Below are 56,252 nucleotides of genomic sequence, written 5' to 3'. Positions count from 1 at the left end.
CTGGTCTCCAACGTGCTGGGCAAGCACGTGCCGCAGCGGCCCTCGGTGGTGTGGCGTGCCGGGTGCGAACTGGGCGTACGCGTGCGGGAGTTGCTCGGCGACGAGGCGGCGGGGCGGGCGGTGGTGCTCGGGTACGCGGAGACCGCGACCGGTCTCGGCCACTCGGTCGCCGACGGCCTCGCCCTCGCCCCCTGCCTCCACTCCACCCGGCGACCGGTCGCGGGGGTGGCCGCGGCGGGCGGCTTCGAGGAGTCCCACTCCCACGCCACCTCGCACCTGCTGCTGCCCGAGGATCCCCGACTGCTCGCGGGCGACGGCCCGTTGGTCCTGGTGGACGACGAGTTCTCGACCGGCAACACGGTCCTCAACACCATCCGCGACCTCCACGCCCGCCATCCGCGCGACCACTACGTGATCGTCGCCCTGGTCGACATGCGCTCCCCCGAGGACCGCGACCGCCTCGTCGCCTTCGCTGCGGAGACCGGCGCCCGGGTCGACCTGGTGGCGTCGGTGTCCGGCACGGTGCGGCTGCCGGAGGGCGTACTGGAGAAGGGGCGGGCGCTGGTCGCGGAACACGAGGCGGCGCCCGCGCCTTACGGGAGCGGCGCTCAGCGGGAGAGCGGCGTGCCGGGCCCCCGGGTGGCGCCGCCGAGCTGGGGCGGGACGGCTGCGCGCAGGGTCGACCTCCGCTGGCCCGAGGGCCTCCCCGACGCCGCCCGGCACGGCTTCACCCCGGCCCACCGGGCGCGGCTGGAGGCGGCCCTGCCGGGCATGGCGGCCCGCCTGGCGGCGGCGCTGGACGAGTCCGCCCCCGAGTCCACCCCCAAGGCCCCCCGCCGCGTCCTCGTCCTCGGCTTCGAGGAGCTGATGTACGCGCCGCTCCGGCTCGCCCTCGCTCTCGAAGAGCTCGGCGGGGCCGAGGTGCGGTACTCCACCACCACCCGCTCGCCGGTCCTGGCGGTGGACGATCCCGGGTACGCCATCCGGACCCGCCTCGTCTTTCCCGCACACGACGACCCGGCCGACGGGCCCGGCGAACGCTATGCGTACAACGTCGCCGGAAACGGCTTCGACGCGGTCGTCGCCATCGTGGACTCGGTCGCCGACACCCCCGAACTGCACGCCCCCGACGGCCTGTTGGCCCGGCTCGGCGCCCACGTGCCGCACGTCGTGCTCGCCGTGCTGCCCTCGTACGTACCCGAAGGTGCCCCCATGCCCGAGCCGCTGCGCGGTCCCGCCTTCTCCTCCTACGCGCCCGACGAGGTGGGGTGGCTCCTGAAGGACCTCTCCAAGGTGGAGCTCGAAGCCCCGACGGAGGAGCGCGAGGAGGCCATCCAGAGCGGCGGCGCCCACTACGCGGAGTCGCTGCCCGTCGAATACCAGCCGAGCCCGCAGTACCAGGAGCTGTTCCGTGCCGCGCTCGACGCCTCGGCCGGGCGGATCGCGCGGGCGGTCGGTGTGGTGACCGAGACCGTCCTCGCCGAACGGACGCCCCACCCGGTGCTCGTCTCGCTCGCCCGCGCGGGAACCCCCGTCGGCGTCCTGATGCGCCGCTGGGCCGAGCACCGCCACGGCCTCGGCCTGCCGCACTACGCCGTCTCCATCGTGCGCGGCCGGGGCATCGACCCCAACGCGCTGCGCTGGCTCGCCGCCCACCACGACCCCGCCGACGTGGTGTTCGTGGACGGCTGGACGGGCAAGGGCGCCATCACCCGCGAACTCGCCGACGCGATAAGGGAGTTCCCGGAGTTCGAGGGCTTCGATCCGGAGATCGCCGTGCTCGCCGACCCGGGCTCCTGTGTGCGGACGTACGGCACCCGCGAGGACTTCCTGATCCCGTCGGCCTGCCTCAACTCCACTGTCTCCGGGCTGATTTCGCGCACCGTGCTGCGCCAGGACCTCATCGGCCCCGGCGACTTCCACGGCGCCAAGTTCTACCGCGAACTGGCCGGCGCGGACGTCTCGGCCGACTTCCTCGATGCCGTCTCCGCCCGCTTCGGCGAGGTCGCCGACGAGGTGGACCACGAGGCCAAGGCCCTGCGGGACACCGACCGCACCCCGAGCTGGGAGGGCTGGGCCGCCGTCGAGCGGATCAGCGAGGAGTACGGCATCCACGACGTGAACCTGGTCAAGCCCGGCGTCGGCGAGACCACCCGGGTGCTGCTGCGCCGGGTGCCCTGGAAGATCCTCGCCGGGCGGGGCTCCGGGGCCGACCTCGACCACGTCAGGCTGCTCGCCGAACAGCGCGGCGTACCGGTCGAGGAGGTGGACGGGCTGCCGTACAGCTGTGTCGGACTGATCCACCCCCGGTTCACCCGCGGCGCCACCGGCGCCGACGGCCGGGCGGTGGCGGCCCGATGAGCACCCCCCGCACGCTCGTCGCGAGCGACCTCGACCGCACCCTGATCTACTCGGCCGCGGCCCTCGACCTCACCATGCCCGACCCCCTGGCGCCCCGGCTGCTCTGCGTCGAGGTGCACGAGCACAAGCCCCTCTCGTACGTCACCGAGCGCGCCGCCCGGCTGCTCGCCGAGCTGAAGACGGCCGCCGTCTTCGTGCCCGCCACCACCCGGACCCGCAAGCAGTACCAGCGCATCCAACTCCCCGGCCCGCCCTCGGAGTTCGCGATCTGCGCGAACGGCGGCCACCTGCTCGTGGACGGTGTGTCCGATCCGGACTGGGCGCGCCGGGTGGCGGGCCGCATCGCCGCCGAGTGCGTCCCGCTCGGCGAGGTGCGCGCCCATCTGCGGGCCGTCGCCGACCCGGCGTGGCTGCGCAAGGAACGCGTCGCCGAGGACCTCTTCGGGTATCTCGTCGTGGAGCGGGAGCTGCTGCCGGACGGCTGGGTCAAGGAGCTCGCCGCGTGGGCGGAGCCGCGCGGCTGGACGGTCTCGCTCCAGGGCCGCAAGGTCTACGCGGTGCCGAAGCCGCTCACCAAGAGCGCCGCGGTCCGCGAGGTCGCCCGCCGCACCGGCGCCGAACTGACCCTGGCCGCCGGGGACTCGCTCCTCGACGCCGACCTTCTGCTCGCCGCCGACCAGGGCTGGCGGCCGGGCCACGGCGAGCTCGCCGAGGCCGGCTGGCAGGCACCCGGCACCGAAGCCCTCGCGGCGCGCGGAGTGCTGGCCGGCGAGGAGATCCTGCGCCGCTTCCTGGCCCGCGTCGCGCTCTGAGAGCCTGCGCAAAATCCCTCCGGGCCGCCGGGGCCGGGTTACGGTCGCCGCATGAGCAAAGGAAACACCACCAAGATCACTGACGAGTTGTACGCCTACATGCTGGCCCACAACCCTCCGCTGGACGCGGTGCAGCAGGAGCTGGTGGAGACGACGTACACCCGGCTGCCGGACCAGGCGGGCATGCAGTCGGCCGAGGAGCAGGCGCCGCTGCTTGCCTTCCTCGTACGGCTCGTGGGGGCCCGGCACATCGTCGAGGTGGGGACGTTCACCGGCTTCTCGGCCCTGGCGATGGCGCAGGCGCTGCCGGCCGACGGCACGTTGATCGCCTGCGACGTGTCGCAGGAGTGGACGGCGTACGGCCAGGAGGCCTGGGCGAAGGCCGGGGTCGCCGAGCGCATCGAACTGCGGATCGCGCCCGCGCTGGACACCCTGCGGGCGATGCCCCGCGAGCCGCACATCGACTTCGCCTACCTGGACGCGGACAAGGCCAACTACATCGCGTACTGGGAGGAGTTGGTGCCCCGGATGCGGGCCGGCGGGCTGATCGCCACGGACAACGTGCTCTACCACGGGATGGTTCTCGACCCGGAGGCGGAGGGTGCGCCCGCCGCGATCCAGGCGTTCAACGACCACGTGGCCAAGGACGCCCGGATGGACAGCGTCATGCTGACGGTCGCCGACGGCCTGACACTGTCCCGCAAGCGGTAGCGCTCCGCTGGGGGCGGGGGGTGGGGTGCGGGTCAGCTCCGCTGGGGGGCGCGCTCGGGTTGGCGGTCAGCTCTGCTGGGTGGCGGGGTCGGGTTGGCGGCCAGCTCCGCTGGGAGCGTGGTCGGGTAGCTGCGGGCCGGCTCGCGGGACGGGCGATCTGGTTTCCGCGGGCCGTGCGTGGCTGGGCGCGCAGTTCCCCGCGCCCCTGGGGGGTGCCTGTGGGTGGGTAGCTGCGGGCCGTATGTGGCTGGACCCTCGGCCCCAGATACCCCCTACCCTGGGGCCATGCCTCGCTATGAATACCGCTGCCGCTCTTGCGGCGACACGTTCGAGCTCAGCCGCCCGATGGCCGAGTCCGCCGCGCCCGCGACCTGCCCGGTCGGCCACGACGACACGGTGAAGCTGCTCTCCACCGTGGCCGTGGGCGGCTCCGCCAAACCCTCCCCCGCCCCGCCCGCCGCTGGCGGCGGCTGCTGCGGAGGCGGCCGCTGCGGCTAGGCCCCGCAAGGGGCGCGGGGAACTGCGCGACCGCCACGCACGGCCCGCAGCCGCCAGCGGGCGCGCAGGGGGGAGGCCGAGCGGGGGACGGCGCCTACATCTCGTCGTGGGGCTCGTGGCGCGCCTTCCAGTACGGGTTGTCGTGCGGCAGGAAGCCGGTGACCCGCCCGTACATCCCGAACACCATCAGGAGCAGCCCGACCACGAAGCTGAACAGCACGTTCTGCATCCCGAAGGCCAGGAAGTTGCGCGGGGTGCCGATCAGCGCGAGGTTCACGAACCCGCTGATCAGGAACAGGATGCCGAGCGTGATGTTGAGGGTCGAGGCGAAGTTGCCGCCCTTGGCCATCCCGAACAGGAGCAGCAGGCCGACGACGATGGACAGCACGCTCAGCGTGCCGTTGGTGTTGAGTCCGGCGACCTTGTCGCCACCGGTGTCGAAGAACCCGATCTGGTGGATCAGGCCGAGGATGCCGAAGACGAGCAGAAAGAGCCCCATGATCCCGGCACCGAAGCGGTAGACGCGGCTGAGGCGATGGTCGACCGGCAGATGCTCGTTGAGCGAGACCCGGCTGTGGTGGAGGCGCTGGGAGATCGTGTGGGTGGCGGCCATGGTGGGGCCCTCCTCATCCCGTAGGCACGCATGGCGTACGTACTCCCAGGATCCGCCCCGGTCGGACACGTAACAAATCAACCGGAGTCAGGCCAGTTCAGGACGGGTCCTGACAGGTCCGGGCGGGGCCGGACAGAGCGGAGCGGGTCCAGGTGGGGCGGCCTCGGCGGCGCCGGTACGGCCTCGGCGGTGTGGTGCGGGCTCTCAGGCGCCGTGGCCGCGGTCCTCGCGGATCTGGGCCACCACCCGCGCCACGGCCTGCCGCACCGCCTCGGTCTCCGTGAGGAAGTGCCAGTAGTCCGGGTGCCTGCCGTCGAGCGTGGCGATCGCGCGCTCCACGCGGGCCACCGAATCGTCCAGCGGCCTGGCGTGGCGCGGATCCGGAGTGTTGCGGCCGGACATCGCCAGGCGCTGGGCGTCCCGGATCGCGAACCGGGTCCGCTGGATCTCCTGCTGCGGGTCCTTCGCCACGTCATTGAGCCGGCGCAGCCGGTCACCGGCGGCCGAGACCGCCTCGTCCGTGGAGTTGAGCAACTCGCGCACCGTGGTGAGGCGCGCCGTCGCATCGGCCCAGCGCTGCTCCGCGCGCGCCTTGGCCGCCTCCTTGAGCTTCTCCTCGGCCTGCCGCACGGAGGCGACGGCCTGCTCCGGAACGTTCTGGAGGTCCTGCCAGCAGGCGGCCGAGAACCTGCGGCGCAGCTCGCTCAGCACCGGATCGACGGTGCCGGCCCGGGTGGTGAGCGCCTGGGCGCGGGTTCGCAGCGAGACGAGTCTGCGGTCGATCTCGGTGGCCCGGGCGGGCAGTTGCTCGGCCTCGGCCCGCACAGCCTCCGCGTCGCGCACCACCCGGTCGGCGCGCTGGAGGGTCTCGGGCACACCGTGCCGGCCCGCGCCCTGGTTGAGCTTGGTGAGCTCGGGCCCGAGCTGGGCGAGCCGCGCCGCGAGCTCGTCGGCGCGCAGCCCCGAGGCGCGCACCGCGTCCAGCGCGGTACTGGCGCCGAGCAGTGCGTGCCGGGCCCGCTCGACGGCGGGGGCGAGCCGGGCGAGCTGCGTCTCGGCGGTGTCGAGGAGCGGCCGGAGGTTCTGCTCGAAGCGGTCGAGCTCGGCCTTCGCCCGTACGAGTTCGTCCTTGGCGGCCGTCAGCTCCGCCCGGGCCCGGGCGGCGACGGAGGCGTCGAGGTCGTCGCGGTCCAGGTCATGGGCGTCGACGGCGGTGATGTACTGGTTGCTGACCTCGTCGATGCGGCGCCCGAGCGCGGCGAAGTCGTCGATCGCCCGGCGGGCTCCGGGCGAGCTGTCCACGGCCGTGATCGTCTCGATCGAGATCCGCAGATCGCGCTGGGCGGTGTCGAGTTCGTAGAACGCCGCCGCCGCCGCGTCCTTGGCGGCCTGGGCGTCGGCGCGCACGCTTTCGCCGCGCCCGCCGAACCAGCGGCGCGTACCGCCCCCGGCGAAGGCGCCCGGCAGCACCGCGGCGCCGAGCACCACGGGAAACGCCATCAGCGCCAGCACGTCCCGGACGGTGGCACCCGCTCTGCTGTACGGCCGCGCGTGTGTCGCCGTCACATCCCTCTCCCGTGCTGTGTCGCCCTGCCCGGTCCATTCTCCCACCAGGTAAGGACGAACACACGGCCCGGTCAGTTCACGGCTGCGGGCGAGATCTCAGCTCCCGCCCGGTCAGTCCACGGCCGCACCGAGTGGGATCTCAGCTCCTGCCCGGTCAGTCCGCGGCTGGGCCGGGTGGGACCTCGGCTCCCTGCCGGTCAATTCATGGCCGCACCGGGCGGGACCTCGGCTCCCTGCCGGTCAATTCATGGCCGCACCGGGCGGGACCTCGGCTCCCGCCTGGCCAGTTCACGGCTGCACCGGGTGGGAGCTCAGCTCCCGTTGTCCCGCACGGTGACCCGGCCGTTGTCGCTCCGCGCGGTCAGCACGTGCGTACTGGAATCGGAGCGGTCCACACCGACGCTGACCCTGCCGTTGTCCGACCGGGCGTCGACCTTGTAGGTGTCCTTCGGTACGGATATGTCGATTCTGCCGTCGTTGCTCCTGGCGTCCACGCTGTCCGGAACGACCGTGAACGCGAGCCCCACTCGGCCGTTGTCGGAGCTCGCCCGCACCGTCTTCGACCGGATCCCCTGGCCGCTGATCTGCCCGTCGTTCGAGGTCAGGTCCAGTGGGCCGGAGGAGTCCTTGACGGTCACCCGGCCGTTGTCGGAGGTGATCTTCAGCGGGGTGTCGAAGCCACTGGCCTCGACCCGGCCGTCGTTGTCGGTGACGGTAAGGGCCACCCCGCGCGGAATCTTCACCTCGTGCCGGGCGCCGCAGTTGTTGATCACGCCGTCGCACTTCACCTTGAGGCTCAGCTTGCCGTCCTTCAGCGCCCAGCTGGGGTCCGGCCCGCTGCCGAGCACGACCCACCCGTCGACCTGGCGGGACACCTCGACGTCCTTCACATCGGCCGGCGTCACGACGAGGGTCGAGTCATCGGCCTCGATGGTCAGCGTCTTCCCGGCGAGGGGGAAGTTCTTGTGCTCGACGGGCGCGTCCGCCGCGTCGGCGTTCCCGCACCCGGTGAGAGCGACCGCGAGCAGTCCGGCACCGCCTGCGGCAAGCAGCGCGGTACGCCAGTGAAGTGCCATGGTGGTTGTTCCCCCGATTGTTTCGATGCCCGTCCCCTTCACGGTACGGAGCCCACGTCTCCCGGCGCCCTGACGCCCGCCACCGAATCCGGGGTGGGGCTACCCCCACCCCGGATTCCGTTGTGCGGCCCCACCCCCGCGCTCTGGTGTGCGGCTCCACACCGCGGGCCGTGTAGGCTGTTCCCTCATCCACGGGTGTGTAGCTCAGGGGTAGAGCGCTGCTCTTACAAAGCAGATGTCGGCGGTTCGAAACCGTCCACGCCCACAGTGAGATATGTGCAGGTGAAAGCCTGTTTTGGCCCCTCAGTCGTGATCGGCTGGGGGGCCTTCGTCGTGATCGAAGTCCACCGTGCGGCAGTGAGTCAGCGGCGCGGCGGGAGGAAACCCCGCTGAGCCTCCCGACTCAGTCCCGCCGAGCGAGCGGCAGCCGCTCGTTCCGGCAGATCGCCCGGCCGCGACACAGGGACCGCCCAGTACCCTCCCAACTCTTCGCCAGGGCTGACGATTTCGGCGCGGGCGCCCCCGGGTAGGTGCCGAGCCCCAGGTACTCCGCATGCCGCTGCGAGCCGCAGCAGGGGCGCGTATTGCTCGTTGTGCCGTGGCGGGCCCGGCGGTTGCCCTTCGGGGTGGGGCGCATTCGAGGGGTCGTTGCACCACGTGGTCGGTTGATGAGGCTGCGAGCAGTTCAGGTAGGCTGTCGGCTGGGCTCTCCAGCCGACAGCACTGCCTTGGACCTTCGCCTCGACGGCCACGGGTGACGCTTCCTCTGTCTGGCCGTTAAGCCAGTCATGAACATTCGACGCTCCGCCCCTGCCTTCGGCGCCCTTGCCGCGGTCGCGCTGCTGGCGGTGTCTGCCGCCTCCGCGCAAGCCGACCCTGGACCCGAGTACAGCAAAATTGCCCGAGTCGGGGGCGTCTGGGACACCTCCTCCGGCCGCTGCGTCAAGGGCCCCGACTACCTGACGAAGGCGGAGGCAGAGACATTGGGCAGGGAGATGGTCTACGTCGCCTGGACCTCAGCTGACCTTCCCAACACCCCGGGGGAGGACGGGTGTCTGTTGGGCAGGACCAAGTGACGCCGGTGGCTGGTGGATCCGAGAGACCGTTGCAGCACGTAGGTGTCTGATCAGATCACAAGTAGCTTGAGCAGGCGCTCGGCTGGGGGTTCCCAGCCGAGCGTTTTGCGCGGTGCCACCCCGAGCCCTGGTCCCGGGTCAGCGTGACCGGGGACGGTCCGGTCGGCGGCCTCGGCGGGGCGCTCACTGATCATCACCATGCCGGTGACGGCGCGGACCTTGCGCTTGTTGGAATGCCGGTGCGGCCGGCGCATGGTCCGCCCAGTCCGCAAGGCCCGGTTCGGTTCACGGCGGAGCTCTCCGCGACCTTGGGCGTAGAGGGCCTGATAGATCGTCTCGTGGACCACGTACATCTCCGACTGGTCGGGGAAGGCGGCCCGCAGAGCGTGACAGATCTGTTCCGGGCTCCAGCGCAGTTCGAGACGCTGCTGGATGAACTCGCGCAGCTCACGCCTGAACACAGCAAGGGGCCCAACCTCACCGGGCGGGCCCGGGATCCCTTGCGTGAGAGTGCCCGCACCGCAGACCCCGCTCGCAGAATCGCAGGCCAGACCGGGAATGGTCTCCCGAATCCCCTTCCCCGTAACCTAAGTTGGCGCCATCGCCAACCAACGGGGGTCGTCATGCGCTTCTTCTGGGTCCTGCTCGCCCTGCTCCTCACCCTGGGGACTGTCGGAGCCCTCATAAGCGCCACGAAGAACACCAACGCCGTGGGCATGATCGGTGATCTGGCCATGAGCTGCCTGCTCGGCTGGGGAGCCCTGGGCAGTTGGAGGCGCGCGTAAGGGAAGCCGCTGCCGCCCGAAGGCAGCAGGGGCCACGATGGTGTCCAGAGATCAAAGTCGGCTGCGGTAGGTGGTGCTCTACCAGTTGAGCTACGCCGACCCGAAGTCGACGACGGGACTCGAACCCGCAACAGCCGGAAGTAACCGCTGCCTGCGCACCTGGACAGTGATCACCGTAGCCGGGGTGACGAGTCAGGGCACGCGAAATAAGCGACCTAAAGGGACCTCCGGCTCGTCGTCGCCGACGCGGGGTACGCCAACGTAGCGCCAGTACGGCGATGTGGCCGTCCTGCCACTGCCGGTGTGCGTCGCCGGGCCGGTTGAGGCCGGCGGCGAGCCAGGAGGCAACGGCCTCTTTTTCAGCACTGGTTGCAGGTCGCACAGGACATGCCCCTCGGTCGGTGTCAGCTTCAGACCGACCGTAAAGGCGTGTGCCCCAGGTGATGGGTACAGGACGTACCGCCTTGAGTGCGGGTACAGGTTGTACCTACGCCGCCTGAACTCCCCAGTCCCGCGCCAGAGCACGTGCGGTCGGCCGGATCGCGGCCGCGCCCGATTCGACGAGATCGGCGACCGTGCTTCGGGCGAAGACGTTGTAACGCGCGGTCTCGGGGCTGATCTTGTTGGCCTCGGTGAGGAAGTGCACCGTGGCGATGTCCTCGCCGGCGAGCCCGTACGCACGCGCCTGCTCGATCGCGTGAAAGCCCCGGCGGGTTGCCGACGGCATCCCTTCAACACTCAGGCCGGCCGCGGACCCGACTTGGACCAGGTCCACGTTCATCGTCAGCCGGTACGCGTCGACCATGCCTCGGCCGAAGATGAGCCACGGGTGCGAGTAGGCCGCGCCGAGCTTCACTGCCGCCTCGTCGGCCTTGCCCCAGTGGTACTCCGCGCTACCTGATTCGCCGACCTTGGCGTACGACAGAGCAGCCGCAAGGTGGAGCAGCCCCCAGCGGGCCAGCTCCTCGTCACCTCTGTCCTCGCGGAGCAACTCGGAAGCCTTCATGGCGAGTTCGACACGGGCTTCGTGCGCCTCCCCGGCGTCCCGGTAGACGTGGTTCATGTACCAGGCGGCCCCTGCGACGGCGAGCGGGCTGTCGGCGTCCTGCGCTGCGGCCATGGCCCGGTCGCCGGTCAGCATGACCAGTTCGGGCGCCGGCTGGAACGAGAGGTAGAGCTGGGCAAGGTGGTAGCCCTGGGCGAGTTCGACCTGGACGCGGCGCCGCTGTGTGCCGTCCCAGGTCCGGGCCGCGTACTGAAGGTCGCCGAGCAGCGCGGGCAGTACGTCAGCGACGTGGGTGCGGTGGTCGCCGATGCCGTGCCAGAGCTGCCAGGCGTGCCGGACGCGGGCGGCCAGTGCCTCGGGGGTCTGCGGCTCCTCGTCGGGTACGCCGATGCTGTAGGTGGTGAGCGCGTCCTTGATCCGCTGAAACGACGGGTGGGCCGTGTTGCTGTACGAGGACGCGGTGACACGGCCGTTGCCGGTCAGTTCGGCGAGCGAGGAGACGTCGAGGACGTCGGCCAACCGCATCAGCATGGGCAGCCGCGGCATGCGCAGACGGCCGGTCTCGATCGCCTTCCACCATTCATAGGAGCGGCCGACTCGTGCAGCGGCCAGAGCGCGGGTCATCCCCTTGCGCTCCCGTGCACGGCGTACGCGCTGGGCGAAGGTGGACGTGGTCTCTGCCGTGGTGTCGTTCGCATCGGGCATGCTGAACTCCGTTCTGACCTAGACATTCAGAACGCTACTCCCCTTCAGGGAAGGGGAGATGACGACGGCGCCCCCTGCCCGGTCCGAGGCCGGACAAGGGGCCCCATCGTTGATCGGCGCCCTTCGATCCAGACCCCGGCCCGTCGTCGCGGAGCCCGGCTGCCGATGCCGGCCGAGTCCCGGCGGATCAGCCGATCGGCGCATCAGGGGATCGGCGGGTCGGCGGATCGAGGGACGTCGCGGCGGAGCCCATGACGCGTGGGTTGCCCCGGCGGGTCCGACTGCGCAAGGTAATCGCCAGGAGGTCCACTCATGAGCGCATGCTTCACCGGCTACCCCGGACGTCGTCAATGCTCCGGCTGCGGGGACGACACGGCCAACGGAATCCAGGAGGACGAAGGATGGATCTGCGCCCGCTGCCTGGAAAGGCGACCGGACCCTGAGCCGCCGGATGACCCGTACGAGGACCGCCGCCCCGGTGTCGACCACAGTCTCTGGCTCACCAACTAGCCCGGCCGGCCAGGCTGGTTGGGCTGGCCGAACGCCACGCAGCGGGAAGCCCCGCCGGGGTGGGGACGGGGCTTCTCGGCCGGTGCCGCAGCGCGCTCGGGGAAACGCTCGGCGCCGGGGTCCGGCGGGGGCCAGGAGCGGGGAGGACGCCGCCGGATGGCTGAGATTACGCCTGTGATTGGCTGAAAAGTAACCCCTGTGCGGGATGAGGCTGCACCGGTTCCACGGGGCTGCGGGGGCTTGGGAGTTCGGGTGCGGTGGCGTGCGTTGTGCGCGCGGGATTCTGGTGGGGGATGAAGGGATGGCCCCGTGATGGTGGTCGATATGCGGAGTCTGCGGGCGGCGTACGCGCGTGCCTGTGCGGCGGAGCCGGGCTACCCGGAGGTCGGTGCCACCGATGGGCGGATGCTGCCCGCCGGGTACCGGGTGTTCCGGCGGCGGATCCCGGTCGGGCGCGGGCCGGAGGTGTTCGAGCGGGCCGGGGCGCACGTGCTGGCCTGGGGCACTCAGACCGGCGCCGGGTTCGGGGTGTTTCCCCGTACGCCCGCCGTGCCCGGCGCGACCGTGCTGGTCCTGCTGCGGATCCCGGGGCTGCCGTGGCCCAGGCTGATCATCCCGTGCCGGGTGGTGTGGACCGTACGCGCCGCCGACCGCATCGGATTCGCGTACGGCACCCTGCCCGGCCACCCCGAATGCGGGGAGGAGTCGTTCGTCGTGGGGCGCGATGCCGACGGCCTCGTATGGTTCGAGGTCGCCGCCTTCTCGCGGCCCGCCGCCTGGTACGCGCGGCTCGGCGGGCCCGTCACGCGGCTCCTCCAGGACCTGGCCACCCGGCGGTATCTGCGGGGAGTGGCCGCGGCCGTCCGGCGGGGCACGGTGGAGTGGTGACCGGCCGCGCGGGGACGAGCAGTTGGCCAAGTGGCCCTCGGCGGTGCTGCACGCCGTCGCGGACCACGTCGTCGACGAGTACCCCGCGGCCGGGCTCAGCCCGCAGCCCGGCCCACCTCGCGGCCCGGCTCAGCCCGCGGTGCGGCGGCTCTCCGCGAGGCCCCGCAGGCGCTCCATGTCGCGCCGGTCGCGCTTGGTCGGCCGACCGAGGCCCCGGTCGCGCACACCGGCCGCGAGGACGTCCGCGCGGGCGGGCGGCGGCGGGCTGTTGTCGATGTACGCCTCGACGGCGACGGGGGCGCCGACCCGCTTGCGCAGCAGCTTGCTGACCTTGACGACGCGCTCCCGGCCGTCCATGCGCACCCGCACCTCGTCGCCGACCTTCACCAGGTGGGACGCCTTCACGCGCTCGCCGTTGACCTGGACATGTCCAGCCCGGCAGGCCGTGCCGGCCTGGGAGCGCGTCTTGGTCAGCCGGACCGACCAGATCCAGCTGTCGACGCGTACGGGCCCGGTGCTGGTGCCGTTCGCTGCTTCCGCCATGCTCCGACTCTAGACGCCGCCCGCCCCGGATCCCCCCGGTTTTACGCGCCCTTCGGCCGCGCCCTTCGGCCGTGGCGGGGGCGTTGTCAGTGGTGTCGGTCACACTGGGGTCATGTGCAGAAGCATCAAGACGCTGAGGCCGCCGGCCATGCCGGAGGAGGCCACCGAGGACGACATCAGGGCCGCCGCCCTGCAGTACGTGCGCAAGGTGTCCGGCTTCCGGGCGCCCGCCGCACACAACCGGGAGGTGTTCGAGCGCGCGGTGGACGAGATAGCCGAGGCGACGCGGGAACTGCTGGCCGGGCTAGAGGTGCGGGGCGCTCCGGCGAGCAAGCCCGCGTAGGGCGGAGCCGCCCGACGCTCCGGCGAGGAAGCCGGCGTAGGACCGGGCCGCCTGGAGCCGGAGGCGCCCGGTCTCAGGAAGCCGTCGCCGTTGCCGCGGCCGGGCGCTGCATGACGTACGCCGCCAGGCCCCCCGCCGCGAACAGGGCGAACACCGACACCGCCGTGCCCAGCCAGGTCGCGCCGAGCCACTGGCCGCCGAAGTAGCCGAGTCCCACGCTGTACGTCGCCCAGGCCACGCCCGCCAGCGCCGACCAGGGCAGGAACTCGCGCACCTTGCGCTGGGCCGCACCCGCGCCGAGCGAGACGACGGAGCGCCCGGCCGGGGCGAAGCGCGCGATGACGACGAGGGCGCCGCCGCTCCGGCTGAGCGCGGTGCCGAGTCGTTCCTGCGCCCGCGTCAGGCGGCGGGAGCGGGCGATCGCGCGCTCAAGGCGGGCCCCGCCGCGCAGCGCGAGGCGGTACGCAACCAAGTCGCCCAGGACGGAAGCGGCGGCGGCGCAGGCGGCGAGGGCGAGCAGGTCGGTGTGCCCGGTCGCCGCGGCGGCCCCGGCGCCCGCGGTGTCCGCCGAGCCGGCCGCCGTGGTGGCCGCAGTGATCACCAGCACCCCGCTGGGCAGCACGGGAAGGAAGACGTCGAGCAGGACGGAGAGCGTGACCACGGCGTAGATCCAGGGGCCGGACGTCAGCGCCCCCACACTCTCCAGCACGTTCGCTCCTCTGCGTCTTCTCGGCTCCCCGGGACGGTGAATACCGCGTTGTCGCGGGGCAGCGGCAGGGGCGGCGGTACAGCCGTACAGCGTACGCGCGGGCCTCTCGAGGTTTCTCTCAGGGGTGGCTGGGTTTCCCTCGGGGGTGGCTGGTGTTACAGCACAGAGAAAGCGGAGTGGGGGTGATCGTGAGGAGTGGAGAGCATGGTGTCGAGGATGTCTGCGGTGCAGGCCGGGGTCGCGGCCCTGGCGGTGTTCGCCGGTGGCGCGGTCGGCCAGGGTGCGGACGGGAGCGGGCCGGCTGGCCCCCGCCCCGCCCGGTTGCGGGCCGAGGCGCGGTTCGCCCCGCCCGGTGCGTTCGTCCCGTCCCCGGCGGTGACGTACCGCATGGATCTCGTACCGGCCGGGGCGTGGATCCAGGTCGAGCAGCGGGCGGCGCCGGTCGGACGAGAGGGGACCACCGTGAAGCTGCGGGTGCGCGGGCTGGTGCCCGGGCACGCGTACGGGGTGCATGTGCACCGGGCTCAGTGCGGCAGCAAGCCCGGTGACGCGGGTGACCACTACCGTCACCGGCCCGCCACCGCGGTCACCGCGCCGGACGCGGCGAACGAGGTGTGGCTGGACTTCACGCCCGATGCGCACGGGGACGGCACCGCGGTCGCGCACCACGCCTGGGGGTTCCGGCCGGGTGAGGCCAACTCGGTGGTGATCCATGGCGAGCCCGGCGGCAAGGGCGACCGGCTCGCGTGCTTCACGGTGCCGTTCAAGTCGGCGTGGTAGTCGCGTCCTGCCGGGTGACGGCATGCCGCTGCCCGGAGTTCGGCGGCTGAACTCCAGGCAGCGGAAAGGGAGTTGAGTCTTGGGGGTGTCCGGTGAGTCAGGGCCGGGGGCGACCCTGGCCCACCGGACACCCCCTGGCGCAGGCTCAGGCGGCGACGGTCTCGCGCTGCTCGGCGGCCGGGGCGGTGCGGCGGGCGCCCAGGACCTGGTCGAGGGCGAGCGCGCCGGGACCGGTGAAGACGAGGAGCAGGAAGGCCCAGCAGTACATCACCGAGGCCTCGCCGCCGTTCTGCAGCGGAAGCAGCGCGGCGGACTGGTGGACGCTGAAGTAGGCGTACGCCATCGAGCCCGAGGAGACCAGGGCCGCGGGGCGGGTGAACAGGCCGGACATCACCAGGATGCCGCCGACGAGCTGGATCACGGCGGCGTACCAGCCGGGCCAGGTGCCCGCGGGGATCGAGCCGCCGCCCTGCGCGCCGCCGAAGACGCCGAACAGCGAGGCGGCGCCGTGGCAGGCGAAGAGCAGGCCGATGACGATGCGGAACAGGCCGAGCGCGTAGGGGCGGGCGCGCTCGGTATCGAGGGTGGGGGAGGCCATGGGGGGCTCCTTCGGTTGGGGACGTGACCGACGGGAGCCCCCAGGTTAGGCAGCCCTCACTAGTGCTTGCAAGTTCAACATTCTTAATGTCTTGTTTCGGCCGGGTGAATTGAGTCAGGAGAGCCGTCGGGGGTGAGGAGGCGTTCCATCACGGTCGTGAGCCGGGCCGGGCCCTTGCGGCCGCGCCGCGCCTGATCGAGCCGCAACCGCGCGGAGCGGCCGCGCAGGGTGAGCGTCATGAGCTGGTCGCCGAACCAGGGTCCGCCCGTGCGGCGCCAGCCGAGGACCGGCCGCCCCGCCCGTCCGTGCCGGGCCAGGGCGCGCCCGAGCCGGCGCCCGAGCCGGCTCCAGCCGAAGCGGAATCCGGCCCGCAGCGGGGCCGGAACGGAGTTGTGGATCGGCGAGCAGGTCAACTGGGCGATGCGGGAGGCGGGTTGGGGCGCCGAAAGTGGCCAGAAGGGCTGGGCCACGTATGCGTGGTGCACATCACCGGACAGGACGCTGATGGAGGCGGGGGCGCCGGGACCCGACCCCGCGCGGGCGATCAGCTCGGTGAGGCGGCCGAAGGAGGCCGGGAACGCGGCCCAGTGCTCCAGATCGGCGCGCCGCCGCAGAACCTCGCCGACGCGCGCCCAGCGCCGGCCGCGGGCGCCCGCGCACAGCGCCGCGCTCCAGCGCTCCGCGTCATGGACCAGCGGAGGGAGCAGCCAGGGCAGCGAAGTCCCGATCAGCAGGTGGTCGCAGGCGCCCGCCGGGCCCAGCACCTGCGATTCCAGCCACTTCGCCTCGCCCTCGTCCAGCATCGCCCGCCGCCCCTCCTCCAGGACGCGGGCCGCCCGGGTGTCCACCATCAGCAGCCGGGTGCGGCCGAAGTCGCGCCGGTAGCTCCAGCGCACCCCCGCCGGATCCGCGTCCGCGCGGGCCGCGAAGGAACGCAGCGCCTCCGTGCCGTCCGGCGCGGCCCGCACCGCCGCGTACAGCGGATCGGCGTCGAGCTCGGCGGGGGAGAGGTTGCCCAGGTGCTGGTGGACCCAGTACGTCATCAGGCCGCTGACCACCCGCTCCTGCCACCAAGGGGTGGCGCGCATCCCCGCGAGCCAGGCGGCGCTGGTGTTCCAGTCGTCGATCACGTCGTGGTCGTCGAAGAGGTGGCAGCTGGGGACGGTGGACAGCAGCCAGCGCACCTCCGGATCGAGCCAGGACTCGTAGTAGAGCCGGGTGTACTCCTCGTAGTCCGCGACCTCGGCGCCCGGGGCGTCGCGCGGATCGCGGCGCGCGGCCAGCCAGCGGCGGGTGTCCGCGGAGACCGCGTCGGCGTACACCTGGTCGCCCAGGAGCAGCAGTACGTCGGGCCGCTCGGCCCCGGGGTCGGCCGCCAGGCGCGCGGCGAGGGTGTCCAGCGCGTCCGTGCCGTTCAGGTTCGGCGCGCGGCGGCAGGAGCCGAACGTGATGCGGAGCTCCGCGTCACCGGCCGCCGGGGTTGAGATGGTGCTCGGCGGGAAGCGGGATTCGGGCGGCGGCCAGACCGTCCGGCCGTCGAGCAGCACCTCGTACGCCGTGGTGGCGCCCGGAGTGAGCCCGCTCACCGGCACCAGGGCGTAGTGGTGCCCCTCGATCTGGAACGTGCGGGAGGCGCCGGACGCGCCGTCGGCGCAGCGCACCTGCGCCGTGCCGGGCCGGTCCGTCTCGACCCAGACCGTGGCCGCCCCGTGCGGATCCACGTAGCGCAGCAGCGGCCCCAGGCGAAGCCCGGCCATGTGTGCCCCCTCCGTCGCCGGTTCGTTCGTACGGTACGGAACGACGCGGGGGTACGACAGGTTTCAACTGCCGTGGTGTCAGAAGGCGTTGGGTCCCGCCCGGCGGGCGTACGCGCAGTGCTGGGAGGCCGTCGGCGGGGTTCCCGGGCCCGGCGTCGTACGGTGGGCGCGTGCTGCTGCCGGTGAATGTCACGCTCGGGGTCGTCCTGGTCGCCCTGCTCCTCGTCGCGGCGGGCGTCGCCGCGGCCGCGCATCTCGGGCGGCACCGCGAGATCCTCGTCGCCGGGGTGCGCGCGGCGGTCCAGCTCACCGTGGTCGCCCTGGCGATCCACTGGGTGGTCGGCTCCGTGCCGCTGCTGCTCGGATTCCTGACCCTGATGTTCGCCGTCGCGGTACGCACCGCCGGCCGCCGGATGACCGCCAACCGCACCTGGTGGTGGGCGGCCGCCCCCATCGCGGCCGGCGTCGTGCCCGTCGTCGCGGCGCTCCTGCTCACCGGACTCGTCCCCGTCAAGGGCATCGCCCTGATCCCGGTCACCGGCATCCTCATCGGCGGCGCGCTCACCGCGACCGTGCTCGGCGGGCGCCGGGCCCTGGACGAGCTGACGGTGCGGCGCGGCGAGGTGGAGGCCGCGATGGCGCTCGGTCTGCTCGACCGGGACGCCCGCCTCGAAGTGGCCAGGCCGGCTGCTTCGGACGCCCTGCTGCCCGGCCTCGACCAGACCAGGACGGTGGGCCTGGTCACCCTCCCTGGCGCGTTCGTCGGCATGCTGCTCGGCGGCGCCTCACCCGTGCAGGCGGGCGCGGTCCAGCTGTTCGTGCTTGTCGCGCTCATGGCCGTACAGGCGATCGCGGTGTCGGTGGTCCTTGAGCTCGTCGCACGGGGCAAGATGCATCGGGACGCAAGACTCTGACCGGGTGCACCGGGCATGCCGTACGCTGGACGGCGCAGAAGGGGAGTAGCTCTTCGCCGGAACGTCGACATACTGCTGAGTCCCCCAGGGGTCTCGGCCGGCGCCCGGAGGCGAGTGCCCGCGAGGGACCCGCCAGCGAGACCTTCGGCCGCAGTGACCATGACCATTCATGGCGCTGCCGTGCCGAAGCGACCCCGGACTCAGCTCGGAACTGCTCTCGGTGCGGCCGTGCCCGACCGATTGAGGAATCCTTCCCGTGCTCAGCTTCACGATCATGGCGATCACCTTCGGTGTGATCTTCCTTGCCGAACTCCCCGACAAGACCGCCCTCGCGGGACTGATGCTCGGCACCCGCTACAAGGCCTCGTACGTCTTCGTCGGCGTCGCGGCCGCCTTCGCCGTCCACGTCGTCCTCGCCATCGCGGCGGGCAGCGTGCTGACCCTGCTGCCGCACCGGCTGCTCCAGGCGATCGTCGGGGTGCTCTTCCTCGCGGGCGCGGCGATGCTGCTCTTCAAGAAGGGCGAGGACGACGAGGAAGTGAAGGCGCCCGCCGACCAGTCCTTCTGGAAGGTGTCCGGGGCGGGCTTCATGCTCATCCTGGTCGCCGAGTTCGGCGACCTGACCCAGATCATGACGGCCAACCTGGCCGCGCGTTACAACAGCCCGCTGTCCGTCGGCATCGGCGCGGTGCTCGGGCTGTGGGCGGTCGCCGGGCTCGGCATCCTGGGCGGCCGGAAGCTGATGAAGCACGTGCCGCTGCACCTGATCACCAAGGTGGCGGCCGGTCTGATGCTGGCGCTCGCCGGGTTCAGCCTGTTCGAGGCGATCGCGGGCTGAGGCCGCCGCACCGGCGCCGGACAGGAAAACGGCCCCCGTGGTAGGACGGGGGCCGTTCGTTCGTGGTCGGCCAGGTCAGCCGGTGATCTCCAGGCGCAGGGTGCCGTCGGCCTGCCCGGTGACGGTGAGGTGCGTGAGATCGGGGACGTACGCCGTCGGATTGTGCTCGGCGGCGCGCGGGCCCACGCCGACGACCCGCATCCCGGCCGCCCGGCCCGCCGCGATACCGGCCTCCGAGTCCTCGAAGACGATGCAGTCCGCAGGGTCGAAGCCCAGCTCGGCGGCGCCCTTCAGGAAGCCCTCCGGGTCCGGCTTGCTCGCGCCCACGCTCTCGGCGGTGACCCGCACGGCGGGCATCGGCAGCCCGGCGGCCGTCATACGGGCCCGGGCGAGCGCCGCGTCGGCGGAGGTGACCAGCGCGTGCGGCAGCCCGGTGAGGGCGGCCATGAAGGCGGGGGCGCCGGCGACCGGCACGACACCGTCGGTGTCCGCCGTCTCCTCGGCGAGCATCACCTTGTTGTCGGCGTGGTTCAGCTCCATCGGCCGGTCCGGGAGCAGCACGGCCATGGTGGCGTAGCCCTGGCGGCCGTGGACGACCTTGAGCGCCGCTTCCGGGTCGAGGCCGTGCCGCTCGGCCCAGCGGCGCCAGCAGCGCTCCACCACGGCGTCGGAGTTCACGATCGTCCCGTCCATGTCCAGGAGGAACGCGCGGGCGGTCAGGACGGTGGTGGTCGTGGTGCGGACCGACATCGGCGGACTCCAGGGCGCGGGAGCGGGGTGGCACAGAAAACAAAGGTGATCCCCGCCCGCCGGTCAGGGAGTACAGGCAGGGATCACTTTGTTTCCCCACGATACAAAACGCGGAACGGGTTGTGCCACCCGCCCCCCTGTTACGTGGATTACCCCGGTCACCTGGAATACCCGGGTCGCGCGGAGCTACGGCTGGTCCGTCATCGACTCCAGTGCGCGCCGGGTCTGCGGTCCGTACACCCCGGCCGGGTCGCCGTCGATGCCCATGTACGACTGGAAGCTGCTCACCGCACGCTCCGTCGCGGACCCGAAGCCGCCGTCCATGCTGCCGCCGTAGAGCCCCAACTGGGCCAGCCGCTGCTGGAGTTCGAGCACCGCGGGCCCGCTGTCGCCGCGCCGCAGGGTGGCGCCCCGGGAGGCGAGCGGCTGCCGGCTGGGGCCGTCGGACGGCTGCTCCGACGCGGACGGGGAGGGCGAGGCCTTCGACGGGCTGGGCGAAGCGGCCCTGGCGGCGGACGGCGAGGGCGGGGCCGACGGCTTCGGGGCGGCGGAGTGGGGCGGGGCGGCCTTTCTCGTACGGGACGGAACGGCCGAGGGCGTGTCGGCGGAGGCGCTGCCGGTGCCGCTGTACGGAACGCCGGTGTCCGTTACATCCGGCAGTGCCTGCTTCGGCGCGGCGTCCCCGGCGAACAGGGTGCTCGCGAAGGCGGCGGTCCCGATGACGACAGCGGCGGCCGCGCCGATGGTCAGCGCGGCCAGGCGGCGGTGTTTCCGGTTCCGGGGCGGAGGCCGAAGCGGCGCGGTCTCGTCGGCGGGCATGGCCCGAAGCGGTGCGGTGTCGTCGGCGGGCATGGCCGGAAGTGGCGCGGTCTCGTCGGCGGGCATGGCCCGAAGCGGTGCGGTGTCGTCGGCGGGCATGGCCGGAAGTGGCGCGGTCTCGTCTACGGACACGGCCCGAAGCGGCATGGTCTCGTCGGCCGGCACGGTCCGAAGCGGCATGGTCTCGGCCGCGTCCGGCGGCGGGGGCGGGGTGGCGGCGCCAGGGTCCTCGGCGACCGGCGGCGCCCCGGCGTTCGGCAGGGTCACATACGGCCGGATCCGCAGCGGGTCGAAGTCCTCCGAGGCGGCGGCCTCCGCCGAGCGCTCGGCGTGCAGGGTCTCGGCGGCGCGCTCGGCGCAGGCGCAGCCGGGTCTGCCGTCCACCCCGCGTTCCGCACCGCATGCAGGACAGCCGTGTCCGGTCATCGTCGGGTCCCCTCCCCTTGGACTGCGTGCGATTATGCCGGGCGCCCGACGGGCACCCGGGGTGGGTGGCCGACCCCGGCAGGCCATTTCCGTACATTCCGATCAAGATGGTGAGAGCGAGTCGGAGCACACGACGGACGAGTCGGAGCACACAACGGATGGGGCGTGGCCATGGCTCAGGAAACCGCTCCCGCCACCGTCGCCCCGGGTGAGGGGCAGGAACGGCGGACCGTACTGGTCGCCATCGGCGCGCTGCTGCTCGGCATGCTGCTCGCCGCGCTCGACCAGACCATCGTCTCGACCGCGCTGCCGACCATCGTCAGCGAGCTGGGCGGGATGGAGCACCTGTCGTGGGTCGTCACGGCGTACATGCTGGCGTCCACCGCGGCCACCCCGCTCTGGGGCAAGCTCGGCGACCAGTACGGCCGCAAGAAGCTGTTCCAGGCCGCGATCGTCATCTTCCTCATCGGCTCGGCGCTGTGCGGAGTGGCCCAGAACATGGGCGAGTTGATCGGTTTCCGCGCACTCCAGGGCCTGGGCGGCGGCGGGCTGATGGTGCTGTCCATGGCGATCGTCGGCGACATCGTCTCGCCGCGCGAACGCGGGAAGTACCAGGGCCTGTTCGGCGCGGTGTTCGGCGCGACCAGTGTGCTGGGCCCGCTGCTCGGCGGCTTCTTCACCGAACAGCTCAGCTGGCGCTGGGTGTTCTACATCAACCTTCCCATCGGAGTGGTCGCGCTCCTCGTCATCGCCGCCGTGCTGCACATCCCGGTGCGCGGGATGCGGCACACCATCGACTACCTGGGCACCTTCCTCATCGCGTCGGTCGCGACCTGCCTGGTCCTGGTCGCCTCGCTCGGCGGTACGACCTGGCCCTGGGGCTCGGCGCAGATCGTCGGGCTCGCGGTGCTCGGCGCGGTGCTGCTCGCGGCCTTCATCGCGGTGGAACGCAAGGCGGTCGAGCCGGTCCTGCCGCTGCGGCTCTTCCGCATCCGCACCTTCTCCCTCGTCGCCGTCATCAGCTTCATCGTGGGCTTCGCGATGTTCGGCGCGATGACGTACCTGCCGACGTTCCTCCAGGTCGTGCAGGGCATTTCGCCCACCATGTCCGGGGTGCACATGCTGCCGATGGTCCTCGGCATGCTGGTGACCTCGACGGCGTCCGGCCAGATCGTGTCGCGTACCGGGCGCTGGAAGGTCTTCCCGATCGCCGGCACGGCGGTGACGACGGTGGGCCTGCTGCTCCTGCACCGGCTCACGGAGTCGAGCTCCACCTGGGAGATGAGCGTCTACTTCTTCGTCTTCGGCGCGGGCCTCGGCCTGGTCATGCAGGTCCTGGTCCTGGTCGTGCAGAACGCGGTCGGCTACGCGGACCTGGGCGTCGCCACTTCGGGCGCGACGTTCTTCCGCTCCATCGGCGCCTCGTTCGGCGTCGCCATCTTCGGCACGATCTTCACCAACCGCCTCGGCGGCAAGCTGTCCGCCGCCCTCGCCGGACAGCAGCTGCCGCCCGGCGTCGGCCCCGCCACCATCTCCGCCGACCCGCGCGCGATCGGCCAACTCCCGCCCGCGGCACGGCAACCGGTGCTGCACGCGTACGCGTCCTCCATCACCGACGTCTTCCTGTACGCGGCCCCGGTCGTCCTCATCGCCTTCGTGATCGCATGGCTGCTGAGGGAGGACAAGCTGCGGGGTGCGGTCACCGCGCCCGACGCCAGCCAGACCGTCGCCTCGAACCCCGTCGAGCGGTCCTCGTACGACGAGTGCGCGCGGGCGCTGTCGGTCCTCGGCACGCGGGAGGGCCGCCGCCAGATCTACGAGACGATCACGGCGAAGGCGGACCTGGACCTGCTCCCGGCGGCGAGCTGGCTGCTCCTGCGCATCAACAAGTACGGCTCCGCCGAACCCGGGGTGCTCGCGGAGCGCAGCCCTGTTCCGCTGCACGTCATCACCGAGGCGGCCCGCCAGGTCGAGTCCCGCGGCCTGGCGCGGCGGGAGGGCATGCCGATGGTGCTGACGCCGCAGGGCCGCGAGGTGGCGGTCCGCCTGGCGGCCGCACGGGAGGAGTCCCTGGCGGACCTCCTCGGCGACTGGTGGGGCCCGGACCGCCCCACCGACCTGGTGAAGCTGGTCGCCGAACTGACAGCGGAACTGTCAGGCTCCGACGCGGAGCAGCCCGGCGGACCGCCGGCGCCCCGGGATCACGCGGCGTGAGCGGTGCGGCCGCGGCTACAGCTCCTTCGCGAACCAGCGCTCGCTGTACGGGCCCTCGCTGTACGGGGCCACCTCGCGGTAGCCGTGCTTCGCGTACAGACCCCGCGCCTCGACCAGATCGTGCCGGGTGTCCAGCGCGAGCCGCCGCGCGCCCAGGCGCCGGGCCGCGTCCTCAAGGGCTGAGAGCAGCGCCCCGCCGCCCCCGGTCCCGCGCGCGAAGGGGCGTACGAAGACCCGGGTGAGTTCCGCCGTCGCCGGAGACGTGCCGTCGATCATGGGAGCCTCCGAGCACAGCAGTACGCCGCCGCAGGCCGCGGCCCGGCCCTCGTACCGGCCGACCACGAAGTCCCCCGTGGGCGGGCGCAGTTGATCCGCGCCGTCACCGGTGAGCCCCGCCTCGACCTCCTCGTCGGTGGCGGGCCGGCCGTACCACCGGCTCGCCACCTCGTCGTAGTAGTCGCGCCGCAGCAGGCTCGCGTCGGGGGTGTCGTACCGCTCGGTGGCCATGATCCAACTCATGGGGCACTGCCTATCCCAGCCGCCCCCGCCACGGCCACCGAATTACGCTCACGCCTTGGGCGCGGCCTGCTGCACGACCTCGAAGGACCACAGCGTGGACCCGGAGGCGGCGGGCTTGGGCCGCTCGCCGCCCTCACCCTGGGCGCCGCCGTGCGCGCCGCGCATGGAGGTGGCCATCCAGTTCTGGAAGTCCTCCTCGCTGCGCCAGCGGGTGTAGACGAGGTACTTGTCGGTGCCCTCCGCCGGGCGCAGCAGCTCGAACCACTCGAACCCGTCCGAGTTCTCCACCGAGCCCGCCCGCGAGGCGAAGCGCTTCTCCAGCACCTCGCGCTGGTCGTCCGGCACGGTCAGTACGTTGATCTTTACGACGCTGGGCACGCGACACCTCTCGTCAGAAGGCCGCCGGGGTGGCGCCTTCGCCTCGTCCATGTACGGGCAGTCTGCTACATGGCCAGGTCAAGACGGGGTGAGGGCACCCCTCGTCCGCCGCGTACGACGCACCCGGATGATCAGCCCGCCCCCGACCGCCAACACCAGCAGCACGCCCCCCACCGTCAACAGCCACGCCGGAATTCCGCCCACCGTCATCAACTCGTCGGTGTACCAGGCCCGTTGGAAGGGCGTGTCGTCGGGCGACGGATGCAGTTCGTGGTCGCCGGTGATCAGGGACGGCTGGCCGAAGAACTGGGTCAGGGCGGTCAGATAGACCGCGTCCGGGCGGCCGGTCAGGTCGCCCAGGGCGCCCGACGGGTGCGCGATCCGCCCCGCGAACAGGGTCTCGGGCGGCCCGCCGCCGATCGTGGACGCCGTTTCCATCCGGTGCGCGGCGAGCACGTACAGGTTCAGCGTCTGCGGGGTCTTCGCGAGGCGGGAGAGCCGCATCGGGTAGACCGGGCGGTCGCTCGCGAAGGTCAGGCTCAGCGGGTCGAGCGGACCGCCCAGCGTCTGCCCCGGCTGCTCGGGGGCGAGCCGGATCGCGACGTACTCCCACTTCTGCTCGACGTACGGCCGCAGTTCGGTGGCGAGGGCGGGCGGCAGCTGGAAGCCGTTGCGCGCGAGCCAGTCCCGCAGCGCCGTCGGGTCGGTCGCGGTGAGCCGGGCCACGTCGAACGGGCCGAGCCGCTGTCGGCCGACCACCTCCACGGGCGGCTTCGCCGCGGCGCTCGGGGCGCCCGCGCCGTCCGCGCGACCGCCGTCCAGCGGCCAGTCACCGCCGCGCGGCCAGAAGTACGAACGGGTCCGGTGCACCGGCGCCGACAGCGACTCCAGCTCGTCGAAGAGCCGCCGGTCGCCGAGTTTCACCGTCGCCCGGCTCGGCACCGGCATGATCCAGGCGGCCCGCCGCGCGTTCCCGTCGACCGTGAGTCTCATCACGATCTGCTCGCTGCGGCCGTCCCAACGGACCGCCGACGTCTCCTGCCGCACGCTCAGCTGCCGCCCGCTCTGCGCCACCATCGCCCCGCAGCCGCAGGCATACGCGGGGGCCACCAGCGAGCCCAGCTGAAGCGCCACCAGCGCCAATGCCACCAGCAGCGCCCGGCGCCACAGCCTCTGCGCGTCCCGCATCTCCGCATACCCCCCGTGTGTTCGACCAGGTGATCGACGGGAGCTACGACGGAGTTGCGGCGCGCGCGGTTCCGGTACGTTCCCGTTCTGGGCAAATCCGGGTGACAGTCAGGCGAAGAGGGGGTTGCCTGAGTCCTTACCCCCGGGTGGTGACAAGGTTTGGGAGCACAGGACGATCGGCGGAAGGTTCGGCGGGGCGTGGCGAATGCGGAGCGCGGTGGCGGACGCGGCAGCGCGGTGGACACCGGCACGGTGGACCCGAGAATCGGCACGGCCCGCGTGGTCCTGTGGCTCCTCGCGGCGGTACTCGCGATACGCCAGATCGCGGCCGTGCTGCGGCTGCCACCCGGTGAACGGCTCACCGACCTGGAGACCTGGACCCGCGCCGGCGGCGCCTTCCACGTGAAGGGCTCGCTCTACGGCACCGGCACCGAACACTTCACCGGCACGCCCTTCGCCGGGCTCGTCCTCAGACCGCTCTCGCACGCCGCCGAGCAGGCACTCGGCGTCGGCTGGACGTTCGCCACGCTGCTGCTCGTCGTCGTCCTCGGCCTGGTCGTGGCCCGCGCCCTGCCCGGCCCGGTCCCGCGCCGCAGCTCCCTGCTCGCCGCGCCCGTCGCGATCAGCCTGCTCATGGTGTCGCTGCCGGTGCGCAACGCCTTCCACCTCGGCCAGACCGGCATCATCCCGGTCCTGCTCGTGCTGCTCGGCCTGTTCGTCGTACGCGGTGAACGCGTCTCCGGGGTGCTCATCGGCATCGCCGCGGCCCTCCAGCCGACCGTGCTGCTCTTCGTCCCGCTGCTGTGGCTGACCGGCCGCAGACGCGCGGGCGCCGCCACCCTCACCACCTTCGCCGCCGCCACCGCGCTCGCCTGGGCAGCGCTGCCGCACGACTCGTGGACGTACTGGGTGCACCACCTGGCCGGCGCCGGGCTCGGCGGCCGGGCCGACAGCCTCGCCAACCAGTCCCTGCACGGAGCGCTGCTGCGCGCCGGACTGCACGGCCCGCTGGAGATCGTCCTCTTCACCGCCCTCGCCGCCGCCGTGATCACCCTCGGCCTGCGCCGCGCGGTCCGCTACGCGCGCGACGGCCAGCTCCTGCTCGCCGTCGCCCTCACCGGCTGCGTCGCGGTCGCGGTCTCGCCGACCGCCTGGCAGCACCAGTTGCTGTGGGTGCTGCTCGCCGCCGTCGGCCGGGCCGGACGGCGGGCCGCCGACCGCAAGGTCTGGCCCGCGACGGTGATCCTGATCCTGGTGCTGCCCGGCGACGTGATCCTGCCGAACATCGCCGCCGTCCAGCCGCTGCGCGACAATCTGCTCCTCATCGTGGCGCTCGCCGCCGCCTGCGCGGTGCCGTTCCTGCCGCGCGCCGACGAGAACTTCCGCACCCCGGTCCCGACCACGTATGTCAGGCCCGTCCCGGCCCGCTGGGCGCACGTCCCGCTGCTGCCGTTCTGGCGCCGCGTGGTGACCCGCCCCAACCTGCTCCTGGAACTCCTGGTGATACGGGTCGGCTACTCCGGCTACTCGCACATCAGGGCCGAGGCGACCGGCAGCCGCGAGACGGCACAGGCGCACGGCAGGACGATCGTCGGCATCGAACGCGCCCTGCACATCAACATCGAGCACTGGGCCAACTCCGGTGTGCAGCACGTGAAGTGGCTGGAGCACTTCTTCAACTTCTATTACGAGTCCTTCCACTTCGTCGTGCCGATGGCGATCCTCGCCGTCCTGTACGTCCGCCGCCCCGCCGACTACCGCTGGGCCCGCGCCTCACTCGGCTTCGCCACACTGCTCGGCCTGATCGGCTTCTGGTTCTTCCCGCTCGCCCCGCCGCGCCTGATGCCGGGCCTCGGCTTCATCGACACGGTGCACGGCCCGCAGGACCTGGCCAGGCCCGTCTACGGCGCGATGACCGAGGTCACCAACCAGTACGCGGCGATGCCCTCGCTGCACTTCGGCTGGTCGCTGTGGTGCGGAATCGTCATCGTGCTGTGCGCGCCGAAGCTCTGGATGAAGCTGCTCGGCCTGCTGCACCCGCTGTTCACGGTCTGCGCGATCATCGCCACCGCCAACCACTGGGTGCTCGACGCGATCGGCGGCGCGACGGTCGTCGCGGCCGGCTTCGGGCTCGTGTACGCCCTGGCCGGTCCGCGCCGCGTTCAGCTCCCCGAGCTGCCGCATCCCCGAGCCGAGACATGGCCGGGCACGGTGCTGCCCGCGGACAGCGCGGGATCGGCCCCGGCCACCCCGAAGTAGCTCCGCTTCAGTGGCTTGGCGGGCGATCGGCGGCCAGGACCAGATCGGGCAACCCGGGGACGCGCTACTCGGAGGTGAGCTCGAACAGGCCCTGGAGGTAGGCCTCAAGACGCTCCCTGACGAGGCCCGGCGTGAGATCGGTGCGGCCGAGTTCGCGCCAGGGGACGGCCACCTTCTCGGCGTCCGGGGCGAAGGCGAGGGCGTCGAGGAGGTACCAGTACAGGCGGTCGAGCGGGTCGGGGGAGAGCTGTCCGCCCGCTGCGGCGTACTGCCCGGCGAAGTCGAGTCCTGCCGGGGCGCCGTACAGGAGCGCGAGGTTGGTCGAGCAGTGGGCCACGTCCAGGTCGGCGGGTCCCCAGGAGGTTTCCACCCAGTCGACCACGCCGCTGACGCGGAGCCCGGTGCCGGTGCCGGTGCCGGTGAACAGGACGTTGCCCGGGTGGAAGTCGCGGTGGAGGAACACGGGCCGGTACGCGGGCGGTTGGCGCCGGATGACGTCGATGGCGCGTTGCCAGAGTTCGGGCCTGCGGGTCGTTTCGGGCACCCGGACGCGGTCGGCGGAGGTCCAGGCCTCGTAGTCGCGCGGCCGGTCGGACGCGCCGACCTCGACGCGGTGGATGTCGAGGAGCTGGCGGGCGAGAAGCGGCGTGCGCTGTTCGGCGCCGGGGATGTCGATGCGTACCTCTCCTGGGAGCAGCGACATGAGCAGCGAGGGGTGCGCGCAGTGCTCGCCGCGCGGGTCGACGGCGATGAGTTCGGCGGCGGGTACGCCGGTGCGGCCGAGCAGCGTCAGGACGTCCGCCTCGCGCGTGAGCAGCCCGGCGGCGTGCCGTACGTAGAACTCCTTGACGAAGGACCGCAGGACCACGGAACGCGGGCGGTCGCCGCCGACGTACAGGCGGCGCATCTCGGAGGTCCAGCCGCCGTGCAGCGTCACCACGCGCTCGACCCGCGCGCCCCCGCCCACGCTCTTCTCCACCCACAGCCGGGTGGTGTCCCAGCCCTGCCCCGCGTCCACCCCGTCATCCATGGGGCGAGCGTAGCGAGGTGTCCGGGAGGAGACAGGGGCGGGGCGTAGGGGGGATGGGCCCCTGCCTCCCGGCTTCGGGGGCGGGTCAACTGCGCGTTACCTGGAGCTCCTTGATGCCGTTCAGCCACGCCGAGCGCAGTCGGCGCGGGTCGCCCGCGAGGTGGAGGCCGGGCAGGACGTCGGCGATGGCGTTGAAGATCAGGTTGATTTCGAGGACCGCCAGGGACTTGCCGAGGCAGAAGTGCGGGCCTCCGCCGCCGAAGCCGAGATGGGGGTTGGGGTCCCGGGTGATGTCGAAGCGCTCCGGGTCCTCGAAGACCTCGGGGTCGTTGTTCGCGGAGGAGTAGAAGATGCCGACGCGGTCGCCCGCCTTGATCTTCTGGCCGCCGAGTTCGGTGTCCTGGGTCGCCGTCCGCTGGAAGGAGACCACCGGGGTCGCCCAGCGCACGATCTCCTCGGCCGTGGTGTCGGGGCGCTCGCGTTTGTAGAGTTCCCACTGGTCGGGGTGGGTCAGGAAGGCGTGCATGCCGTGGCTGATCGCGTTCCGGGTGGTCTCGTTGCCAGCGACCGACAGCAGGATGACGAAGAAGCCGAACTCGTCGGAGAGCAGGTTGCCCTCGCCTTCGGCCGCGACCAGCTGCGAGACGATGTCCTTCGCCGGGCACTCCTTGCGCGCCGCCGCGAGGTTCATCGCGTACGACACCAGCTCCATGGCCGCCTCGGCGCCGATCTCCTCGGTGATCGCGTACTCCGGATCGTCGTACGCCGCCATCTTGTTGGACCAGTCGAAGATCTTGGTCCGGTCCTCCTGGGGGACGCCGATCAGTTCGGCGATGGCCTGGAGGGGGAGTTCGACGGCGATGTTGGTGACGAAGTCGAAGGAGCCGTTGTTCTTGTTGGCTTCGGACAGTGCCGCGTCCACGATGCTGCGGGCGCGGTCGCGCAGCGCGCCCTCCAGGGAGCGGATCGCGCGCGGGGTGAAGCCGCGCTGGACGATCTGGCGGACCCGGGTGTGCTCGGGCGGGTCCATGTTCAGCATGATCAGCTTCTGGACCTCGATCTGCTCGCGGCTGATCGACTCGTTGAAGCGGATGACCGCGGTGTTGGTGTTGGAGGAGAACAACTCCGGGTGCGTGGACACGTACTTGACGTCGGCGTGCCGCGTCACCGCCCAGTAGCCCTCGTCCTGGAAGCCGGAGATGCCGGCCGGCTGGGCGCACCACCACACCGGAGCTGTCTGCCGCATCTGGGCGAACTCCGGGTGAGGCACGCGGGATTGGAGCAGATCGGGGTCGGTGAAGTCGAACCCGTCGGGCAGGTGGGGGCAACGCATTGGCCACTCCATGTCTGACGGCCCATCAGATGTGGTCCGAAAGGTAGTAACGGGTTCTACAACTGGCAAGGCTTGCGGCAGCATCTGTTGCGGTTCGAACTCCCCATGTGTGGCGTGCACAACCCTTGCGTACCCGGGGTAGCTCTCATAAGACTGCACTCAGAACTAGAACGCGTATCAGTTCGTGGCCGTGCGGTGCCGGGACACCCAGCGGCTGTGTCAGGAGAGGACGAGCTCATGGCCGCGGAACCCGTCATCGTCGAAGCCGTACGCACGCCCATCGGCAAGCGTGGAGGCGCGCTCGCCAATCTGCACCCGGCCTATCTGCTGGGGGAGACCTACCGCGAACTCCTCGGCCGCACCGGCATCCACGCCGACTGCGTCGAGCAGATCGTCGGCGGTACGGTCACGCACGCCGGCGAGCAGTCCATGAACCCGGCGCGCAACGCCTGGCTCGCGGTGGGACTGCCGTACGAGACCGCCGCCACCACCGTCGACTGCCAGTGCGGCTCCTCGCAGCAGGCCAGTCACATGGTCGCCAACATGATCGCGGCGGGGGTGATCGATGTCGGGATCAGCTGCGGGGTCGAGGCCATGTCGCGGGTGCCGCTGGGGTCCGGGTCGAAGCACGGCCCGGGGAAGCCGTGGCCCGACGAGTGGAACGTCGACCTCCCCAACCAGTTCGAGGCCGCCGAGCGGATAGCCCGCAACCGGGGGCTCACGCGCGAACGCGTCGACTCGCTCGGGCTGCTGTCGCAGGAGCGGGCGGCCGTCGCCTGGGGCGAGGAGCGGTTCAAGCGGGAGACGTTCGCCGTGCAGGTGCCCACCACCGAGGAGGAACAGGCCGCCGGGCAGGGCATGTGGCGGCTGGTCGACCGGGACGAAGGGCTCCGCGACACGTCGATGGAGGCGCTCGGGAGTCTCAAGCCGGTCATGCCGACGGCGGTGCACACGGCGGGCAACTCCTCGCAGATCTCGGACGGTTCTGCGGCGATCATGTGGGCGTCCAAGCGGATGGCGCGGGCGCTGAAGCTGCGGCCCCGGGCGCGGATCGTGGCGCAGGCGCTCGTCGGGGCCGATCCGCACTACCACCTCGACGGGCCCATCGACGCGACGCGGGCGGTGCTTGGGAAGGCGGGGATGTCCCTGCGGGACATCGACCTGGTGGAGATCAACGAGGCGTTCGCGTCCGTGGTGCTGAGCTGGGCGCAGGTCTTCGAGCAGGACCTGGAGAAGGTGAACGTCAACGGGGGTGCGATCGCGCTGGGGCATCCGGTGGGGGCGACGGGGGCGCGGCTGATCGCGACGGCGCTGCATGAGCTGGAGCGCCGGGACAAGGAGTTCGCGCTGATCACGATGTGCGCGGGCGGAGCGCTGGCGACGGGCACCATCATCCAGCGCCTGTAGCTTCCCGGGGCTCCGTCCCAGACCCCGCTCCTCAAACGCCGGAGAGGCTTAACTTCTCTAGCCCGTCCGGCGATTGAGGACTGGGGGTCTGGGGGCAAAGCCCCCAGTTCGGGAAGGGGCGGGGTGGGGAAATGTCTCCTCCGGGTGGGGCTAAGTGCACCTTCGCTTCGGGGGCTGGGCGGATGGTCGGGGCGGGGGCGCCGCGCCTAGGTTCGGGGTATGACGAAATCTCACGTTCGGGCCGGAGCCGCAACTGCCCTGCTGGCGGCGGTAGTTGGGGTCGCGGCAGCCCCCGCTCAAGCACAGGGCGCACACTCGCGAGGCGACCTCCTGAGCGTCACGCGCGTCGCGGACCTCACGCCCGCCCACATCTCCGCCTTCCTCAAGGCACAGGACGTGGACACCGCCGGAGTCCGGTACGGCGTACGCGCGTACCGGATCACGTACCGCACCATCACTCCCCAGGGCCGCCCCACCACCGCCACCGGCCTGCTCGCGCTGCCCGCCGACGGCCGGCGCGGGCCGCTCGACCTGGTCGCGGACACCCACGGCACCATGGTCGACCGGGACTACGCGCCATCCGCCGCCGAGGACTCCGGCCGGATCTCGCCCTATCTGCACGCCTCCGCGGGCCGGGCCGTCGCCGCGCCCGACTACCTGGGCCTGGGCAAGGGGCCCGGCCGCCACCCCTATATGGACACCGCGTCGTCCGTGTCCGCCTCGCTGGACATGCTGCGGGCCACCCGCACCGCGGCCCGCGAGCTGGGCAGGCCGCTGACCGGGGACGTGTACGGCACCGGGTTCTCGCAGGGCGGCCAGGTCGCCATGGCACTCGGCAAGGCGCTGAGCCAGGGCACGGACGCGCACTTCCGGCTGAAGGCACTGGCACCGGTGTCGGGACCGTACGACATCGCGGGCGAGGAGATGCCCGCGCTCTTCGACGGGCGGGTGAACGACACGAGCAGTGTGCTGTACCTCTCCTACTGGCTCACCGCCCAGAACCGGCTGCACCCCATTTACAAGGATGCGGGGGAGGTGTTCCGGCAGCCGTACGCCCAGGTCGTAGACCAGCTTTTCGACGGGCGGCACACCACGGAAGAAGTCCTCGGTGCGCTGCCGGGCACCGCGAAGGAGATGGTGACGCCCGGCTTCTACGAGCGGCTCAGGCATCCGAGCGGCGCGCTGCTCGACGCCATGCGCGACAACGACCGCACCTGCGACTGGAAGCCCGCCGTGCCGGTGCGGCTCTACAGCGCGGCCGGGGACACCGACGTACCGATCGCCAACACGCTCAGCTGTGCCCGGCAGCTCGCCGCGCACGGAAAGAAGGCCCCGGTCGTCGACCAAGGTGCGGTCGACCACAGCGGGGCCTTCAGGAAGTCGGCGCCGCAGATCGTGCGGCTCTTCGACTCCGTTGCCGGTACGGCTTAGTACCAGCTGTTCTGCTGCCAGAAGTTCCAGGCGCCACAGGGGCTGCCGTAGCGGTCCTTCATGTAGTTCAGGCCCCACTTGATCTGGGTGGCCGGGTTGGTCTGCCAGTCGGCGCCGGCGGAGGCCATCTTGTTGCCGGGCAGGGCCTGGACCAGGCCGTAGGCGCCGGAAGAGGAGTTCGTGGCGGACGGGTTCCAGCCGGACTCGTGGTTCACGATGTTGCTGAAGCACTGGAACTGGTCGGACGGCATCATCTGCTGCGCGATCGCCTGGGCGCTCGTCGGTGCGGCCTGGGCCGGGACGGCGGCCATGGCGACACCGGCAGCGGCGAGCAGCGTGGCACCGGCGGCGGCGATGGACTTCTTACGAGCGGTGATGCGGGCGGCGAAAGACAACGAAGGACCTAACTTCGGGGACATGGCCGTCGCGCTCCGTCGGAGGCTCGAAGACCTCCACGACGGGGGAACCCGTAAGGAATCGGCCCGGGTTGCGGACCGGGCGGTTCCGGCGACTCGAACAGTTGTAACTGGCTCGATGGGTGGCCGCAATGACCCCATTTACTAGTGGGGGTCGCATGAGGGGTGAAACGTCCCAAAGGGTGTAAGGGCCGGATAAGTGCAGGTCAGTGCCGCTGTGAGGGGTCGTTTCGATCATGCTGTGGGACCACTATCCAGCCTCGTAGAGGACCAAGGCCCTGTGGGCGGCCTCACCCCCGCAGGGCTCTGTTCAGCCCTCGAATGTGACCTGGGCCTCGAAGTTGGCGCGCCGCGTCGCGCGCCGCAGCGCCTTGAGGACGGTGGCGCCGAGCGTCAGGGTCAGTACGACCGTGAGCGCCGCCCGCCCCAGGTCCCAGCCCAGCGAGGTGGCCGCGCAGTACGCGAAGAAGCGGACCAGGTTGGCGGGCAGCGGATCGCCGGGGTGGAAGGAGATCCCCGAGGACATGCCGCCGATGTACGTCCAGCCCTGGAGGTTCATGACCGTGCCGTACGCGAATGAGGCGAGCGAGCCGTAGAGCGCGAGCATGCCCAGCTCGATCCTGCCGCGCAGCCGGTGCGGGCCCGGCAGCAGGCCGGCGCCCATCGTGAACCAGCCCATCGCGAGCATCTGGAACGGCATCCACGGCCCGACGCCGCCGGTCAGCAGGGCCGAGGCGAACATCGTCACCGAGCCGAGCACGAAGCCGAAGCCCGGGCCGAGCACCCGGCCGCTCAGCACCATCAGGAAGAACATCGGCTCCAGACCGGCGGTGCCCGCGCCCAGCGGGCGCAGCGCGGCGCCCACCGCGGCCAGCACGCCGAGCATCGCGACGGCCTTGGCGTCCATGCCGTCGTCGGCGATGGTGGCGACCACCACACCCACCAAGAGCGGGAGCAGCGCGGCGAAGAGCCAGGGGGCGTCCCGCGAGTGCGCGAGCCCCGCGTTCGCGTCGGCGAGCAGCGGCCAGCCGAACGCGGCGACACCGATCAGGGTGATCAGGGTCAGGGCGACGACCGCGCGCGGGCCGAGGCAGATGGCCCGTACCGCTCGTACGGCATGGGGGGCTCGGGTTGTTTGGGCGGCTTGTGCGTTCTTTGTGTCTCGGGTCACGACAGGGCCTCGCGGACCTGGGGGACGGTGAGCCAGTGCTGCGGGGCGAGGATCTTGGCGACCTGCGGGGCGAAGGCGGGGGAGGAGACGACGACCTCGGCGGTCGGGCCGTCCGCGACGACCTCACCGCCCGCGAGGATGACGACACGGTGCGCGAGCTCGGCGGCCAGCTCCACGTCGTGGGTGGCGAGCACGATGGCGTGCCCCTCGGCGGCGAGCGTGCGCAGCACCGCGACGAGGCGGGCCTTCGCCGCGTAGTCCAGACCCCGGGTCGGCTCGTCCAGGAGGAGCAGGGGCGGGCGGCCGGTCAGGACGATCGCCAGCGCGAGGGCGAGACGCTGGCCCTCGGAGAGGTCGCGGGGGTGTGTGTCGTCCCGTACGCCCGGCAGGAGCTCCGAGACCAGTGCGCGGCAGCTTCCGGGGGTGGCCCCGGCGTCCTCGTCGGCGGTGGCGCACTCGGCCGCCACGGTGTTGGCGTACAGCAGGTCCCGCGGCTCCTGCGGTACGAGGCCGACCTCGCGGATCAGTTCGCGCGGCGGGGTGCGGTGGGGGGTGCGGCCGCCCACGGTGACCGCGCCGGCGGTCGGCTCGATCATGCCGACGAGGGTGGCGAGCAGGGTGGACTTGCCCGCGCCGTTGCGGCCCATCAGGGCGATGGTCTCGCCGGGGGCGACGGTGAGGTCCGCGTTCCGCAGGGCTTCTACGCGGCCGCGTCTTACGCCGAGGGCGGTGGTGGTGGCGACGGGGTCCGCCTCGGCGGCGGGGGTGCGCGGGGTTTTCGGGGGGCGGCGGAGGAGGGTGGCCAGGGTGCGCTTGGCGGCTGCGGGCCGGTGGGGGTGCACCCGGCCTCCGGCCGGGCTGTGTTTCCCACCCGCACCACCCGTACCTGTTAGTCGGCTGGTGCGGGTCTCCCCGTGGGTGGTGCTCGCCGTCGGCGACTGCGGCTGATCGGTTGGGCCCGCCTGCGGCGGCTGGGAGTTGGTGGTGGGGGCCGTCTGCGTCGGGTGGCTGGGAGTGGTGGGGTCCGCCTGCGGCTGGTTCGGGGTGGTTGGGTCCCCCTGTGACGGGTGCGGGGTGTGGGATGCCAGTTGTTCGCGCAGGGTGCCTGCCCTGCGGCGGGCGTCTCGTACCGAGAGAGGGAGCGGGGTCCAGCCCGCCAGGTGGCCCAGGGCCACCACGGGGGGCTGGACCGGGGAGATGGTCATGATGTCGGCGGGGGTGCCCAGCACCGGGGGCTCGCCGGGGGCGGGGAGGAGGATCACCTGGTCCGCGTACTGGATCACCCGCTCCAGGCGGTGCTCGGCCATCAGGACCGTGGTGCCCAGGTCGTGGACCAGGCGCTGGAGGACCGACAGGACCTCCTCGGCCGCCGCCGGGTCGAGCGCCGAGGTCGGCTCGTCCAGGACCAGGACCTTCGGGTGCGGGGTGAGGACCGAGCCGATCGCGACGCGCTGCTGCTGGCCGCCGGAGAGGGTGGCGATGGGGCGGTCGCGCAGCTCCGCGAGGCCGAGCAGGTCGAGGGTCTCCTCGACGCGGCGGCGCATCACGGCCGGGGCGAGGCCCAACGACTCCATTCCGTAGGCGAGTTCGTCCTCGACCGTGTCGGTGACGAAGTGCGCGAGCGGGTCCTGGCCCACCGTGCCGACCAGATCGGCGAGCTCGCGCGGCTTGTGGGTACGGGTGTCCCGGCCATCGACGGTGACCCGGCCGCGCAGGGTGCCGCCGGTGAAGTGCGGGACGAGCCCGGAGACCGTGCCGAGGAGAGTCGACTTTCCCACTCCGGACGGGCCGATGAGCAGCACCAACTCCCCTTCGGGGATGGCGAGTTCGACACCTCGTACGGTCGGCTCCGCGGCGGAGTCGTAGGTGACCGACACGTTCTCGAACCGGATCACGGGGACTCCTTCGGTGGCACGGGTGCGACGAACGCCGGGAGCAGACCGGCGAGCAGTGACAGCGCGGGCCAGAGCGGCAGGCCCGGCGCGGTCAGCGGGACGACCCCCAGGGTCAGGGCCTGTGGAGCGTACGTACCCGCCCAGAGGGTCAGCGCCGCGACCGCCGCGCCGGAACCGGCCACCAGCCAGGACCGGACGCCCCAGCGGTCGGGCCGGTAGCGGGTGCGGATCTGGCGGCGGCCGCCGAGGCGGAGCCCGGCCAGCGCGGCGAGCAGGCCGGCGGCGAGCACGGGCAGCCCGTACCCGGCGCCCTCGGCGGCGAGCAGCCCGTACGTTCCGGCGCACACCCCGAGCAGTCCGCCGAGGGTGAGGACGGTGGTGGTGTGCCGTACGGAGGCGGGGACCTGGGCGGTGCGGCCGTAGCCGCGCGCGTCCATCGACGCGGCCACCGCGATCGAGCGCTCCAGGGCGCCTTCGAGGACCGGCAGGCCGATCTGGGCGATCGCCTTGATGCCGCCGGTGGGGCGGCCGCGCAGCCGTCGTGCGGTACGCAGTCGTACGACGTCGGCGACCATGTTCGGCGCGAACGTCATCGCGACGACCACGGCGACCCCGGCCTCGTACAGCGCGCCCGGCAGGGACTTGAGGAGGCGGGCCGGATTGGCGAGCGCGTTCGCCGCGCCCACGCAGATCAGCAGGGTGGCAAGCCGGGCGCCGTCGTACAGCGCGAAGAGCATGCCCTCGGCGGTGACCCGGCCGCCGACGCGGATGCCCTTCGCCCAGTCGGGGAGCGGGAGTTCGGGCAACGTGAGCAGGGTGTGGCTGCCGGGGATCGGCGAGCCGAGGACCAGGTTGAAGGCGAGGCGGATGCCGACGACGAACAGGCCGATCCTGATGAACGCGGTGTACGAGCGTGCCCAGGGGGCGTCGGTCTTGCGGGCGGCCACGACGTAGCCGGCCACGCCGACGAGCAGGCCGAGCAGGAGGGGGTTGTTCGTGCGCGACGCGGCGGTGGCGAGGCCCAGCGCCCAGAGCCACCAGGCACCGGGGTGCACGGCGTTGCTCCGGGTCGCGGCGGGGGCGGCGAGCGTGCGCTGGGCGGCGGCGGGCCGGTGGGCGCGGTCTTCGGCCCCGGGCCGGTGGGGGTGCGCCCGGCCTCCGGCCGGGCTGTCGATCCCACCCTCCCCCAAGCTCCTAAGGAGCAGGGGGGACCCCCATCCCGTACTACTGAGTGGGTAGGTGCGGGTCTCCCCGTGGGGAGCAATCGCCGTCGGCGGCTGCGGGCCTTCGTGTTCCGGGGAGGGCATGCCTGGGGTCAGTTCCTGCGGCGGCGGGACTGCCACACTGCTGCCGCTCCCAGGGCCAGTACCGCGGCCACCCCGGCGAGCAGGCCGACCGACGGGCCGCCGCTGCTTCCGTCGCCCTTCGCGGCCGGTGCGGGCTTCGGCGCCGTGTCCCCGACCTGTTCGCCGCAGCCCGTGCGCGGATAGCCGCCGATCGCGCACAGCAGGGCAGCGCTGTTGTAGCGCAGCGGCTTGGCGACCGCCGCCAGCGCGTCCGCGCTGGTCGAGTCGGGGGCGACCTGGGCGCAGGCGGTGCGCGGGGCGGGCGGGGTGTCGCCCTGGGCGGCGTCCTGCGGCGTACCGAAGTCGATGACGAGCGCGACCCGCTTCGTGCCGTCCTTGGTCGGCGTCGTACCGCACACCGCCTCGAAGGACGGCGCGGAACGCGGCGTGGCCGCGTTCTTCGAGTCCGCGCTCACCGCGAAGCGGAAGCCCTGGACCGAGCCGTCGCCCGGGTGCGCGGACGCCGGGCCCTGGGTGGCGTACGTCCAGGTGTCGCCCGAACGGTCCCAGAAGGACCAGTAGCGGTACCCGGCCGCCTGCGCCGACCCCGCACCGGCGGCCAGTGCCACCAGTGCGAGGAGCAGCGCCGCGAACGAGGCGAGTCGCGTCCGCATCACGGCTGCTGGTTCTTCTTGCGGCTGCTGATCAGGAAGCCGACGCCGATGCCCGCGACCAGGCCGACGCCGACGATCCACCAGACGGAGATGCCGTCGTTCTTCTTCGTGTCCTTCCGCTCCGCCGAAGGGGCGGCGGAGGGCGCGGCCTGCGCGGCGGGGCCGGTGGCGTTGAGGGACTGGACCAGGTTCACGCCGCCGAAGTTCTTCGGGTCGGCGCCGGTCGCGTCGGCGGCGAAGATCAGCTTGGCGTAGGCGGCCGGGCCGTTCTCCTTGGCCCAGGCCGCGGCGTTCTTCGACAGCCAGTCGGCGGACTTCTTCGCCTGCTCCGGCATGCCGTCGGCGGCCAGCGCGACGACCGCGTCGGCGGTGCTGCCGAAGTCGGGCTGGTCGGCGGCGCCCGGCAGCGAGGACTTCAGGAACCCGGTCGGGGCCAGTGTCTTGGCGAGGTAGGCGGCACCGTTGTGCGCGCCCTGCTCGGGGGTGGCGGCCTTCTCGCAGGCGGTGCCCAAGGCGCCGGCGGTGCCCGCGGTGGCGGTGAGGCCCTTGCCGAGAGCGCCGGTGACGGCGGCGGCGGTCGCGGCGGCGTTGGCGTACAGCTTCTGCGTCTTCGGGTCCGGCTGGAACGCGAAGGCGCCCGCGCCGGTGGGGTCGTCGCAGGGCAGCGCGAAGGTGAGCAGCGCGTCGTACGGTGACTTGCCGCCCTTGGCCGACTTCACCTCGGCGGGCTTGTCGCCCGCGGCGGCGAGCGCGCCGATGACGATGGCGGTGGAGTTGGCGTCGCTGCCGCCCATGCCCGGGGTGTACGGCCAGCCGCCGTCGTCCTGCTGCACCGACTTCAGCCAGCCGACGCCCTTCTTCACGGCGTCGGCGTGACCGCCGACCGCGACGAGCGCCTGTATCGCGGCGGACGTGGCGTTGGTGTCCAGCTTCGTGGCGTCGCACGCCTTGGCGGTGTCCGCGCGGAACGACATGAAGGAGCCGTCGGCGCACTGCTGCCCGGTGAGCCAGGCGACGGCCTGGGCGGCGGGCTGCACGTCCGCCTTCTGCTGGGCGAGGAAGGCGAGGGACTGCCGGAAGACACCGTCGTACTGGGGGTCCTTCGTGCCGTACAGGCCCGGCGGGACCGTCGAGGGCGGCGGCGTGCCGTCGGCGAGGGCCGCCGGGGCGGCGCCGCCCAGGATGGCGGTGGCGGCGGCGAGCGCTGCGGCGCAGCGGCGTACGGTCATGGCGGGCGGTGCCTCTCCTGCGGGGGAGCGCGGGCACGGGCGCACGCGGGCACCCGGCTCCGGCTCCGTGTGCCTCGACGGTGCCGGTCACCTGCGGGGTGCGGGTGACTGTGAGCCGGTCATGCGTGTCCGGGGCATTCCGGCTGGCCGCAGGTGCGGCTTACGGATTGGGGTCTCCCCTGCTCGAGCGGAGCCGAGAGTTTGGGGAAGGGTCAGCGCCGGGTTTGCACCGGCTTCCCCCCGTACGGGCATGATGACGACTTGCCCACCTTACCGGCCGGGGGTTGGGGGCCCTGCGGGGCCTCTTCCCCACCCCGCCTCCTACACCGCCCGGTACCGCACCACCCCGCCCCCGGACCCCGCAACCGGCTCCGCCCGGCCCAGCTTCACCAGGCGCCTCACATGCGCCTCCGCCTCTGAGACCGCGATGTTGCGTGAGCCGTACGGGATCTGGGCCCAGGGGCGGTTCCACTCCATGCGTTCGGCGAGCTGCCACGGGGTGAGCGGGGTGGACAGCAGGGCCAGCAGGCCGGTCAGGCGGTCCTCGTGGTGGGCCAGCAACTCCCGTACCCGTACGCCCGGTTCGGTGAAGGCGTGCTGGTGGGCCGGGAGCACCTCGGCGACCCCGAGGCGGCCGACGCGTTCGAGGGAGTCGAGGTAGTCGCCCAGGGGATCGGTCACAGTGGTGTCGTCGGGGTCCTCGTACAGGCCGATGTGCGGGGTGATGCCGGGCAGCAGGTGGTCGCCGCTGAACAGGCGTCCGTTGCCGGGGAGTTGGGCGGGGTGGCTCTCCTCCAGGTGCAGGCAGACGTGGCCGGGGGTGTGGCCAGGCGTCCAGATCGCGCGGAGCCGGCGGCCGGCCAGCGGCAGCAGGTCGCCGGGGACGATCTCGCGGTCGGGCAGCGCGGCCCGCAGCCCCGGCAGGGTCCGCGTGCGGCCGGAGGTGCGGGCCGCCCGCAGCGGGGCGAGGTGGTCCTCGGGGGCGCCCGCCGCGGCGAGCTTGTCGGCCAAGTAGTCCAGCCAGACGGCCGGTTCGGCCTCGCGGGTGCGGCGTACCACGGCGGCGTCGGCGGCGTGCATCGCGATCCACCCGCCGGACGCCTCCCTGACCTGGCCGGACAGCCCGTGGTGGTCGGGGTGGTGGTGGGTGATGACCACGCCGTGGATGTCGGCGACATCCGTACCGAGGGCGCGCAGGCCGGCGGCCAGGTTGTCCCAGGACGCGGGGTCGTCCCAGCCCGTGTCGACGAGCACCGGGCCCCGGTCGGTGTCGATCAGGTGGACCAGGGTGTGGCCGAGCGGATTGTCCGGGATCGGCACCTTGATGGAGTGGACACCGCCGCCGTGGTCGGTCACCTGAGGCTCGGCTGGCTCCTGCGGCATGGAGTCCTCGTCTCTGTCTGGCCGCGCACCCGTCTTGTGGGACGCACACCCGGCGGCACACTTCCCGCCCACTATAACTAGAACCAGTTTCAGTGGTAGCCCAAGTCATCCACGTTGCTCGGCGCCCAGGGCCGTTCCAGCCGTGGACTCCTGCAAGTAGAACTGGTATCAGTTCTGAAACAGTGTCAGGTAGCTGTGTCAGGTAGCTGTGTCAAGGAAGCCCGCGCCGCAGGAGGCACCAGGCATGACCGAGCTTGTGGAACACGGACAACTGTTCATCGGCGGGGAGTTGACCGACCCCCTCGGCTCCGGCGTCATCGAGGTGATCTCGCCCCACACCGAGCAGGTCATCGGCCGCGTACCGCACGCCTCGCAGGCGGATGTGGACCGGGCCGTCGCCGCCGCGCGCACGGCGTTCGACCGGGGGCCCTGGCCCCGGATGACACTGGACGAGCGCATCGAGGTCGTGTCGCGCATCAAGGACGCGATCCTGGTGCGGCACGAGGAGATCGCCAGGTCGATCAGCTCGCAGAACGGTTCGCCGTACTCGTGGAGCGTGCTCGCGCAGGCGCTCGGCGCGATGATGGTGTGGGATTCGGCGATCAGCGTCGCGCGCCAATTCCCTTACGAGGAGCGGCGGTCCGGGGCGCTCGGCCCGATCCTGGTGCGGCGCGAGCCGGTCGGGGTGGTGGCGGCGGTGGTGCCGTGGAACGTCCCGCAGTTCGTCGCCGCCGCCAAGCTGGCACCCGCGCTGCTGGCCGGCTGCACGGTGGTCCTGAAGCCGTCCCCCGAGTCGCCGCTGGATTCGTACATCCTCGGCGAGATGGCGGCCGAGGCAGGGCTTCCGGAGGGCGTGCTCTCCATCCTGCCCGCGGACCGCGAGGTCAGCGAGTACCTCGTGGGGCATCCCGGCATCGACAAGGTGTCCTTCACCGGATCCGTCGCGGCCGGAAAGCGCGTGATGGAGGTCGCCGCGCGCAACCTCACCCGGGTCACCCTGGAGCTCGGCGGTAAATCGGCGGCGGTGATCCTGCCGGACGCGGACCTCGCGGCGACCGTCGCGGGCGTGGTTCCGGCCGCGTGGATGAACAACGGGCAGGCCTGCGTGGCGCAGACCCGCATCCTGGCGCCGCGCAGCCGCTACGACGAGATCGCGGAGGCGTTCGCGGCGGCCGCGGGCGCGCTGGTCGTCGGCGACCCGCTGGACCCGGCGACCCAGGTCGGCCCGCTGGTCGCCAAACGCCAGCAGCAGCGCTCGCTCGACTACATCCGGATCGGCCAGGAGGAAGGCGCCAAGATCCTCACCGGCGGCGGGCGTCCGGCCGGTGCCGACCGGGGCTGGTACGTCGAGCCCACCCTCTTCGGCGGCGTCGACAACTCGATGCGCATCGCCCGCGAGGAGATCTTCGGGCCGGTCATCTGCCTGCTGCCGTACGGGGACGAGGCCGAGGCGCTGAAGATCGCCAACGACTCCGAGTACGGCCTGAGCGGCAGTGTGTGGACCGGTGACGTGGCGCACGGCATCGACTTCGCGCGCGAGGTCCGCACCGGCACCTTCAACGTCAACACCTTCAGCCTGGACATGCTGGGCCCGTTCGGCGGCTACAAGTCCTCCGGAGTGGGGCGGGAGTTCGGGCCCGAGGGCTTCGGCGAGTACCTGGAGCACAAGATGATCCACCTGCCCGCCGGATACGAGGCGGGCGCCTGATGGGTGACCGCTGGCACGTCGAGGTCGACCGGGGCGTGTGCATCGGCTCCGGCATGTGCGTCAACCACGCCCCGGCCGGCTTCGAGCTCGACTCCGCCCGGCAGTCCCACCCCCGTACCCCCGACACCGACGCCAACGAGCAGATCCTGGCCGCCGCCGAGGGCTGCCCGGTCGAAGCCATCCTGATCACCTTGCTCGACTCCCGCGAAACGGTGTTCCCGCCGGACGAATAGCCCCGGCCGGACCCTTCCGCGCGGTTACCCGGACCCTTCCGCGCGGTTACCCGGACCCTCCTGTCCGGTTACCCGGACCCTTCCGCGCGGTTACCCGGACCCTCCTGTCCGGTTACCCGGACCCTCCTGTCCGGTTACCCGGACCCTCCTGGTCGGCGTACCCGGACCCTCCTGTTCGGTTACTACGAACACAGGTTGACCCATGCGTACCGCACGGTGACCTGATGACAGGCGTGACTGTCCGGCCCCGGCGGTGGCGTGGAAATCTCGTTGCCACGCCGTCGAGGGGGGAGTGCCACTCGATGTCAGGGCATCGAGGGGGAGGCACATATGGACAAGCGGTACGAGGTCTTCTGTCTGGCGGACAGGTATTTCTACGAGACCCCGGACCGCTTGTCCTCCTCGCGCACCGGCGGCCGGACCCCGCTGTTCGAGGCCGCCCAGCGAGCCGCACCCGACGGCTGGACCTCCCAACTTGCCGGAGACTGGCTGCACTTCAGTCCTCAGGAGGCGGCAGGGCGCCCGGTGCGGCCGCAGCAGGGCTGGAAGATCCACGTCTCGGCCTGTCTGGACAACGCCGAGAAGACGGCGGCGCAGGTGTGGGACTACTGCGTACCGCGCGCCGTCCCCTTCAAGTTCGTACCCGGGCGCCAGCCCCTGCACCTGCGCAATTCCAAGTACGCGGGCCGCGGCTCCAGCGGGAAGTTCGCCACCCTCTACCCCGCCGATGAGGCCGAACTCCGGTTAATACTGGAGGAGTTGGGCGCCCTGCTCGCCGGTGAGCCGGGGCCGTACATCCTCACCGATCTGCGCTGGGGCGAGGGCCCGCTCTACGTCCGCTACGGCGGTTTCACCAAGCGCCACTGCGTCGACGCGAACGGCACCCTGGTGACCGCCGTCGAGAACGCCGACGGGGTGCTCGTACCCGACCGTAGGGACCCGGTCTTCCACGTTCCCGACTGGGTCGCCCTGCCGGAGTTCCTCGCGCCCCACCTCGCCGCCCGCAACGCGACCACCACCGGCGACCTGCCCTACCGCATCGAACGCGCCCTGCACTTCTCCAACGGCGGCGGCGTCTACGCCGGGACCGACACCCGCACCGGCGAGCGGGTCGTCCTCAAGGAGGCCAGACCCCATGCCGGGCTGGCGGCGGACGGCGGCGACGCCGTGACCCGCCTGGAGCGCGAGAAGGCCGCCCTGGAACAGGTCGGCGGGCTCGGCATCGCGCCCGCCGTGCGCGACTGGTTCACCCTCGGCGAGCACCGCTTCCTGGTCATGGACTTCCTCGAAGGCCGCACCCTCAACTCCTTCTTCGCGCCCCGGCACCCGCTCATCGGCGTCGAGCCGGATCCCGCCGAGGTCGCCGAGTACACCCAGTGGGCGCTGCGCATGCTGCGGGCCGTCGAGGACGCGGTGGCCGCCGTGCACGAGCGGGGCATCGTCTTCAACGACCTGCACATGTTCAACATCATGGTCGCCCCCGACGAGCAGTCCGTACGGCTCCTCGACTTCGAGGCCGCCATGCCCGTCGACCGGCACCGCGGCCAGTCCATGGCCCACCCCGGCTTCATCGCGCCCCTGGACCGCACGGGCTTCGACGTGGACCGTTACGCGCTGGCCTGTCTGCGGATCGCCCTGTTCGTGCCGATGACGAGCCTGCTGGTCATCGACCGCGCCAAGGCCGCGCACCTCGCCGAGATCGCCGCCGCCCAGTTCCCCGGCCTGCCCGAGGGGTACCTGGACGAGGCGGTCCGCGTGATCGAGGGGGAGCCAGCGGCGGTGCGCGCCGGGTACGCGCCCGCCGACCTCGCCGACTGGCCCGCGAGCCGCGACTCCATGGCTCGCGCCATCCTCGCCTCCGCCTGCCCCGAACGCGACGACCGGCTCTTCCCCGGCGACATCGCCCAGTTCACCGAGGGCGGCGGCCTCGGCCTCGCGCACGGCGCCGCCGGAGTGCTGTACGCGCTCGCCGAGACCGGCGCCGGACCGTACCCCGAGGGCGAGCAGTGGCTCCTCGCGCACACCGCGCCGCCGCCGTCCGGCACCCCGCTCGGCCTCTACGACGGGCTCGCCGGAGTCGCGTACGTCCTCGACCGGCTCGGCCACCCCGAGCGGGCCCGCGAGCTGATCGGCCGCGTCCTGGCCGAGAACTGGCAGCGGCTCGCCCCCGACCTGCACGGCGGCCTCGCGGGCCTCGGCCTCGTACTCGACCAACTCGGCTACAAGGAACAGGCGTTGGAGGCGGCCGAGCTGATCGCCGGGCGCGCCTCCGGCGGAGGCGGACGCCGGGCCGGGCTGCTGCGCGGCGCGAGCGGCCCCGCGCTGTTCTTCCTGCGGCTGTACGAGTCCACCGGCGAGGCCGCGCTGCTCGACCGGGCGGCCGGGGAACTGCGGCGCGATCTCGACCGCTGTGTGACCAACCCGGCCGGCACCCTCGTCGTCAACGACACCACCCGCACCCTGCCCTACCTCGGCGGAGGCAGCGTCGGCATCGCCGCGGTCCTCGACGACTTCCTCGCCCACCGGCCCGACGAGGCGTTCCACGCGGCGCGCGAGCAGATCCGGCCCGCCGCCCGCTCCCGGTACTACGCGCAGCCCGGCCTCTTCAACGGGCGCGCCGGCATGGTCCTCCACCTGGCGCGGACCGGTGCGCCGCGCGCCCAGATCGCCGACCAGATCGCCGGACTCTCCTGGTACGCCCTGCCCTACGAAGGCCAACTCGCCTTCCCCGGCGACCAGATGATGCGCCTGTCCATGGACCTCGCGACCGGCACGGCGGGCTGCCTCCTGGCACTCGGCGCAGCCCTCGCCGACCGCCCTGCCGGGCTGCCCTTCCTGGCGCCCACCGCCGCCCCACCGGGCGGCCCCCAAGACGGCCCCACCCGGGGCTGAAGCAACCCCGTCCCCCACGGACGGCAACGCACATCGCCGACAAAGGAGAATGCAATGTCCCTTCTCGACCTGCAGAACCTCGACGTCGAACTCGACAACGACGAGGGCGACGGCGGCGGTCACGGCGGCGGCAGCAGCCTGAGTCTGCTGCTCTGCGACAGCGTCGCGAGCCTGACGCTCTGCCTCTGATCACCGCGTAATCCGGTGCACCAGTGAACGACGCGGCCCCGCCCGGCACCGCTCGCCGGCCGGGGCCGCCGCACGCGGGAGGCCGCCTTGCTGTTGCGTGAGACCGTCCGGCAGAGCGCCGGTCCTCGCACCCTGGTCCTGGCGCTGACCTGCGCGTCGGCCGGCGCCGGGCTCGCGCTGCCCGCGGTCGTCGGCCGCGCGCTCGACCTGGTGCTGGCCGGGCGGCAGTCCGAGGCCGCGCCCTGGATCACCCTGTGCGCCCTGCTCACCACGGCCGCGGTACTGATCGGCGCACTCGAATCGGCCGTCACCGCCACCGCCACCGCCCGCAGCGCGGCCTGGCTGCGCCGCCGGGTGCTCGGTCACGTCCTCGACGCAGGGCCGCAACAAGCCTGCTCCGAAGGAGAGTTGGTGGCGCGCCTCACCGGCAACGCGGCCCAGGCCTCGACCGTACCCGTATCGATCGCGGGCGCCCTTGCCGCCGTCATCACCCCGGTCGGCGGACTCGTCGCGCTGGCCCTCACCGATCCGTGGACCGCCCTGGTGGTGGTCGCCGGAATGCCGCTGTTCGCCCTGCTGCTTCGGGTGTTCGTGCGCGGCTCGGGCGCGAGCAGCGCGGGCTATCTGCGCACCCAGGGCCAGATCGCGGGCCGCCTCCTGGAAGCGGTGCGCGGTGCCCGCACCATCGCGGCGGCCGGACACCCCGAGCGGGACGCCGCCCGCATCCTGGCGCCGCTGCCCGAACTCTCCCGCCAGGGCCACCTCATGTGGCAGGTGCTCGGCCGCTCCACCGCGCAGGCCGCGGTGCTGCTCCCGCTGCTCCAGCTCGCGGTGCTCGCCGTCGCCGGACTGCGCCTGGCCCGGGGCGAGTTGAGCGTCGGCGGACTCCTCGCGGCCTGGCGCTACGCGAGCCTCGCCACCGGCACCGGCGCCCTGGTCGGCATGGTGAACACGCTGACCCGCGGACGCACCGCCACCGCCCGGCTCCAGGAGGTGCTGACCGCACCGGTCGTTGCGTACGGACATGCCGAACTGCCGGACGGCACCGGGGAATTGACCCTGCGAGGTGTCGTGCACGGGCCCCTGCGCGAGGTCGATCTCACGCTGCCGGGCGGGGCGGTGGTCGCCGTGGTCGGCCGGTCGGGCAGCGGCAAGTCGGCGCTCGCGGCCGTCGCGGGCCGGCTCGCCGACCCGGAGTCCGGCACGGTGAACCTCGACGGCGTACCGCTGCCCTCCCTCACCCACACGGAGCTGCGCCGCGCGGTCGGCTACGCCTTCGCCCGCCCCGTGCTGCTCGGCGGCACGGTGGGCGGCACCATCGCGTACGGGGCCCACGACCCGGGCGAGCCGGCCGTGGTGGCGGCGGCCCGCTCCGCCTGCGCCGACGACTTCGTCCGCCGGATGCCCGCCGCCTACGCCACGCCCTGCGCGAGTGCGCCCCTGTCCGGCGGCGAGTCCCAACGCCTGGGCCTGGCCAGGGCGTTCGCCCACCCGGGCCGTCTGCTGATCCTGGACGACGCCACCTCCAGCCTCGACTCGGCCACCGAGCTCAAGGTCTCCCGGGCCCTGCTGCACGGCACCGGCACCCACCTGATCGTCGCCCACCGCGCCTCGACGGCGGCCCGCGCCGACCTGGTGGTGTGGCTGGAGGACGGCCGTCCGCGCGCGGTCGCCCCGCACCGCGAACTGTCCCGACTGGCCGACTACCGCGCGGTGTTCGGCGAGGACGATGCCCCATGCTGAGGAACCTCCTTGGCCGGCGCAAGCGGGTCCTGTTCCGCCTCGCGGGATGGTCGCTGCTCGAAGCCGCCCAGACCTTCCTGCTCGGCTTCGCCCTCGCCCGCGCCCTGGACGACGGCTTCCTCGCGGGCCGCGCCGCCACCGGCACCGGATGGCTCGTGGCGGCCGGACTCGCCGTGCTCGCGGGGGCTTTCGGAACCCGCCGGGTGTACGGAGCCGTCGCCGACCTGGTCGAACCCGTACGGGACGAACTCGTGCGGGCGGTGGTGACGCGCGGCCTGCGCGAGGCGGACGACGCGGCGCTCTCCCGCCTCACCCAGCAGGTGGAGCTGGCCAGGGACACCCTCGCCGGACTCGTGCTCGTCTCGCGTACCTTCGTCTTCACCGCGGCCGGCGCGCTCTTCGGCCTCTTCGCCCTCGCCCCCGTCCTGCTCCCGGTGGTCGCGGGCCCGCTGCTCGTCGGACTCGCGCTCTTCGCCGCGACCCTCCGCCCGCTCGCCCGTCGCCAGGAGGACTTCCTGGCCGCCGACGAACGCCTGGCCGCCGAACTCGGCCTGCTGGCAACCGGGTTGCGGGACATCGCGGCATCGGGCGCCGAGCGGCGGGCCGCCGCGGACGCCGGGGCGCGCGTCGACGGCGAGTACCGCGCGGCCCGCTCGCTCGCCGTCTGGGGCGTGGCCAGGACCTTCGCCGTGGGCATCGGCGGACGGCTGCCGCTGCCGCTGCTCCTGGTCACCGCGCCCTGGCTGCTGCGCCACGGAGTCACCGCGGGCGGCCTCGCGGGCGCGTTCGCCTACCTCACCCAGTCGCTGCTGCCCGCCCTCCAGGCCCTGGTGCAGGGCCTCGGCACCTCGGGCGCCCGCCTGTCGGTCGTCCTGCGCAGGCTCGCCGCCGGGCCGGACGACGTTCCGGCACAGGCCCGGCACCAGGACGGGGCGTGGCCGGTGCGGCTGCGCGGGGTCGTCTTCGCGTACGGGCCGGGCGCCGCCCCCGTGCTCGACCGCCTCGACCTCGCCGTACCGGCCGGGGAGCACCTCGCGGTGGCCGGTCCGAGCGGCATCGGCAAATCCACCCTGCTCGCGCTGATCGCCGGAGTGCTGCGGCCGGACGCGGGTGAGGTGCTGCGGGGCCCCGACCGGGTCCTTGTGCCGCAGGAGGCGTACGTCTTCACCGCCACCGTCCGCGAGAACCTGAGCTACTTCTGCGCCCAACTCCCCGATGACAGTGCCCTGTTGGCGTCGGCGGAGGCGGTCGGGGCGGGGCCGCTGACCGACCGGCTCGGCGGGCTCGACGCGGTGCTCGACCCCGCCGCGCTCTCCGCCGGTGAGCGCCAGCTCGTCGCACTGGCGCGGGCCCACGCCTCGCCCGCGCCGCTGGTCCTCCTCGACGAGGCGACCTGTCATCTCGACCCGGTGGCCGAGGCGAGCGCGGAGCGGGCGTTCACCGCACAGCCCGGACGCACCCTCGTGGTCGTCGCCCACCGCACCGGCTCGGCCCGCCGCGCGGACCGCGTACTGCTGATGGACGGGGCCCGCGCCGAACTCGGCACCCACGAGGAGCTCCTCGCCCGCTCCGCGTTCTACCGCGATCTCACCGGCACCGGCACCGGCGAGGATGTCTCACACCCACCCCTCCCCCTGGGAGATCCGTATGGCGTCGACCCGGTTGCGGGCGCCGGTCTTGCGGGTGATGGCGGCCATGTAGTTGCGCACCGTGCCGTTGGACAGATGCAGCCGGTGCGCGATGTCGGAGATCGAGGCTCCTTCGGCGGCGAGTGAGAGAACGCTCAACTCACGGCGGGTCAGCGGCATTTCGGCCGCTCTGAGGAAACTGAAGCCCAGCGAGTCATCGACGAACCGTTTCCCCTCGGCCACCTGTCTGATGGCCGCGATCAGATGCTCTGGCGTGCCCCCCTTGTCCACATAGCCGCGGGCATTGGCATCGGCCGCCCGCTTCAGCGGTCCCGGACGGTGTGCGTCGGCCAGCACCAGGAGTCGGGACTTCCCGGTGCCCGGGCGGCAGCCGGTGAGTTCGCCGAGCGGTGCGATCCCGTAGGACTCGGAACAGTCCAGGTCGGCCGCGCAGACGTCCGGGCTCAGTAATCGCGCCAGCGCCGGGGCGCCGCGCCAAGGTGTGTGGTGGACCTCCAGGTCGGGCTCGCGTGCGAGGCGTTCGGCCAGGGCCGATCGCAGCAGGCACGAGTCGTGCACGAGAAGTACCCGGACCACGTTTCCAGCTCCTTCCAAGCTCAGAGCCTGTGTCTCAACCTCGCCTGGGTCCGCGGCGGGGTTGAGACACAGGCTCTCACCTACCGGCGCCTTCGTTGGGCACGCAACGATTCTGGGCGGCGGCTGCCCCTGTCATGGCCCCGCCGAACAGATTGACGGGGGGCACTGGGGGCGCGCACCCGCGCACACGGGGTGCGGCACGCGCCGCCGGGGCGCGTTCCCGAGGCCCCGGTGAAGCCCTCAACCACCGTGTCCCACCTGGCAGTTGAGCCCCGGACGGACTCTCGCGGCGGGGGAGCGCGCCAAGGGGTGCCCCGGGATCTCGCTACGCCTTCGGCGCAATGGGTGGCGCGGTCAGATCGATCAGTTTGCAGACCGTCTCGATGTCGATCTTGACCTGGGCGATGGACGCCCGGCCCGACAGCCAGGTGATCAGGGCCGAGTGCCAGGTGTGCTCGATGACCCGGACCGCCGAGAGCTGCTCCGGCGTCGGACGGTCCAGGCCCATCGCGTCCAGGATGATCGCCGTGGTCTGCCGGGAGACCGTGTCCACCTCCGGGCTCACCGAGCGGTCCGCGAAGGTGAGGGCCCGCACCATCGCGTCCGCCAGATGCGGCTCGCGCTGGAGCGCCCGGAAGGCGCGCATCAGCGTCTCGGCCACCCGGTCCGCGGCCCCCTCGCCGGACGGCGGGTGCTTGCGCAGCGCGCTGTGCAGGTGCTGGAGCTGGTCCTGCATGGTCGCGACCAGGAGGTGGATCTTGGACGGGAAGTAGCGGTACAGGGTGCCGAGGGCGACCCCCGCCGCCTCGGCCACCTCGCGCATCTGGACCGCGTCGAAGCCGCCCCGGCTGGCCAGCTGGGCGCTCGCGTGCAGGATGCGGCGGCGGCGCGCCTCCTGCCGCTCCGTCAGAGGAGGGGAGGTCTCGGTGGCCACCCTGGCTTCCGCTGTCATATGTCCCGTTCCGTTGTTGCCGTCGTGACACCCGCGCTCGGCGGCCAGCATGGCAGGGGTCCCGTCGTGGCGCGAATCACCTGATCCAGCCCTTACAGTCGCGCTACCTGCCGGTAGATTCGAAGCTCCTCAAGTGATCGAAGAACGCTTGAGAAGGATCAAGTCTGGAACTTGTTCTAGATTAGCGCGAGCGGTTACGCTCCGGCGAAACGCAGTGATGAAGGGGGCCGCGAGTGACCGCTGAGGCCATTGAGGCAAGCCCCCGCACCGGGGACGCCGGCCGTGAGGGCGAGCGCCCGCTGCGGATCGCGCTCCTCACCTATAAGGGGAACCCGTTCTGCGGCGGCCAGGGCGTCTACGTCCGCCACCTCTCGCGCGAGCTCGCCCGGCTCGGGCACCGCGTCGAGGTCATCGGCGCCCAGCCCTACCCCGTGCTCGACGAGGGCGTCCCGCTCACCGAACTCGCCAGCCTGGACCTCTACCGCTCGCCCGATCCGTTCCGTACGCCCAAGAGGGACGAGTACCGGGACTGGATCGACCGCCTGGAAGTCGCCACGATGTGGACCGGCGGCTTCCCCGAGCCGCTCACCTTCTCGCTGCGCGCCCGGCGTCATCTGGCCGCGCGCAGGGGCGAGTTCGACGTGGTCCACGACAACCAGACGCTCGGGTACGGGCTGCTGGGCGATGTCGGCGCGCCGCTCGTCACCACGATCCACCACCCCATCACCGTCGATCGAAAGCTCGAACTGGACGCCGCCGCCGACTGGAAGCGCCGCGCCTCCGTGCGCCGCTGGTACGGCTTCACCCGCATGCAGAAGCGGGTCGCCCGCCGGCTGCCGTCCGTGCTCACCGTCTCCGGCACCTCCAGGGGCGAGATCGTGGACCACCTCGGGGTGCGCGAGGACCGCATCCGGGTCGTGCACATCGGCGCCGACACCGGCCTGTGGTCGCCGGATGCGGCCGTCGCCGAGGTGCCCGGCCGGATCGTGACGACCTCCAGCGCGGACGTGCCGCTCAAGGGCCTGGTCTTCCTGGTCGAAGCGCTCGCCAAGCTGCGCACCGAGCACCCCGACGCGCACCTCGTCGTCGTCGGCAGGCGAGCCGAGGACGGACCGGTCGCCCAGGCCATCGAGAAGTACGCGCTCGGCGACGCGGTGCGGTTCGTCAAGGGCGTCTCCGACGCCGAACTCGTCGACCTCGTACGGTCCGCGCAGGTCAGCTGCGTACCTTCGCTGTACGAGGGCTTCTCGCTGCCCGCGGCCGAAGCGATGGCCACCGGCACCCCGCTGGTCGCCACCACCGGCGGCGCCATTCCCGAGGTCGCCGGGGCCGACGGGGAGACCTGCCTGGCCGTGCCGCCGGGCGACGCGGGAGCCCTCGCGGTGGCCATCGGCCGCCTCCTCGCCGACGCGGAGCTGCGGGCCCGCCTCGGCGCGGCCGGCCGCGAACGGGTCCTGGAACGCTTCACCTGGGCCCGCGCCGCCCAGGGCACCGCCGAGCTCTACCGCGAGGCGATCGAGGCACAGGGCCGGGTCCCGGCCCGCAAGCCCGCCAGCTGACCGGGCGCCCCGCGCCCACGACTACCGGCCGCTCCGCGGCCACAGGTGTTCTCCATCGGAAAGGGCAGACCCCGTGCTGACCGTCGACTTCTCCCGCTTCCCGCTCGCCCCGGGCGACCGCGTGCTCGACCTGGGCTGCGGCGCGGGCCGGCACGCCTTCGAGTGCTACCGGCGCGGCGCCCAGGTCGTGGCGCTCGACCAGAACGGCGAGGAGATCCGCGAGGTCGCCAAGTGGTTCGCCGCGATGAAGGAGGCCGGGGAGGCGCCCGAGGGAGCCACCGCGACGGCGATGGAAGGGGACGCGCTCAACCTCCCCTTCCCCGACGAGTCCTTCGACGTCGTGATCATCTCGGAAGTCATGGAGCACATCCCCGACGACAAGGGCGTGCTCGCCGAGATGGTCCGCGTCCTCAAGCCGGGCGGCCGCATCGCCGTCACCGTGCCGAGGTACGGGCCGGAGAAGGTGTGTTGGGCGCTGTCGGACGCGTACCACGAGGTCGAGGGCGGCCACATCCGCATCTACAAGGCCGACGAGCTGATCGGCAAGATGAAGCAGGCCGGCCTCAAGCCGTACGGCACCCACCACGCGCACGCGCTGCACTCGCCGTACTGGTGGCTCAAGTGCGCCTTCGGCGTCGACAACGACAAGGCGCTGCCGGTGAAGGCGTACCACCAGCTCCTGGTCTGGGACATCATGAAGACGCCCGGCATCAGCACGGTCACCCGGCTCGCCGAGCGGGCGCTCAACCCGGTCGTCGGCAAGAGCTTCGTGGCGTACGCGACCAAGCCTCACCTCCCTGTGGGCGCCGCCAAGTGACCTCGCCGGAGCGCACCGAACACCTCGTCCTGCCCGGGGTGCTCACCGCCGGACAGGCCTCGAAGACGGTCGCCGGACTCCTCGCCGCCCAGCGCGAGGACGGCGCCATCCCGTGGTTCCGCGGGCACCACCTGGACCCCTGGGACCACACCGAGGCGGCCATGGCGCTCGACGCGGCGGGCGAGCACCAGGCCGCCGAGCGCGCCTACGCATGGCTCGCCCGGCACCAGAACGCGGACGGATCCTGGTACGCCGCCTACCACGACGGCGAGCACGACCACGTCACCGACCACGGCCGGGAGTCCAACTTCGTCGCCTACATAGCCGTCGGCGTCTGGCACCACTACCTCGCCACCGGCGACGACACCTTCCTCGACCGCATGTGGCCCGCCGTCTTCGCGGCCGTCGAATGGGTCCTCGCCCTCCAGCAGCCCGGCGGGCAGATCGGCTGGAAGCGCGAGGAGGACGGAACGGCGGTCAACGACGCGCTGCTCACCGGCAGTTCGTCCGTCCACCACGCGCTGCGCTGCGCGCTCGCCATCGCCGAGCAGCGCGAAGAGCCCCAGCCCGACTGGGAGTTGGCGGCCGGCGCGCTCGCCCACGCCATCCAGCACCACCCCGAACGCTTCCTCGACAAGTCCCGCTACTCCATGGACTGGTACTACCCGGTCCTGGGCGGCGCGCTCACCGGCGCCGAGGCCAAGGAGCGCATCGAGTCGCGCTGGGACGACTTCGTGGTCCCCGGCCTCGGGGTGCGCTGCGTGCTGCCCAACCCCTGGGTCACCGGCGGCGAGAGCTGCGAACTGGCCCTGGCGCTCTGGGCGATGGGGGAGTCCGACCGGGCCCTGGAGATCCTCCAGTCCATCCGGCACCTGCGCGACCCCGCCTCGGGCCTGTACTGGACGGGGTACGTCTTCGAGGGCAACCGCGCGGTGTGGCCGGAGGAGCTCACGACGTGGACGGCGGGCTCGCTGCTCCTCGCGGTGGCCGCGCTGGGCGGCGACGAGCCGACCGTGGCGGTCTTCGGCGGCGACCGCCTGCCCCGGGGGCTGGCTCCGTACTGCTGCGGCTAAGGGGGCACTCGTACGGAGTCGCCCGAGTGGCGGAGTGCGGCCAGGCGGGTGAGGCTGCCGGGGAGGCCCGAAACATCCCCCGGAGGTCATCGTGCCCAGTACGCTCCCCATCCGCCGCATAGTCGTGGCGGTCGTCCTGTCCAGCACCGTCCTGGTGTCGACGGCCGCCTGCGGAGGCGAAACCAAGACCACCCAGAGCAGCCTGACGGCGGCCGAGCACGCGGCGGCGAGCAGCGCCTCGCCGACCAGCTCCGCCGAGCGCCAGAAACTCGCCAAGACCCGCTTCGTCGCGAACGCGGGTCTCGCGGCCGGCGCCGCCTACCAGTGGATCGTGAAGCCGTTCAAGGCCGGCACGTTCAAGAAGGGCGCGAAGGGCCGTACGTTCGCGCTCGTCAAGGCGGGCCTGGCCGGAGCGTTCACGTACAACCGCCTGAAGGCGGCCACGGAGAACGCCAAGGGCGACCCGCTGCTGTCCAAGGCCCTCGCGCCGCTGGGGTCCGGCATCGACTCGTTGAAGGGCCTCGGCGACAAGCTGCGCAAGGGGGACGCGAGTGACGCGGACGTCAACCAGTTCCAGAATGTGATCGGCGGGGTCAAGAACGCGGGCGCGAGTGCGGGGGCGCCGGTGACTGACCAGGTGCCCTCTGCTAGCCAGTTGGGTGGCTGACCACCCTGCGTCCTCAAGCTCCCCCAAGGCCTTAAGGGCCAGGGGGGACCCCCATGACGGGCTTGATTATTCTGCCCAGGGTTTGGATGTGCCGGCGGGACCTGAGGATTTGCGGACCAGCGCTACGAGTTCAAGTCCGCCAAGGTGCGCAGGGTCGTCGGGTCCGGGGACGTGATCAACAGGTCCGTCACCGGGCCCTTGCGCCACAACTCCAGGCGTTCGGCGATGCGTTGGCGCGGGCCCACCAGGGAGATCTCGTCGGCGAAGGTGTCCGGGACGGCCCGCACCGCTTCGTCGCGGCGGCCCGCCAGGAACAGCTCCTGGATCCGGCGGGCCGCCTCCCCGTACCCCATGCGGGCCATCAGGTCGGCGTGGAAGTTGCGGGCGGCGTGGCCCATGCCGCCGATGTAGAAGCCCAGCATCGCCTTCACCGGGAGCAGCCCCTCGGCCACGTCCTCGCAGACGTGCGCGCGGACCATGGGGGCGACCAGGAAGTCGTCCCGCAACCCCGCCAACGAGGCCGCGTACGCGTCCGTCCTGGTCGGTGACCAGTACAGCGGGAGCCAGCCGTCCGCGATGCGGGTGGTCTGGGCGATGTTCTTGGGGCCCTCCGCGCCGAGGAGTACGGGAATGTCCGGGCGCAGCGGGTGGGTGATGGACTTGAGGGGCTTGCCCAGACCCGTACCGTCCGCGCCGCGGTAGGGGTGGGCGTGGAAGCGGCCGTCGAGTTCGACGGGGGCCTCGCGGCGCAGGACCTGACGGATGACGTCGACGTACTCGCGGGTCGCGGTGAGCGGGCTCGACGGGAACGGGCGGCCGTACCACCCCTCGACGACCTGGGGCCCGGAGAGGCCGAGGCCCAGCATCATCCGGCCGCCGGAGAGGTGGTCCAGGGTGAGCGCGTGCATGGCGGTGGCGGTGGGGGTGCGCGCCGCCATCTGCGCGACCGCGGTGCCGAGCCGGATGCGGGAGGTGTGCGCGGCGATCCAGGTGAGCGGGGTGAACGCGTCGGAGCCCCAGGCCTCCGCCGTCCACACCGAGTGGTAGCCGAACTCCTCGGCCGCGCGGGCGAGTTCGAGGTGGCCGGGGTGGGGGCCGCGCCCCCAGTAGCCGAGTGCGAGTCCCAGGCGCATGTGCCGTCCCCCTCCAGTGATCTGACGATCCGTCAGGGGACTGTAGGCCAACGGCCCCCCGCCCGGAAGGATGCTGTTGGTTAATCCGGGGGGGGCTGGTTCTACTTCGCCCCGTCGAGCGTGAGCTCGGCGGGGCGAAGTGCTGCGAAGTGGCTGGTGCGGGT

The 56,252-nt window shown here is 72.3% G+C and carries 50 protein-coding genes, 1 tRNA gene and 2 pseudogenes (1 of these 53 running past the window's edge); 27 read left to right on the top strand and 26 right to left on the bottom strand.

Annotated features, from left to right (window positions below; translation table 11 throughout):
* The 4 genes from ACIBK6_RS00265 to ACIBK6_RS00250 form a co-directional block, all read left to right on the top strand.
* Positions 1-2,361: the 3' portion of a phosphoribosyltransferase gene (locus tag ACIBK6_RS00265; RefSeq protein ID WP_399047451.1), read on the top strand. Its footprint begins 120 nt before the window's first position; the window shows 2,361 of its 2,481 coding nt (coding positions 121-2,481); its start codon lies beyond the left edge, outside the window; it ends in the stop codon at positions 2,359-2,361.
* Positions 2,358-3,173, top strand: a complete 816-nt coding sequence (locus tag ACIBK6_RS00260; RefSeq protein WP_399047450.1) for an HAD family hydrolase — start codon at positions 2,358-2,360, stop codon at positions 3,171-3,173. The genes ACIBK6_RS00265 and ACIBK6_RS00260 overlap by 4 nt, the downstream gene beginning before the upstream one ends.
* Before the next feature lie 51 nt (positions 3,174-3,224).
* Entirely contained in the window at positions 3,225-3,884 is a 660-nt protein-coding gene (locus tag ACIBK6_RS00255; RefSeq protein WP_399047449.1) for an O-methyltransferase, read from the top strand.
* Positions 3,885-4,169: 285 nt separating this feature from the next.
* The gene (locus ACIBK6_RS00250; protein WP_399047448.1) at positions 4,170-4,382 is read left to right on the top strand and encodes a zinc ribbon domain-containing protein; all 213 of its coding nucleotides are present in this window, start codon (positions 4,170-4,172) and stop codon (positions 4,380-4,382) included.
* Positions 4,383-4,476: 94 nt separating this feature from the next.
* On the opposite strand, the gene ACIBK6_RS00245 is transcribed toward ACIBK6_RS00250, so the two are convergent.
* The 3 genes from ACIBK6_RS00245 to ACIBK6_RS00235 form a co-directional block, all read right to left on the bottom strand.
* Complete coding sequence (locus ACIBK6_RS00245; RefSeq protein ID WP_399047446.1) at positions 4,477-4,995, bottom strand: DUF4383 domain-containing protein; 519 nt, start codon at positions 4,993-4,995, stop codon at positions 4,477-4,479.
* Positions 4,996-5,199: 204 nt separating this feature from the next.
* Positions 5,200-6,561, bottom strand: coding sequence for a hypothetical protein (locus ACIBK6_RS00240; protein ID WP_399047445.1), 1,362 nt, complete (start codon positions 6,559-6,561; stop codon positions 5,200-5,202).
* A gap of 311 nt (positions 6,562-6,872) precedes the next feature.
* Positions 6,873-7,637 (bottom strand): DUF4097 family beta strand repeat-containing protein, encoded by a 765-nt coding sequence (locus ACIBK6_RS00235; protein WP_399047444.1) that lies wholly within the window; start codon positions 7,635-7,637, stop codon positions 6,873-6,875.
* Positions 7,638-7,830: 193 nt separating this feature from the next.
* Between ACIBK6_RS00235 and ACIBK6_RS00230 the strand changes: the two genes are divergently transcribed.
* Positions 7,831-7,902 (top strand) — tRNA-Val (locus tag ACIBK6_RS00230).
* Positions 7,903-8,425: 523 nt separating this feature from the next.
* Positions 8,426-8,713: a hypothetical protein gene (locus tag ACIBK6_RS00225; protein WP_399047443.1), complete on the top strand. Its 288-nt coding sequence runs from the start codon at positions 8,426-8,428 to the stop codon at positions 8,711-8,713.
* Between the two features lie 143 nt (positions 8,714-8,856).
* On the opposite strand, the pseudogene ACIBK6_RS00220 reads toward ACIBK6_RS00225, so the two are convergent.
* Positions 8,857-9,162 (bottom strand): annotated as a pseudogene (locus ACIBK6_RS00220) (transposase); the annotation flags it as partial.
* A 174-nt stretch (positions 9,163-9,336) separates the two neighbouring features.
* On the opposite strand from ACIBK6_RS00220, the gene ACIBK6_RS00215 reads away from it, so the two are divergent.
* Entirely contained in the window at positions 9,337-9,498 is a 162-nt protein-coding gene (locus ACIBK6_RS00215) for a hypothetical protein (protein WP_399047441.1), read from the top strand.
* A 487-nt stretch (positions 9,499-9,985) separates the two neighbouring features.
* On the opposite strand, the gene ACIBK6_RS00210 is transcribed toward ACIBK6_RS00215, so the two are convergent.
* Positions 9,986-11,209: a multiprotein-bridging factor 1 family protein gene (locus ACIBK6_RS00210; RefSeq protein ID WP_399047439.1), complete on the bottom strand. Its 1,224-nt coding sequence runs from the start codon at positions 11,207-11,209 to the stop codon at positions 9,986-9,988.
* A gap of 312 nt (positions 11,210-11,521) precedes the next feature.
* Here ACIBK6_RS00210 and ACIBK6_RS00205 point away from each other — a divergent pair, with 312 nt between their 5' ends.
* Both ACIBK6_RS00205 and ACIBK6_RS00200 read left to right on the top strand, forming a co-directional pair.
* Entirely contained in the window at positions 11,522-11,719 is a 198-nt protein-coding gene (locus tag ACIBK6_RS00205) for a hypothetical protein (protein WP_399047438.1), read from the top strand.
* Between the two features lie 312 nt (positions 11,720-12,031).
* Positions 12,032-12,607: a DUF1990 family protein gene (locus ACIBK6_RS00200; protein ID WP_399048413.1), complete on the top strand. Its 576-nt coding sequence runs from the start codon at positions 12,032-12,034 to the stop codon at positions 12,605-12,607.
* Positions 12,608-12,736: 129 nt separating this feature from the next.
* Here the strand turns inward: ACIBK6_RS00200 and ACIBK6_RS00195 are convergent, their stop codons facing one another.
* On the bottom strand, positions 12,737-13,150 hold the full coding sequence (locus tag ACIBK6_RS00195; RefSeq protein ID WP_399047437.1) for an RNA-binding S4 domain-containing protein: 414 nt from the start codon (positions 13,148-13,150) through the stop codon (positions 12,737-12,739).
* A 112-nt stretch (positions 13,151-13,262) separates the two neighbouring features.
* Between ACIBK6_RS00195 and ACIBK6_RS00190 the strand changes: the two genes are divergently transcribed.
* Complete coding sequence (locus ACIBK6_RS00190; RefSeq protein WP_399047436.1) at positions 13,263-13,493, top strand: DUF2277 domain-containing protein; 231 nt, start codon at positions 13,263-13,265, stop codon at positions 13,491-13,493.
* A 73-nt stretch (positions 13,494-13,566) separates the two neighbouring features.
* On the opposite strand, the gene ACIBK6_RS00185 is transcribed toward ACIBK6_RS00190, so the two are convergent.
* Entirely contained in the window at positions 13,567-14,202 is a 636-nt protein-coding gene (locus ACIBK6_RS00185) for a DedA family protein (RefSeq protein WP_399047435.1), read from the bottom strand.
* Between the two features lie 216 nt (positions 14,203-14,418).
* Here ACIBK6_RS00185 and ACIBK6_RS00180 point away from each other — a divergent pair, with 216 nt between their 5' ends.
* On the top strand, positions 14,419-14,982 hold the full coding sequence (locus ACIBK6_RS00180) for a superoxide dismutase family protein (RefSeq protein WP_399047433.1): 564 nt from the start codon (positions 14,419-14,421) through the stop codon (positions 14,980-14,982).
* A 145-nt stretch (positions 14,983-15,127) separates the two neighbouring features.
* Here ACIBK6_RS00180 and ACIBK6_RS00175 read toward each other — a convergent pair whose 3' ends face one another.
* Both ACIBK6_RS00175 and ACIBK6_RS00170 read right to left on the bottom strand, forming a co-directional pair.
* Positions 15,128-15,580, bottom strand: coding sequence for a DoxX family protein (locus ACIBK6_RS00175; protein WP_399047431.1), 453 nt, complete (start codon positions 15,578-15,580; stop codon positions 15,128-15,130).
* A gap of 83 nt (positions 15,581-15,663) precedes the next feature.
* Positions 15,664-17,337: an alkaline phosphatase D family protein gene (locus tag ACIBK6_RS00170; protein ID WP_399047429.1), complete on the bottom strand. Its 1,674-nt coding sequence runs from the start codon at positions 17,335-17,337 to the stop codon at positions 15,664-15,666.
* A gap of 170 nt (positions 17,338-17,507) precedes the next feature.
* Between ACIBK6_RS00170 and ACIBK6_RS00165 the strand changes: the two genes are divergently transcribed.
* The gene (locus tag ACIBK6_RS00165; protein ID WP_399047428.1) at positions 17,508-18,251 is read left to right on the top strand and encodes an ABC transporter permease; all 744 of its coding nucleotides are present in this window, start codon (positions 17,508-17,510) and stop codon (positions 18,249-18,251) included.
* Between the two features lie 256 nt (positions 18,252-18,507).
* On the top strand, positions 18,508-19,089 hold the full coding sequence (locus tag ACIBK6_RS00160) for a TMEM165/GDT1 family protein (RefSeq protein WP_399047426.1): 582 nt from the start codon (positions 18,508-18,510) through the stop codon (positions 19,087-19,089).
* 75 nt (positions 19,090-19,164) lie between these two features.
* Here ACIBK6_RS00160 and ACIBK6_RS00155 read toward each other — a convergent pair whose 3' ends face one another.
* A complete protein-coding gene (locus ACIBK6_RS00155) occupies positions 19,165-19,839 on the bottom strand; it encodes an HAD-IA family hydrolase (protein WP_399047424.1) in 675 nt (224 codons plus the stop codon).
* Positions 19,840-20,025: 186 nt separating this feature from the next.
* Positions 20,026-21,042 (bottom strand): peptidoglycan-binding protein, encoded by a 1,017-nt coding sequence (locus ACIBK6_RS00150; protein WP_399047422.1) that lies wholly within the window; start codon positions 21,040-21,042, stop codon positions 20,026-20,028.
* A 213-nt stretch (positions 21,043-21,255) separates the two neighbouring features.
* Between ACIBK6_RS00150 and ACIBK6_RS00145 the strand changes: the two genes are divergently transcribed.
* Positions 21,256-23,298, top strand: coding sequence for a DHA2 family efflux MFS transporter permease subunit (locus ACIBK6_RS00145; protein WP_399047420.1), 2,043 nt, complete (start codon positions 21,256-21,258; stop codon positions 23,296-23,298).
* Between the two features lie 15 nt (positions 23,299-23,313).
* Here ACIBK6_RS00145 and ACIBK6_RS00140 read toward each other — a convergent pair whose 3' ends face one another.
* The 3 genes from ACIBK6_RS00140 to ACIBK6_RS00130 all read right to left on the bottom strand — a co-directional run bounded on the left by ACIBK6_RS00140 (position 23,314) and on the right by ACIBK6_RS00130 (position 25,383).
* On the bottom strand, positions 23,314-23,817 hold the full coding sequence (locus tag ACIBK6_RS00140; RefSeq protein WP_399047418.1) for a GNAT family N-acetyltransferase: 504 nt from the start codon (positions 23,815-23,817) through the stop codon (positions 23,314-23,316).
* Between the two features lie 48 nt (positions 23,818-23,865).
* A complete protein-coding gene (locus ACIBK6_RS00135; RefSeq protein ID WP_399047416.1) occupies positions 23,866-24,195 on the bottom strand; it encodes an antibiotic biosynthesis monooxygenase family protein in 330 nt (109 codons plus the stop codon).
* 78 nt (positions 24,196-24,273) lie between these two features.
* A complete protein-coding gene (locus ACIBK6_RS00130; RefSeq protein WP_399047415.1) occupies positions 24,274-25,383 on the bottom strand; it encodes a DUF2330 domain-containing protein in 1,110 nt (369 codons plus the stop codon).
* 198 nt (positions 25,384-25,581) lie between these two features.
* On the opposite strand from ACIBK6_RS00130, the gene ACIBK6_RS00125 reads away from it, so the two are divergent.
* Complete coding sequence (locus ACIBK6_RS00125) at positions 25,582-27,642, top strand: bifunctional glycosyltransferase 87/phosphatase PAP2 family protein (RefSeq protein WP_399047414.1); 2,061 nt, start codon at positions 25,582-25,584, stop codon at positions 27,640-27,642.
* A 64-nt stretch (positions 27,643-27,706) separates the two neighbouring features.
* Here the strand turns inward: ACIBK6_RS00125 and ACIBK6_RS00120 are convergent, their stop codons facing one another.
* Together ACIBK6_RS00120 and ACIBK6_RS00115 are read right to left on the bottom strand one after the other, a co-directional pair.
* Positions 27,707-28,672 (bottom strand): phosphotransferase family protein, encoded by a 966-nt coding sequence (locus ACIBK6_RS00120; RefSeq protein WP_399047412.1) that lies wholly within the window; start codon positions 28,670-28,672, stop codon positions 27,707-27,709.
* Positions 28,673-28,757: 85 nt separating this feature from the next.
* Positions 28,758-30,005: a cytochrome P450 gene (locus ACIBK6_RS00115; RefSeq protein WP_399047411.1), complete on the bottom strand. Its 1,248-nt coding sequence runs from the start codon at positions 30,003-30,005 to the stop codon at positions 28,758-28,760.
* A 237-nt stretch (positions 30,006-30,242) separates the two neighbouring features.
* Between ACIBK6_RS00115 and ACIBK6_RS00110 the strand changes: the two genes are divergently transcribed.
* Together ACIBK6_RS00110 and ACIBK6_RS00105 are read left to right on the top strand one after the other, a co-directional pair.
* On the top strand, positions 30,243-31,412 hold the full coding sequence (locus ACIBK6_RS00110; RefSeq protein ID WP_399047409.1) for a steroid 3-ketoacyl-CoA thiolase: 1,170 nt from the start codon (positions 30,243-30,245) through the stop codon (positions 31,410-31,412).
* 219 nt (positions 31,413-31,631) lie between these two features.
* Positions 31,632-32,843, top strand: a complete 1,212-nt coding sequence (locus ACIBK6_RS00105; RefSeq protein WP_399047408.1) for an alpha/beta hydrolase family protein — start codon at positions 31,632-31,634, stop codon at positions 32,841-32,843.
* Here ACIBK6_RS00105 and ACIBK6_RS00100 read toward each other — a convergent pair.
* The 7 genes from ACIBK6_RS00100 to ACIBK6_RS00070 form a co-directional block, all read right to left on the bottom strand.
* A complete protein-coding gene (locus ACIBK6_RS00100; protein WP_399047406.1) occupies positions 32,840-33,262 on the bottom strand; it encodes a transglycosylase SLT domain-containing protein in 423 nt (140 codons plus the stop codon). The two genes, ACIBK6_RS00105 and ACIBK6_RS00100, sit on opposite strands and share 4 nt — an antisense overlap.
* A gap of 307 nt (positions 33,263-33,569) precedes the next feature.
* The gene (locus ACIBK6_RS00095; protein WP_399048411.1) at positions 33,570-34,355 is read right to left on the bottom strand and encodes an ECF transporter S component; all 786 of its coding nucleotides are present in this window, start codon (positions 34,353-34,355) and stop codon (positions 33,570-33,572) included.
* Between the two features lie 71 nt (positions 34,356-34,426).
* Positions 34,427-36,325: an ATP-binding cassette domain-containing protein gene (locus ACIBK6_RS00090; protein WP_399047405.1), complete on the bottom strand. Its 1,899-nt coding sequence runs from the start codon at positions 36,323-36,325 to the stop codon at positions 34,427-34,429.
* Positions 36,322-37,500, bottom strand: a complete 1,179-nt coding sequence (locus tag ACIBK6_RS00085) for an energy-coupling factor transporter transmembrane component T (protein WP_399048409.1) — start codon at positions 37,498-37,500, stop codon at positions 36,322-36,324. The genes ACIBK6_RS00090 and ACIBK6_RS00085 overlap by 4 nt, the downstream gene beginning before the upstream one ends.
* Positions 37,501-37,640: 140 nt before the next feature.
* The gene (locus ACIBK6_RS00080) at positions 37,641-38,285 is read right to left on the bottom strand and encodes an SCO2322 family protein (protein ID WP_399048407.1); all 645 of its coding nucleotides are present in this window, start codon (positions 38,283-38,285) and stop codon (positions 37,641-37,643) included.
* Entirely contained in the window at positions 38,285-39,514 is a 1,230-nt protein-coding gene (locus ACIBK6_RS00075; RefSeq protein ID WP_399047403.1) for a prenyltransferase/squalene oxidase repeat-containing protein, read from the bottom strand. Before ACIBK6_RS00075 ends, ACIBK6_RS00080 begins: the two co-directional genes overlap by 1 nt.
* Positions 39,515-39,835: 321 nt before the next feature.
* Positions 39,836-40,897 carry an MBL fold metallo-hydrolase gene (locus ACIBK6_RS00070; RefSeq protein WP_399047401.1) on the bottom strand — a complete coding sequence of 354 codons (1,062 nt, stop codon included), beginning with the start codon at positions 40,895-40,897 and terminating at the stop codon, positions 39,836-39,838.
* 244 nt (positions 40,898-41,141) lie between these two features.
* Here ACIBK6_RS00070 and ACIBK6_RS00065 point away from each other — a divergent pair, with 244 nt between their 5' ends.
* The 6 genes and pseudogenes from ACIBK6_RS00065 to ACIBK6_RS00040 form a co-directional block, all read left to right on the top strand.
* Entirely contained in the window at positions 41,142-42,605 is a 1,464-nt protein-coding gene (locus tag ACIBK6_RS00065; protein WP_399047399.1) for an aldehyde dehydrogenase, read from the top strand.
* Entirely contained in the window at positions 42,605-42,838 is a 234-nt protein-coding gene (locus ACIBK6_RS00060; RefSeq protein WP_399047398.1) for a ferredoxin, read from the top strand. Before ACIBK6_RS00065 ends, ACIBK6_RS00060 begins: the two co-directional genes overlap by 1 nt.
* 330 nt (positions 42,839-43,168) lie before the next feature.
* A complete protein-coding gene (gene lanKC, locus ACIBK6_RS00055) occupies positions 43,169-45,730 on the top strand; it encodes a class III lanthionine synthetase LanKC (RefSeq protein WP_399047396.1) in 2,562 nt (853 codons plus the stop codon).
* A gap of 54 nt (positions 45,731-45,784) precedes the next feature.
* Complete coding sequence (locus ACIBK6_RS00050; RefSeq protein ID WP_399047394.1) at positions 45,785-45,919, top strand: SapB/AmfS family lanthipeptide; 135 nt, start codon at positions 45,785-45,787, stop codon at positions 45,917-45,919.
* An 87-nt stretch (positions 45,920-46,006) separates the two neighbouring features.
* On the top strand, positions 46,007-47,662 hold the full coding sequence (locus tag ACIBK6_RS00045; RefSeq protein WP_399047392.1) for an ABC transporter ATP-binding protein: 1,656 nt from the start codon (positions 46,007-46,009) through the stop codon (positions 47,660-47,662).
* A pseudogene (locus ACIBK6_RS00040) lies at positions 47,656-48,996 on the top strand (ATP-binding cassette domain-containing protein); the annotation flags it as partial. The gene ACIBK6_RS00045 and the pseudogene ACIBK6_RS00040, both read left to right, overlap by 7 nt.
* A 282-nt stretch (positions 48,997-49,278) precedes the next feature.
* Here the strand turns inward: ACIBK6_RS00040 and ACIBK6_RS00035 are convergent.
* Both ACIBK6_RS00035 and ACIBK6_RS00030 read right to left on the bottom strand, forming a co-directional pair.
* The gene (locus ACIBK6_RS00035; RefSeq protein ID WP_399047390.1) at positions 49,279-49,887 is read right to left on the bottom strand and encodes a LuxR C-terminal-related transcriptional regulator; all 609 of its coding nucleotides are present in this window, start codon (positions 49,885-49,887) and stop codon (positions 49,279-49,281) included.
* Positions 49,888-50,212: 325 nt separating this feature from the next.
* Positions 50,213-50,839: a TetR family transcriptional regulator gene (locus ACIBK6_RS00030; protein ID WP_399047388.1), complete on the bottom strand. Its 627-nt coding sequence runs from the start codon at positions 50,837-50,839 to the stop codon at positions 50,213-50,215.
* A 233-nt stretch (positions 50,840-51,072) separates the two neighbouring features.
* On the opposite strand from ACIBK6_RS00030, the gene ACIBK6_RS00025 reads away from it, so the two are divergent.
* From ACIBK6_RS00025 to ACIBK6_RS00010, 4 genes are all read left to right on the top strand, one after another.
* Complete coding sequence (locus tag ACIBK6_RS00025; protein ID WP_399047386.1) at positions 51,073-52,398, top strand: glycosyltransferase family 4 protein; 1,326 nt, start codon at positions 51,073-51,075, stop codon at positions 52,396-52,398.
* A gap of 73 nt (positions 52,399-52,471) precedes the next feature.
* Positions 52,472-53,215: a class I SAM-dependent methyltransferase gene (locus tag ACIBK6_RS00020; protein ID WP_399047384.1), complete on the top strand. Its 744-nt coding sequence runs from the start codon at positions 52,472-52,474 to the stop codon at positions 53,213-53,215.
* Entirely contained in the window at positions 53,212-54,288 is a 1,077-nt protein-coding gene (locus tag ACIBK6_RS00015) for a prenyltransferase (protein WP_399047383.1), read from the top strand. Before ACIBK6_RS00020 ends, ACIBK6_RS00015 begins: the two co-directional genes overlap by 4 nt.
* 91 nt (positions 54,289-54,379) lie before the next feature.
* A complete protein-coding gene (locus tag ACIBK6_RS00010) occupies positions 54,380-54,955 on the top strand; it encodes a hypothetical protein (RefSeq protein WP_399047381.1) in 576 nt (191 codons plus the stop codon).
* A 122-nt stretch (positions 54,956-55,077) separates the two neighbouring features.
* Here ACIBK6_RS00010 and ACIBK6_RS00005 read toward each other — a convergent pair whose 3' ends face one another.
* On the bottom strand, positions 55,078-56,088 hold the full coding sequence (locus ACIBK6_RS00005) for an LLM class F420-dependent oxidoreductase (protein WP_399047379.1): 1,011 nt from the start codon (positions 56,086-56,088) through the stop codon (positions 55,078-55,080).
* Positions 56,089-56,252 lie beyond the last annotated feature (164 nt).

It is taken from the genome of Streptomyces sp. NPDC050485 (genome assembly GCF_044458185.1).
In the GTDB taxonomy this organism is placed as follows: Bacteria; Actinomycetota; Actinomycetes; order Streptomycetales; family Streptomycetaceae; genus Streptomyces.
Note: the sequence above shows the minus strand (reverse complement) of the source record. Positions and strands in the feature narration are given on the sequence as shown.

Bases quoted from the DNA above. Each gene is read 5' to 3' on its own strand.
- ACIBK6_RS00250 (WP_399047448.1), top strand. From the start codon at position 4,170: ATGCCTCGCTATGAATACCGCTGCCGCTCTTGCGGCGACACGTTCGAG.
- ACIBK6_RS00115 (WP_399047411.1), bottom strand. From the start codon at position 30,005: ATGCGTTGCCCCCACCTGCCCGACGGGTTCGACTTCACCGACCCCGAT.
- ACIBK6_RS00130 (WP_399047415.1), bottom strand. From the start codon at position 25,383: ATGCGGGACGCGCAGAGGCTGTGGCGCCGGGCGCTGCTGGTGGCATTG.
- ACIBK6_RS00260 (WP_399047450.1), top strand. From the start codon at position 2,358: ATGAGCACCCCCCGCACGCTCGTCGCGAGCGACCTCGACCGCACCCTG.
- ACIBK6_RS00100 (WP_399047406.1), bottom strand. From the start codon at position 33,262: ATGTCCCCGAAGTTAGGTCCTTCGTTGTCTTTCGCCGCCCGCATCACC.
- ACIBK6_RS00215 (WP_399047441.1), top strand. From the start codon at position 9,337: ATGCGCTTCTTCTGGGTCCTGCTCGCCCTGCTCCTCACCCTGGGGACT.
- ACIBK6_RS00030 (WP_399047388.1), bottom strand. From the start codon at position 50,839: ATGACAGCGGAAGCCAGGGTGGCCACCGAGACCTCCCCTCCTCTGACG.
- ACIBK6_RS00155 (WP_399047424.1), bottom strand. From the start codon at position 19,839: ATGTCGGTCCGCACCACGACCACCACCGTCCTGACCGCCCGCGCGTTC.
- ACIBK6_RS00205 (WP_399047438.1), top strand. From the start codon at position 11,522: ATGAGCGCATGCTTCACCGGCTACCCCGGACGTCGTCAATGCTCCGGC.
- ACIBK6_RS00245 (WP_399047446.1), bottom strand. From the start codon at position 4,995: ATGGCCGCCACCCACACGATCTCCCAGCGCCTCCACCACAGCCGGGTC.
- ACIBK6_RS00050 (WP_399047394.1), top strand. From the start codon at position 45,785: ATGTCCCTTCTCGACCTGCAGAACCTCGACGTCGAACTCGACAACGAC.
- ACIBK6_RS00075 (WP_399047403.1), bottom strand. From the start codon at position 39,514: ATGACCGTACGCCGCTGCGCCGCAGCGCTCGCCGCCGCCACCGCCATC.
- lanKC (WP_399047396.1), top strand. From the start codon at position 43,169: ATGGACAAGCGGTACGAGGTCTTCTGTCTGGCGGACAGGTATTTCTAC.
- ACIBK6_RS00195 (WP_399047437.1), bottom strand. From the start codon at position 13,150: ATGGCGGAAGCAGCGAACGGCACCAGCACCGGGCCCGTACGCGTCGAC.
- ACIBK6_RS00105 (WP_399047408.1), top strand. From the start codon at position 31,632: ATGACGAAATCTCACGTTCGGGCCGGAGCCGCAACTGCCCTGCTGGCG.
- ACIBK6_RS00140 (WP_399047418.1), bottom strand. From the start codon at position 23,817: ATGAGTTGGATCATGGCCACCGAGCGGTACGACACCCCCGACGCGAGC.
- ACIBK6_RS00120 (WP_399047412.1), bottom strand. From the start codon at position 28,672: ATGGATGACGGGGTGGACGCGGGGCAGGGCTGGGACACCACCCGGCTG.
- ACIBK6_RS00110 (WP_399047409.1), top strand. From the start codon at position 30,243: ATGGCCGCGGAACCCGTCATCGTCGAAGCCGTACGCACGCCCATCGGC.
- ACIBK6_RS00200 (WP_399048413.1), top strand. From the start codon at position 12,032: ATGGTGGTCGATATGCGGAGTCTGCGGGCGGCGTACGCGCGTGCCTGT.
- ACIBK6_RS00180 (WP_399047433.1), top strand. From the start codon at position 14,419: ATGTCTGCGGTGCAGGCCGGGGTCGCGGCCCTGGCGGTGTTCGCCGGT.
- ACIBK6_RS00065 (WP_399047399.1), top strand. From the start codon at position 41,142: ATGACCGAGCTTGTGGAACACGGACAACTGTTCATCGGCGGGGAGTTG.
- ACIBK6_RS00170 (WP_399047429.1), bottom strand. From the start codon at position 17,337: ATGGCCGGGCTTCGCCTGGGGCCGCTGCTGCGCTACGTGGATCCGCAC.
- ACIBK6_RS00190 (WP_399047436.1), top strand. From the start codon at position 13,263: ATGTGCAGAAGCATCAAGACGCTGAGGCCGCCGGCCATGCCGGAGGAG.
- ACIBK6_RS00080 (WP_399048407.1), bottom strand. From the start codon at position 38,285: ATGCGGACGCGACTCGCCTCGTTCGCGGCGCTGCTCCTCGCACTGGTG.
- ACIBK6_RS00225 (WP_399047443.1), top strand. From the start codon at position 8,426: ATGAACATTCGACGCTCCGCCCCTGCCTTCGGCGCCCTTGCCGCGGTC.
- ACIBK6_RS00175 (WP_399047431.1), bottom strand. From the start codon at position 15,580: ATGGCCTCCCCCACCCTCGATACCGAGCGCGCCCGCCCCTACGCGCTC.
- ACIBK6_RS00070 (WP_399047401.1), bottom strand. From the start codon at position 40,897: ATGCCGCAGGAGCCAGCCGAGCCTCAGGTGACCGACCACGGCGGCGGT.
- ACIBK6_RS00005 (WP_399047379.1), bottom strand. From the start codon at position 56,088: ATGCGCCTGGGACTCGCACTCGGCTACTGGGGGCGCGGCCCCCACCCC.
- ACIBK6_RS00255 (WP_399047449.1), top strand. From the start codon at position 3,225: ATGAGCAAAGGAAACACCACCAAGATCACTGACGAGTTGTACGCCTAC.
- ACIBK6_RS00060 (WP_399047398.1), top strand. From the start codon at position 42,605: ATGGGTGACCGCTGGCACGTCGAGGTCGACCGGGGCGTGTGCATCGGC.
- ACIBK6_RS00145 (WP_399047420.1), top strand. From the start codon at position 21,256: ATGGCTCAGGAAACCGCTCCCGCCACCGTCGCCCCGGGTGAGGGGCAG.
- ACIBK6_RS00210 (WP_399047439.1), bottom strand. From the start codon at position 11,209: ATGCCCGATGCGAACGACACCACGGCAGAGACCACGTCCACCTTCGCC.
- ACIBK6_RS00235 (WP_399047444.1), bottom strand. From the start codon at position 7,637: ATGGCACTTCACTGGCGTACCGCGCTGCTTGCCGCAGGCGGTGCCGGA.